Below are 50,739 nucleotides of genomic sequence, written 5' to 3'. Positions count from 1 at the left end.
CTATCCATGGCCAGGGTGAAGGTGGGGTAATGCCCACTGGAGGCCCGCACCGGGATCTGTTGAAAAAGATTCGGATGAGCTGTGGATCGGAGTGAAAGGCTAATCAAGCTCGGAGATAGCTGGTTCTCCCCGAAAGCTATTTAGGTAGCGCCTCGTGTGATCACTCCCGGGGGTAGAGCACTGTTTCGGCTAGGGGCCCATCCCGGGTTACCAAACCGATGCAAACTCCGAATACCGGGAAGTGCAGCACGGGAGACAGACGGCGGGTGCTAACGTCCGTCGTCAAGAGGGAAACAACCCAGACCGCCAGCTAAGGTCCCCAAATCATGGCTCAGTGGGAAACGATGTGGGAAGGCACAGACAGCCAGGAGGTTGGCTTAGAAGCAGCCATCCTTTAAAGAAAGCGTAATAGCTCACTGGTCGAGTCGGCCTGCGCGGAAGATTTAACGGGGCTTAAGCCATGTACCGAAGCTGCGGATTTGCGCGCAAGCGCAAGTGGTAGGAGCGTTCCGTAGGCCGTTGAAGGTGGATCGTAAGGTCTGCTGGAGGTATCGGAAGTGCGAATGCTGACATGAGTAACGATAATGCGGGTGAAAAACCCGCACGCCGAAAGCCCAAGGTTTCCTGCGCAACGTTAATCGGCGCAGGGTGAGTCGGCCCCTAAGGCGAGGCCGAAAGGCGTAGTCGATGGGAAACAGGTTAATATTCCTGTACCGCGTATTACTGCGATGGGGGGACGAAGAAGGCTAGGTCAGCCGGGTGTTGGACGTCCCGGTTCAAGCGTGTAGGGAGTGGCTTTAGGAAAATCCGGAGCCACAATCCTGAGGCGTGATGACGAGCTCCCTTGTGGAGCGAAGTGATTGATGCCCAGCTTCCAGGAAAAGCCTCTAAGCTTCAGGTAATGCGTGACCGTACCCCAAACCGACACAGGTGGGCAGGGTGAGTATCCCAAGGCGCTTGAGAGAACTCGGGTGAAGGAACTAGGCAAAATAGCACCGTAACTTCGGGAGAAGGTGTGCCCCCCATTACGTGAAGGCCCTGCGGCCGGAGCGGAAGGGGGTTGCAGTGACCAGGTGGCTGCGACTGTTTATTAAAAACACAGCACTCTGCAAACTCGTAAGAGGACGTATAGGGTGTGACGCCTGCCCGGTGCCGGAAGGTTAAGTGATGGGGTTAGCTTCGGCGAAGCTCTTGATCGAAGCCCCGGTAAACGGCGGCCGTAACTATAACGGTCCTAAGGTAGCGAAATTCCTTGTCGGGTAAGTTCCGACCTGCACGAATGGCGTAACGATGGCCACACTGTCTCCACCCCGAGACTCAGTGAAATTGAATTCGCTGTGAAGATGCAGCGTACCCGCGGCAAGACGGAAAGACCCCGTGAACCTTTACTACAGCTTTACACTGAACTTCGAGTCTGCTTGTGTAGGATAGGTGGGAGGCTTTGAAGCCGGGACGCCAGTTCCGGTGGAGCCACCCTTGAAATACCACCCTGGCATGCTTGAGGTTCTAACCCAGGTCCGTTATCCGGATCGGGGACAGTGTATGGTGGGTAGTTTGACTGGGGCGGTCTCCTCCCAAAGCGTAACGGAGGAGCACGAAGGTACCCTCAGCACGGTCGGAAATCGTGCGTTGCGTGCAAAGGCATAAGGGTGCTTGACTGCGAGACATACACGTCGAGCAGGTGCGAAAGCAGGTCTTAGTGATCCGGTGGTTCTGTATGGAAGGGCCATCGCTCAACGGATAAAAGGTACTCCGGGGATAACAGGCTGATTCCTCCCAAGAGTTCATATCGACGGGGGAGTTTGGCACCTCGATGTCGGCTCATCACATCCTGGGGCTGTAGCCGGTCCCAAGGGTATGGCTGTTCGCCATTTAAAGTGGTACGCGAGCTGGGTTTAGAACGTCGTGAGACAGTTCGGTCCCTATCTGCCGTGGGCGTTGGAGATTTGAGAGGAGCTGCTCCTAGTACGAGAGGACCGGAGTGGACGTACCTCTGGTGTTCCGGTTGTCACGCCAGTGGCACTGCCGGGTAGCTATGTACGGACGGGATAACCGCTGAAAGCATCTAAGCGGGAAGCCCCCCTCAAGATGAGATCTCCCTGGAGCCTCGAGCTCCCTGAAGGTCCGTCGTAGACCACGACGTTGATAGGCGGGATGTGGAAGTGCAGTAATGCATGTAGCTAACCCGTACTAATTGACCGTGAGGCTTGACCATATAACACCCAAGTATGTTGGGTGCCTGCAGTACAGACCCGCGCCCCAGCAACCTTCCCGATTTCATCACGGTAAGCCGTGAACACCGGTTTGCCTGGCGGCCATAGCGAGTGGGAACCACCCGATCCCATCCCGAACTCGGAAGTGAAACCACTCAGCGCCGATGATAGTGTGGGGCTTCCCCATGCGAAAGTAGGTCACCGCCAGGCTTTAATTCGAACCCCTGTGGTCAAGTGACCGCAGGGGTTTTTTCTTGTGCGTGGGCGGGCTTCGGGGGCTGAGCCTGGGCCCCGATGCGGGGGGTGCTTACGCCACTCAATAACTTAAACCTCTGTGGTCTGCCGATCGCAGGGGTTTTTTGTTTTCGTTACGCGCAGGGCTCCCAAAATTTATGCGCTCCCGGGGGTGCGCGTAGGTCTGGAGCGTCGCTAGGTGGGACGGCTTGCCCATTAGAACTAGCCGCGCTCGCTATTGCGCCGCGGGAGTAGGGAGGGGAGCGGGTTTCCAGTATAGTTTCCCCACCGCTGGCCAGCCTATCATGCACGCGTCATGAACATACTTGTGAGCAACGACGACGGTTATCTTGCGCCCGGGATACAGTGTCTCGCGGAGGCGCTGCGCAGCGTAGGGGAGGTGACGGTCGTCGCGCCCGACCGCGATCGCAGCGGAGCCAGCAATTCGCTGACGCTGGAGTATCCGATCCGGGCAACATGGATGGATGCACGCACGGCGCGAGTGGACGGGACGCCGACGGACTGTGTGCACCTGGCGATCACGGGCTTGCTCGATGAGGAGCCGGACATGGTGATCTCGGGTATCAATGCGGGCGCGAATATGGGCGATGACGTGCTGTATTCGGGGACCGTGGCGGCGGCGATGGAGGGGCGTTTTCTAGGCCTGCCGGCGATCGCCGCATCGCTCGTCTACCAGGGCCAGCCGCAGCACTTCGACACGGCCGCGCGGGCGGTGGTGCATCTCATCGAACGGTTACGGAGCGATCCTCTGCCCGCGGATACCATACTCAACGTTAACGTCCCGGATGTGCCATGGGATCAGTTGCAGGGCTTCGAGGCGACACGTCTTGGGCACCGGCACAAGTCGGAGCCGGTGGTCCGGGCAACCGACCCCCGCGGCCGAGAGATCTATTGGGTCGGTCCGGCGGGCGCGGAGCAGGACGCGGGTCCCGGGACGGACTTCCATGCCGTGCGCCGCGGTTACGTGTCGGTCTCGCCGATCCAGGTGGATCTGACGCGCTACGCGGCCCTGGATCAGGTGGCGAATTGGCTGAGGGGTCAGGCGTGATTACGGATTCGCTGGAGGGCATCGGCATGACCTCGCGGCGCACGCGCGCGCGCCTCGTGCAGCGCCTGCGCGAAGCGGGGGTCGCGGACGAACGTGTGTTGTCGGCGCTTGGCGAGGTGCCGCGGCACGCGTTTGTGGATGAGGCGCTGGCGAGTCGAGCCTACGAAGATACCGCACTGCCGATCGGCCATGGACAGACAATTTCACAACCGTTGGTGGTCGCCCGGATGACTGAGGCGTTGCTGGGGGGCGGGACGCTGGGGAAGGTTCTGGAGATCGGGACGGGTTCAGGCTATCAGACCGCGGTGCTGGTGCGTGTGGCGAGCCAAGTGTTTTCGGTTGAGCGCTACGGGCCGCTGCTCGCCCAGGCACGGGCCCGCCTGGCGGCCTTGCAGGTGCGCAACGTCCAGCTGCGGGTTGGAGACGGTTTCGACGGTTGGCCGCAGGAGGCACCCTACGACGGCATACTGCTCGCGGCGGCGCCGCGAGAGATTCCGAGCGCCTTGCTCGAGCAGCTGGCGGATGGTGGGCGGATGATCTTGCCGGTCGGCGAGGGTGATACTCAGGAGTTGGTGTTGATCCTGCGCCGGGGTGAGGAGTTCGAGCAGCAGCGGATGGGACGGGTGCGTTTCGTTCCCATGCAGGCGCAAGTGGTCCGCTGATGGGCCTCTTCGGCGCCCTGTACGCGCGGACCATGATCTGGGCCCGCCACCGACACGCCCCCCGTTATCTTGCCGGGCTGAGCTTCGCCGAGTCTTCGTTTTTTCCGATTCCGCCGGATGTGATGTTGGCGCCGATGGCTTTGGCCCAACCCCGGCGGGCCTGGTACTTCGCGTTGCTGACCACCATCGCCTCGGTCCTCGGCGGGGTCCTGGGCTATCTCATAGGGATGCTCGCGTTTGAATTGGTCGCGCCGTGGCTGAAGGCCGTGGACTACTGGGAGCATTACTTGGCCGCCCAGGAGTGGTTCGCGCGGTGGGGATTTTGGGCAATCCTACTCGCCGGCTTCGCGCCCATTCCGTATAAGGTGTTCACCATTGCCGCCGGTGTGGTCGGGATGGCTTTGCTGCCGTTCGTGGTCGGATCATTGATTGGGCGAGGGGCTCGATTCTTTCTGGTGGCCGGCTTGATGGCTTGGGGGGGCGCGCGTATGGAGCAGGTATTGCACCGCTGGGTGGATCGCTTGGGCTGGGCCCTGGTCGGACTGGCGGTGGTAGGCTACGTGCTCTTACGGGGGTGATGTGAGGCTGGTTTGGCTCCTGCTGGTCGTCTGGCTGTCACTGGTAGGCTGCGCGGGTGGCGGACATCACCCGGACCAGCCCCGCTGGATTCCCGCCACGCATAAGGTCGCCGCGGGCGAGACTCTGTACGGTATTTCGTTCCAGTACAGCCTCGATTATCGCCGAGTGGCCGATTGGAACGGCATTCGCCCTCCCTATCGCATCCATCCAGGCCAGCGACTGCGCCTTTATCCACCGGGCGGACACGCCGTGGAGCTTGCGCGCGCGCAGCAGCCGCGCGCGGCTTCCTCGCCTAGCTCAGCCCCTGCCACGCCCGCCCGGACAGCGCCGATGGCCGTGCCGGAGGCCGGACAACCCCAGCGCAGTGCCGCAGTGCCCAGTTCGGGTGGGACTACGGCTGGCGGGGTACGCAGTCCGGCGCCGCGCGCAGCTACTCCGTCGAGCGGGGGGGCGGTTCAATGGCAATGGCCGTTGGAAGGGGCCATCCTAACCACCTATAACGCAAGCAATTCCGGCCGTCGGGGTATCAGAATCGCGGGGAATCCGGGACAACCCGTATATGCAGCGGCGCAGGGACGTGTAGTCTATAGCGGAGGTGGACTTATCGGCTATGGAAGGCTAGTGATCATCAAGCACAGCGACACCTTCCTGAGTGCCTATGCCCACAATAGAACGCTACTCGTCGAGGAAGGCGAGAGCGTCAAGGCGGGACAGCAGATCGCGGAAGTGGGGAATACGGGTTCTACCGACCGGGCGTCGCTTTATTTCGAGATTCGCCACAACGGTCAACCCGTGGATCCGCTGCAGCATCTGCCGAAACGGAAGCTCTAACCACAATACAGGGAGCGTTCACGATGAATGGACTTCGCGCCTCTTACAGGGACCTCAAGGATGTCGAACTTCTCAAGGACGTATACGAAGACCGAGAGGACATCGAAGCGGCGGAGCAGGACGCTGAGCCGGATGACGACGAGGAGGATGTCGACTATAGCCCGGGGAAGGTGCCCGATCGCCAGCAAATGGACGCGACACGGCTCTACCTCAGCGAGATCGGCGCATCCCCACTACTGAGTGCCGAGGAGGAGGTGTACTTCGCCCGCCTCGCGCAGAAGGGTGACGAGAAAGCGCGCAAGCGCATGATCGAGAGTAACCTCCGACTGGTGGTCAAGATCGCGCGGCGCTATCTCAACCGCGGGTTGCCGTTACTGGATCTCATCGAGGAAGGCAACCTCGGGCTGATCCGCGCGGTGGAGAAGTTCGATCCCGAGCGCGGCTTCCGTTTCTCCACCTACGCGACGTGGTGGATCCGACAGACCATCGAGCGCGGCATCATGAATCAGACGCGCACCATCCGGCTGCCGATCCACGTCATCAAGGAGATCAACGTCTACGTGCGCGCGGCCCGTCAGTTGGCCCAGACGCTGGACCACGAGCCCACGCCGGATGAGATTGCCGAGATGCTCGAGAAGCCCGTGGAGGACGTTAAGCGCATGTTGGGCCTCAACGAACGGGTTGCCTCGGTGGACGTGCCGCTGGGTCGGGATGGCGACAAGCTGCTGTTGGACGCGATTCCGGACGAAAACAACACCGATCCCGCCGTCGTCCTGCAGGAAGGCGACGTACGTGGAAACCTCGAGTATTGGCTGTCGCAGCTGACCGACAAGCAGCGCGAGGTCGTCGAGCGCCGCTTCGGCCTGAACGGCCACGACGTGGCCACGCTCGAAGAGGTCGGCAACAAGATCGGTGTGACCCGCGAGCGGGTACGCCAGATCCAGCTCGAGGCGCTGAAGCGTCTGCGGGAGATACTCGAGGGGCAAGGCTTCTCGGAAGACGCCCTGTTCCGGTAGACACGGCGCTACGCCGGATGGGAAGGGGCGGCCGAGCCGCCCCTTCCCGTTTCAACGGCGATTCAAGCCGCTTCTTCGACGGCGCGGCGGTTCAAGCCACCTCTTCAACGGCGCGGCGATTCAAGCCGCTTCGATCATGAGCAAGGCGGCCGCGACGCGCCGTCCTTCCGCGGCGAGGATGTTAAAGGTGCGGCAGGCGGCCGCCGTGTCCATGACTTCGACGCCGATTTGGCGCGCTGCCAAAGGCGCTGTGCAGCCGGCGGCGGGGAAGCGCAGCCGCGCGCCCGACCCGAACAGGACCACTTCGGGGTCCAGTTCTTCCAGCATCGCGAAATGGTCCGCCGCCAAGTCTTCGAAGCGCTCGGGGGGCCAGGCGCGGATCAGGCGGGAGGGGGTCACGACCACGCTCGATTCGACGGTCTCGCGCTGCCCGCCGAGCGCTTCCGCCGGTGTCGCCGGCGCGCCGCCGGCGTGCGCCACCGTGATGCGCCCCTCCTCGTAGGCGACGATCTGGTAACCGCCCCCGGCTTCCAAGTTGAATTTCATCGGCTCCCTCCTCAGGGCCGCGCGCTGAGCGGCGCGCAATTGACAGTGATTTGGGCCAGCAGTTAATGTTAACAGTCTTTGACGGACCCGGTGCGCGGGTCCCGCCGCGCCTTATTGGACTGCTGCCTTGATCGACGAATTCCAACGTATTAAACGGCTGCCTCCCTACGTATTCAACATCGTCAACGACCTAAAAGCCAAGGCACGAGCGCGGGGGGAGGACATAGTCGACTTCGGCATGGGCAATCCCGATCAGCCCACGCCCCAGCACATTGTCGATAAGCTCGTGGAGGCCGCCCAGCGCGGCGATACTCACCGCTACTCGGTCTCACGCGGTATTCCGCGCCTGCGCCGGGCGATCTGCCAGTGGTATCAGAAGCGCTATGGCGTCACCCTGGATCCCGAGCGCGAAGCGATCGTCACCATCGGCTCCAAGGAAGGGCTGGCACATCTCGCGCTGGCGACCATGGGCCCCGGGGACGCGGTGCTGGTGCCGAATCCGTCCTACCCGATCCACCCCTACGGCTTCGTGATCGCCGGGGCGCACATTCAGCACGTGCCCCTGGTGGACGGCGGGGACTTCTTCGGGGAGCTGGAGAAGGCCATCAAGGACTCCTGGCCTAAGCCCAAGATGTTGGTGCTGAACTTCCCCGGAAACCCGACCACGCAATGCGTGGACCTCGAGTTTTTCGAGAAGGTGGTGGCGGTGGCCCGAGAGCATAAGATCTGGGTGGTCCACGACTTGGCGTACGCAGATCTTGCGTTCGACGGTTACGTGGCGCCCTCGATCCTGCAGGTGCCGGGCGCGACCGAGGTGGCGGTCGAGTTCTTCACCCTCTCCAAAAGCTACAACATGCCGGGCTGGCGCGTGGGCTTCATGTGCGGCAACGAGCAGCTGGTGGCTGCGCTGGCACGCATGAAGTCCTACCTCGACTACGGCATGTTCACGCCGATCCAGGTGGCGGCGATCACCGCCCTGGAGGGGCCGCAGGATTGCGTCACCGAGATCCGCGACATGTACCAGCGCCGGCGCGACGTACTGTGCGACGGCCTGAATGCGCTCGGTTGGACGGTGGAGAAGCCCAAGGCGACCATGTTCGTGTGGGCGCCGATTCCCGAGCAGTACCGCCACATGGGCTCGCTGGAGTTTGCCAAGAAGCTGCTGGAGGACGCTTGCGTTGCCGTCTCGCCGGGCGTCGGCTTCGGCGAGTACGGCGACGATCATGTGCGCTTCAGCCTCATCGAAAACGAACACCGTACACGCCAAGCCTTGCGCGGCATCCGCGACATGTTCCGGCGTGATCGGCAAGCGGCCATGAAGGAGACGGCAGGGTGAATCCGGTAAAGGTCGGCCTGTTGGGCCTGGGGACGGTCGGGTGCGGCACGGTCAGCGTGCTCGCGCGCAATGCCGAAGAAATAGCGCGCCGCGCGGGCCGCGGCATCGAGGTGGTGCGGGCGGCCGCGCGTGACCTCGACCGCCCGCGCACCTGTGACACCACCGGCATCGCCTTGAGCGCCGACCCCCGCGAGGTGGTGGACGACCCGGACGTCGCGGTAGTGGTGGAACTCATCGGTGGGGACACCCTCGCGCGCGAGTTGGTGCTGCGCGCCATCGAGCAGGGCAAGCACGTGGTCACCGCCAACAAGGCGCTCATCGCCAAGCACGGCAATGAAATCTTTGCGGCGGCGCAGGCGCGCGGCGTGACCGTGGCATTCGAGGCGGCGGTGGCGGGCGGTATCCCCATCATCAAGGCCTTGCGCGAAGGGCTGGCCGGCAACCGCATCGAGTGGCTGGCCGGCATCATCAACGGTACCGGCAACTTCATCCTGACCGAGATGCGCGACAAGGGCCGCGAGTTCGCCGACGTGCTGGCCGAGGCGCAGCGCCTGGGTTATGCCGAGGCCGATCCGACCTTCGACGTGGAAGGCATCGACGCCGCGCACAAACTGACCATTCTCGCCGCGATCGCGTTCGGGATTCCGCTTCAGTTCGACAAGGTGTACACCGAGGGCATCACGCGCATTACGCGCGAAGACGTCGCTTACGCCGAGCAGCTGGGGTATCGCATCAAGCACCTGGGGTTCGCGCGCGCCACCGCCGAAGGCGTGGAGCTGCGTGTGCACCCCACGCTGATTCCCGAGCGACGTCTGATCGCGAACGTCGACGGCGTGATGAACGCGGTACTGGTGAAGGGCGACGCGGTGGGCCCGACGCTGTACTACGGCGCGGGTGCCGGTGCCGAGCCGACGGCCTCGGCGGTGGTGGCGGATCTGGTCGATGTGGTGCGTGCGCTCACCTCGGATCCGGAGAACCGGGTTCCGCATCTGGCCTTTCAGCCCGATGCCTTGTCCGACGTGCCGGTGTTGGCCATGGAGCAGGTACAGACGGCCTATTTCCTGCGCATGCAGGCGCAGGACCGCCCCGGCGTGCTCGCGGAGGTGACACGCATCCTGGGTGACCAAGGCATCAGCATCGAGGCCATCCGCCAGCACGAGCCGCAGGGCGAGGCGGCCTCGGTGACCGTCATCATGCTCACGCACCGGGTCGCCGAAGGCAGTATGAACCGCGCCATCGCCAGCATCGAGGCGCTGGAATCCATCGACGGCGCGGTGACCCGCATCCGCGTCGAACACCTTAACCGCAACTGACCCGCGGGCGCCCGCGCCCGCCTACGAGGAAGCACATGTCCTTTCGCCCCCGCTACACCGGCCTGATCGAGAGATACCGCGACCGCCTGCCGGTGCACGACGACACGCGCATCATCAGCCTGGGCGAGGGCAACACGCCCCTCATTCGCCTGCACAATGTGCCGCGCGCCCTCGGCAAGAACGTGGAGATCTACGTTAAGTTCGAGGGCCTGAACCCGACCGGTTCGTTCAAGGACCGTGGCATGACCATGGCCGTCACCAAGGCGGTCGAAGAGGGCAGCCGCGCCATCATCTGCGCCTCGACCGGCAACACCTCGGCCGCCGCGGCGGCCTATGCCGCGCGCGCCGGCATCACCGCCTTCGTGTTGATCCCCGACGGCAAGATCGCGCTCGGCAAGCTGGCGCAGGCCATGATGCACGGGGCGCGCATCGTGCAGATCAAGGGCAATTTCGATGAAGGCATGCAGCTCGTGAAGGAAGTGGCGGGCGAGGCGCCGGTGACCATCGTCAATTCGATCAACCCCTATCGTTTGCAGGGGCAGAAGACGGCCGCCTTCGAGATCGTCGAGGAGCTCGGGCGCGCGCCGGACTACCATTGTCTGCCGGTTGGCAACGCCGGCAACATCACCGCGCACTGGATCGGCTACACGGAGGTGTCGGCCGCCTCGGGTGATCAGGTGACACGCGCCTGTGCGTTCTGTAACGGACACTGCATGTACGCGGGCGGGGCGCTGGTGGGCAACCGGCCCAAGATGATCGGCTATCAGGCCGCGGGGAGCGCGCCGTTCATGCGCGGCCATATGGTCGACGACCCCGATACGCTCGCCACCGCGATCCGGATCGGCCATCCGCAGTCGTGGGAGCAGGCCTGGACGGTGCAGAAAGAGTCCGGCGGCTGGTTCGACGAGTGTGCCGACGAGGAGATCCTCGCGGCCCAGAAGCTGCTGGCGGAGAAGGAGGGCGTGTTCTGCGAGCCGGCCTCCGCCGCCTCGCTCGCCGGGGCGATGCGCGACATCCGCAATGGCCGGATCCCCGAGGGCAGCAGCGTGGTCTGCACCCTCACCGGGCACGGCCTCAAGGATCCCGACATCGCCATTCGACAGAGCGCGCAGGACCTCACCGCCGTGGAGGCTACCTTGCCGGCGGTGCGGGACGTCATCCTCCGTAACCTGCCGAACTGAGTGGCCGGGTGGCTGCAGCAGCCCCGCTGAGCCTCCTCATCCCGGGGTTGCTGGCGCGTCTGCCCGGAGCAGATGCATTGGCGGGGACCGAATGGCCGTCCCTGGAGGGCCTGCAGGCACTGCTGCGCTACGGCGAGGCCGTGGCGGCGCCGGCGGTGGGGCTGGAAGCCGCATTGGCGGTCCGCTTCGGCGTGTCGCCGGTGGAGCGCCTGCCGGTTGCCTCGCTCACGCGCGTGCTCGACGGCGGGGCGCCCGACGAAGATGTTTGGCTGCGCGCCGACCCGGTCTACCTGCAGGCCGATCGCGACAGCCTGCGACTGCTCGACGACGCCCCCGCCCTGACGCCGGAGGAGTCGGTCCAACTGGCCGCCCACCTCAACACGCATTTCGCCGACGAGGGTTGGCAGATCCAGCCGCTCCACCCGCAGCGCTGGTACGTGCGCTGGGACGGACTGCCGCGTCTGCACACCCTCCCGCCGCAAAGCCTGCTCGGTCAGCGCATCGATCACCATCTGCCCGCCGAGCGCGCCTGGCATCGGCGCTTGAACGAAATCCAGATGGTTCTGCACGCCGCGCCCGTCAATGCCGAGCGCGAGTCGGCGGGGCGTTTGCCGGTCAACAGCCTGTGGTTCTGGGGCGAGGGGCCGCTGCCGGCGGTGCGCACCGAGCTGCGCCGGGTCTGGAGCACCGAGCCGCTCGCGCGCGCCTTGGCCCGGCGCGCCGGGATTCCGGAGCAGGACTGTGACCCCGTGTGGCCGGGCGAGGTCGTGCCGCGTGTCGCGGCGGGTGACCTCTTGGTGCTCGATACGCTGCGCGCCGACGTGGTACAGGGCGATCTCTTCGGCTGGCTGGCGCGGCTCGAATCCCTGGATCGGCAGTGGCTGGCGCCGCTCTGGGAGCGCGTGCAGGCCGGCGAGCTAGCGGGCTTCGAGCTCGACGTCGGCGACGGGCGCTTATGGCGAGTGCGTAAACCGAACACCTGGCACCGACTCGTCCGCCGGCCGCGTCACCTGCGCGCCTATCTGCAGGCCCCCGCATGAGCTCGCAATCGGGGATGAACGAGGACCCGTGGCACGGTGTGCATCCGCTGCTCGCGCGGCTCTACCGGGCACGCGGCGCGCGCCCCGAAGACCTCGATTACCGTCTCGCCAGACTCCCTTCGTACGCCGACCTGCGGGGTATCCACGCGGCCGTGGCGGTGCTCGCCGACGCCTTGACCCGGGCAGAGCGCATTCTCGTGGTGGGCGATTTCGATGCCGACGGGGCGACCAGTTGCGCGGTGGCGGTGCGGGGGCTGCGTCGTCTCGGCGCGGCGGCGGTCGATTTTCTGGTGCCCAATCGCTTCGAGTTCGGCTACGGCCTCACGCCGGAGATCGTCGCGCTTGCGCAGCAGCGCGGGCCCGATCTGCTGATCACCGTCGACAATGGCATCAGCAGCGTGGAGGGCGTGCGCGCGGCGCGCGCCGCCGGAATCCGCGTGGTGGTGACCGATCACCATCTGCCCGGCGAGCACTTGCCCGAGGCCGACGCCATTGTGAATCCCAACCAAGCGGGCTGCGGCTTCCCCGGCAAGGCGCTGGCGGGCGTCGGCGTCATCTTCTACGTGCTGCTGGCCTTGCGTGCGCACCTGCGTACGCAGGGCTGGTTCGGCCCGTCCCGCGAGGAGCCGAACCTCGCCGAACTGCTCGATCTGGTCGCATTGGGCACGGTGGCCGATGTGGTACCCCTCGACGCGCTCAATCGGATCCTGGTGACCCAGGGGCTCCAACGCATGCGGGCAGGCCGGGCCTGCGCCGGCATCCGGGCGCTCGCACAGATCGCCGGACGGGATTTGCGCGAGGTGGTGGCCGCGGACTTGGGCTACGGCATCGCCCCGCGGCTGAATGCCGCCGGGCGGTTGGACGACATGAGCCTGGGTGTGCGTTGTCTGCTCACCGATGATCCCGCCGAGGCCGCCGGCTACGCCGCGACGCTGGACGAGCTCAACCTGGAACGGCGCGCGCTCGAGCGTCGCATGCACGACGAGGCGCTCGCATTGGTCGAGGACGCGCTCATCGACGGCGCCGATTTACCAGCCGGCCTGTGCTTGTTCGATCCGGGCTGGCACCAGGGGGTGGTCGGCATTGTCGCTTCGCGGATCAAGGACCGCACTCAGCGCCCGGTCATCGCCTTCGCCGATTGCGGCGACGGCGAATTAAAGGGCTCCGGACGCTCCATACCCGGGGTGCACCTGCGCGACGTGCTGGAGGCAGTCGCCACGCGCCATCCGACCCTGCTCCGGCGCTTCGGCGGTCATGCCATGGCCGCCGGCCTACAGCTCGCCGCGGTGGACATCGAGCGCTTTTCCGACGCGTTCGTCGAGGCGGTGGCGGCTGCCTGTGACGCTGCGCGCTTGGGGATGGCGACCGCAACCGACGGGGCCCTGGCGCCGGACGATCTCGTGCTGCCGATCGCCGAGCTGTTGCGCAGTGCCGGTCCCTGGGGTCAGGGCTTTCCCGAGCCCGTGTTCGAAGGCGAGTTCGAGGTGGTCACGGTGCGCGTGGTGGGGGAGGTACATCTCAAGCTCGTGCTGCGCGCGCCAGGCGGGCAGCGGACCGTGGAGGGAATCGCCTTCAATGCGGCGGCTGAGGCGGCGATAGCGGCGGGCAGTCGCGCGCAGGTCCATTATCGGCTCGATGTGAACCGCTATCGGGATGCGCGCACGCTTCAACTCGTGATCGAGCGCTTGCTTCCGTTGCCTCTGTGTGTAGAGAATGCTTGACCCATAACGGATTTCGGGTGTAGCGTCGCAGGTAACGTGACGGATGTCACACTTTCGGCCGATGCGGTTCCTAAAAACAAAGTTCGAGGCGCGCGGGCGCATCCAAGGGGGGAAGCATGTCGCTGATCAATCAAGTCGTGGCGCTCGATGCCACGTTCATCATCACGGCACTCGCCGTGGCAACCATCCTGTACGCACTGTGGGCTGTCGTTTCGCTGTCCTCGTCCATTCCCGGCGGCATCGTAGGGCGTCAGTGGGCGATTCTGTCGGGGCTGGTGGTACTGTTTACCTTCGGCTATCTGGTGGCGCCCTTCTTCCGCGTGCTGCCGGACGAGGTGCTGCGTTTCGTGGTGGCGCTCATCTTCCTGTTCGGCGCCGTCTACGTAGTGATCACCATCAAGCTGGTCCATCGGGTAATCCAAGTCCTCACGGAGTAGCGTCATGGATCCCGATGCACGGCTGCTCAAGACCGCCAAGGGCGAGGAAGAGATCAAGCGTCGCACGCATGGACTGCCCAAGGACGAACGCCTGGCGCTGATCTTGGTGGACGGGCGTTCGACCGCGCAGGAGGTCATGCGTAAGGCGGCCGGCGCCCCGAATCTGAAAGCGGCCCTGGTGCGCCTTGCCGAGCAGGGCTTCATCCAGGTGATCGAGTCCAAAGCGGCAGGCGGTTACGGTGACATCAAGCAGTCCATGATCGCCATCGCGCGCGAGGTGTTCGGCGACAACGCGGGGAAGGTGGTGGCCAAGATCGAGGCCGCGACTGAGAGCCGCGAGGGACTGGCCGAAGGTGTGGTGGCCGCACGCAAGATCGCCCAGCTGCTGATCGACGAGGGGAAGGCGCGCGACTTCGCAACTCGCTGTCAGGCCCTGCTTGACGCCAACTGAAGCGGCGGGACGTCTCCACGGCGTCCCGCCGTTTGTAGTATGATGCCCGGCTTGTCGTAGAGGGGCATCATGGTCGAATTCAATCCCTTATTCGCACGTATCGAAGATCTTCAGGGCCGATCCGCGTCCCTGAGGGGGTATCTTTGACTATCCGAGCAAGCGCGAGCGCCTGATCGAGGTCGAGCGCGAACTCGAGGATCCCGCCATCTGGAACGAGCCCGAGCGCGCCCAGGAACTGGGCCGCGAGCGCGCGCGCCTGGAGCAAGTCACCGGCACCCTGGAGCGCCTGGACGCGGGCCTGGCTGACGCGCAGGAGTTGTTGGAACTCGCGGCGGAAGAGCAGGACGCGGACACCCTGGCGAGCGTGGACGGGGATCTCGAGCGCTTCGAGCGGGAACTCGAGCAGCTCGAGTTTCAACGCATGTTCGCGGGCGAGATGGACGCGAACAACGCCTTTCTGGATATCCAGGCCGGGTCGGGGGGCACCGAGGCGCAGGATTGGGCCGAGATGCTGCTGCGCATGTACCTGCGCTGGTGCGAACGGCGCGGCTTCAAGGCCGAGTTGATCGAGGCGTCGGAGGGCGAGGTCGCCGGCATCAAGAGCGCGACCGTCAGTGTCCAAGGCGCTTACGCCTATGGTTGGCTGCGCACCGAAACCGGCGTGCATCGCCTGGTGCGCAAGTCGCCGTTTGACTCCGGGAACCGGCGTCATACCTCCTTTGCGTCGGTGTTCGTCTCGCCTGAGGTGGACGAAGACATCGACATCGAGATCAATCCCGCCGACCTGCGCATCGACACCTACCGCGCGAGCGGTGCCGGTGGACAGCACGTCAACCGCACCGACTCGGCCATCCGTATTACCCACAATCCAACCGGCGTGGTGGTGCAGTGCCAGAGCGACCGCTCGCAGCACAAGAACCGCGCGACGGCGATGAAGCAGCTCAAAGCGAAGCTGTACGAGTTGGAGGTCCAGAAGCGCAACGTGGAGAAGCAGGCGCTGGAGGAGAGTAAGTCGGATATCGGCTGGGGCAGCCAGATCCGCTCCTACGTGCTCGACCAGTCGCGCATCAAGGACCTGCGCACAGGCGTGGAAACCGGCAATCCGCAAGCCGTGTTGGACGGGGACCTCGACCTTTTTATTGAAGCCAGCCTCAAGAGCGGGCTTTAGCGGCCGCCGCAAACCGAGTGACGATGAGCGAACATAACACCGAGCACGAGATCATCCAGGCGCGCCGCGGCAAGCTGGCCGCGCTGCGCGAGCAGGGGGTCGCCTTCCGCAATGACTTCCGGCGCGATACCCTCGCGGCGGACATCCACGCGCGCTTTGGCGCACACGCTGCCGAGTCGCTCGAGAGCGAAGGCGTGCGCGTGCGGGTCGCGGGGCGCATGATGACGCGCCGCGTGATGGGCAAGGCCGCGTTTGCCGACCTGCAGGACATGTCCGGCCGGGTGCAGCTCTATGTGCAGCGCGACGCGCTTCCCGAGGGCCTCTACAACGAGCAGTTCAAGAAGTGGGATCTGGGGGATGTGATCGGCGCCGTCGGTACGGTGTTTCGCACCCGCGCGGGCGAGCTTTCCATCAAGGTGGACGAGATCGTACTGCTGACCAAGTCGCTGCGGCCGCTGCCGGAGAAGTTCCATGGGTTGGTGGACCAGGAGGTGCGCTACCGGCAGCGCTATCTCGATCTGATCATGAATCCCGATACCCGGCGGCTGTTCCAGCTCCGCTCGGACACCATCGAGTACATCCGTCAGTTTCTGATCGCGCGGGGCTACCTCGAGGTCGAGACGCCGATGATGCAGCCCGTGCCGGGCGGCGCCGCGGCCAAGCCGTTCGTGACCTACCACAACGCGCTGGACATGCAGCTTTACCTGCGCATCGCCCCGGAGCTTTACCTCAAGCGCCTGGTGGTCGGGGGCTTCGAACGGGTGTTCGAGATCAATCGCAATTTCCGCAACGAGGGGCTCTCCACGCGCCACAACCCCGAGTTCACCATGCTGGAGTTTTATCAGGCCTACGCCGACTATCACGAGTTGATGGATCTCACCGAGACCATGATGCGCGGCGTGGCGCAGGCGGTGCTGGGCGACACGCGGTTGGCGTATCAGGGCGCCGAGTACGACCTCGGCAAGCCCTTCGCCCGGCACACGCTCAAGGACGCGATCCTGCATTACAACCCCGGGGTCGGGGCGCAGGATTTGGCGGAGCTGGAGAGCGCCCGGCGCGTGGCCGAGTCCCTGGACATCCATATCGAGCCTACCTGGGGTCTGGGCAAGGTGCAGCTCGAGATCTTCGAAAAGACGGCCGAACACAAGCTCGAGCAGCCCACCTTCATTACCGCCTATCCGGCGGAGGTTTCACCCTTGGCGCGGCGCAATGACGCTGACCCCTTCGTCACCGACCGATTCGAGTTCTTCATCGCGGGTCGCGAGATCGCCAACGGCTTCTCCGAGCTCAACGATCCGGAGGATCAGGCCGAGCGCTTCCGTCAGCAGGTCCAGGACAAGGAGGCGGGCGATGAGGAGGCGATGCATTACGATGAGGACTATATCCGCGCGCTGGAGTATGGCCTGCCACCCTCGGCGGGCGAGGGCATCGGCATCGACCGCCTGGTAATGTTGCTGAGCGACTCGCCGTCGATTCGCGACGTGTTGCTGTTCCCGCATATGCGGCCGGAGCGCCAGGACTAGGTCCGACCGGGGCTAAGGAAGCTCGGGGCAGTGCAGCGTTCTGCCGTACCAGGATGTGCGCCGTTACGAACCGTCTCAAGGCGTCGATAACGAAGCAACGCGAAAACGACGCATGGGCTTCAGTGGTCTGGGCGATCCAGGATGGATGGTTAAACCCTTACCTAAGGCTCTTCCGGCAGGGCGTAGGGTAGAGGCAGGAGTTCCAGGCGCGGGCCGTCCGGGGCGCCCACGTGCAGTTCCGCGCCGGCGCTCGCGATCTGCAGTACGGCCAGCAGCTCGACGTGCCCCTCGGGGGCGGGTTGGGCATCCACCACTTTGCCGGCGCTCTGCGCTTCGCCCGCGGCGTAAACCTCGTCCCCCGGTTGCGGCGCCGCACCGCTCAGGCGCGCCCGGTACATGCGGCGCTTGAGCTTGCCGAGATACTGCATGCGCGCGACGACCTCCTGCCCGGCGTAGCACCCCTTGCGGAAGCTCACGCCGCCGATCAGCTGCAGGTTCATCATCTGCGGGACGAAGGCGTCCACCGTCGCCGGGTACACCATCGGAACCCCGGCCCGCACGTCGAGCAGCCGCCAGAGCGCGGGGCCACCCATGGCCGCCTGCGCGCGCAGGCGGGTCCACGTCGGCTCCATTTCCTCCACCGGACCGATGAGTTCGAAACGGGGCACGGGCCCGGGCAGGCGCAAGATGCTGATGTGGCCGGTGTGGCGTACCGCATCGGGGAGGTCCGGCACCGCGCCCAGCACCTCGGTGAGCTCCGCCGCCGCCTGGGGCCCGGCGTAACCGACACTGACGAGATCCGACGCGCAAGGTTCAATCGTCACCTGGGCACGCAGCACGAACATGCGCAGCCGCTTCAGGGTCGGTTCCACGATCTCGGCGGGCAGGCGCAGGTAGTAGGCGCCGTCGGCGCGCATGAACAGGCGGCCCAGGGCCAGCGCGCGTCCCTTGGTGCTGCAGTAGGCACTGAGTTGGCTGTGCTGCGGCCCCACCTGGCGCACGTCGTTAGTGAGCTGGCCCTGGAGAAAGGATTGTGCATCCTCGCCGGCGACGCAGATCAACCCGGTATGGGTGAGGGCGAATAGCACGCTGCCCTTGTCCGGGTCGGGGCTGCCCGCCTCATCGAAGCCCTGCAACGCGCCCTCGTCGCCGAAGCTGGCGCCGCTGTCTTGCAAGATGCTCTTCCACGCACTGTCCATGTCCTGACCTCGCTGTTGCTCCGCGCATCTTAGCCCATTGCAAGGGGGCTGATAAGGCGTCACATGGTCGCAGCCAAGGGCCTGCGATACACTGTTCGGCATGCCGCACCACGCCGAACGCCCGATTTTTCTCGACTTATGGCGCATCCGCATGCCGGCGCCGGCGTGGGCCTCGCTGGGGCATCGGGTGTCGGGGGTGCTACTCGTGCTCGCGCTGCCGGGCGCGCTGTACCTGCTGCAGCTCTCGCTGCGCGACGCGCAGGGCTACGCCCAGGCGCAGGCGCTGCTCGGCGCCCCGTGGCTGCAGCCGCTGTTGTTGGTGCTGGTGTGGGCGTTGCTGCATCACGCCCTGGCAGGCGTGCGCTTCCTGCTGTTGGACCTCGGACTCGGGCAGCGCTGGCCGTCGGCGCGGCGCAGTGCGTACGTGGTGAACGTCCTGGGGGTCGCACTCACCCTCTTGATCGCCGTGCTGCGCGTCGCATGAGTTGGCGCGGCACCGGCCTGCGTGCCTGGGTTTGGCAGCGCCTGAGCGCGCTGTACCTGCTGCTGTTCGTGGCGGCGGCGAGCGCCTACCTGGTGTTTTCGCCGCCGCCCGACCACGCCGCGTGGCGCGTCACCTTTGAGCAGCCCCTGCCCGCGATGCTGGTGGCGGGTTTCGTGTTCGCCCTGTTGGTGCACGCCTGGGTGGGGATGCGCGATGTGATCATCGACTACGTCCATGTCCCCTGGGCGCGGCTCGCGGCGCTCGTCGCGCTCGGTCTCGGCTTGCTCGCCATCGGGCTGTGGGCATTGTTCATTCTGCTCGCGGTGGTGCAGTTATGAGCGGCCTGCCGCGGCGTAAATTCGACGCCCTGGTGATCGGGGCCGGCGGCGGCGGGCTGCGTGCCGCCCTGCAACTCGCGCAGGCCGATGCCCACGTCGCTGTCGTGTCCAAGGTGTTCCCCACGCGTTCGCATACCGTCGCGGCGCAAGGCGGGGTGAATGCCGCGCTGGCGAACGTGCTGCCGGACAACTGGCATTGGCACATGTACGACACCATCAAGGGCAGTGACTTCCTCGCCGACCAGGACGCCGTGGAGTACATGTGCCGGGCGGCCTCGCATCTGGTGATCGAGCTCGAGCATTACGGGGTGCCGTTCTCCCGCCTGCCGGACGGGCGCATCTACCAACGCGCCTTCGGCGGCCAGAGCCAGCACTTCGGCGGCGAGCAGGCGGCGCGCACCTGCGCGGCGGCCGACCGCACGGGGCACGCGATCCTGCACTCGCTGTATCAGCAGAACATCCGCGTGCGCACGCACTTCTTCGACGAGTACTTCGCCCTGGACCTGATTCGCGACGAGCAGGGTTACATCCTAGGCGCGGTGGTGCTGGAGATCGAGACCGGCGAGCTTTTGGTGATCGAGGCCAAGGCCACGCTGCTCGCCACGGGGGGCGCTGGGCAGTTGTTTCGCACCAACACCAATGCACACATCAATACCGGCGACGGGCTCGCCATGGCGCTGCGCGCCGGGCTGCCGGTCCAGGACATGGAGTTCTTCCAGTTCCACCCGACCGGCATCGCCGGCAAGGGCATTCTGATTACCGAAGGCGCGCGCGGTGAGGGCGGCTACTTGGTGAACGCCGCGGGCGAGCGCTTCATGGAGCGCTACGCGCCGAAGGCACGCGATCTCGCGAGCCGCGATGTGGTGAGCCGCGCCATCGCCACCGAAGTGAGGGAGGGCCGCGGCCTCGGTGAGGACGGCGGGACCCACGTGCTGCTCAAGCTCGAGCACCTGGGCGCGGAGGTGATCCAACAGCGTCTGCCCGGGATCCGCGAATTGTGCCGCACCTTCCTGCACCTGGATCCCGCCGAGGCGCCGATTCCGGTGTTCCCGACCGCGCATTACACCATGGGCGGTATTCCCACCAACCGCTTCGGGCAGGTCGTGGTGCCGGCCGGGCAGGGCGAGGAGGCCATTCCGGGCCTCTATGCGGTGGGCGAGTGTGCCTGTGTCTCGGTACACGGCGCCAATCGCTTGGGCGGCAACTCGCTGCTGGACATCGTGGTCTTCGGTCGTGCGGCCGGCAACCACATCACCGAGTACCTGCGCGAGAACCGTTATCACCGCCCGCTCGCCGAGGACAGCGTCGAGCGCAGTCGCGCGCGCCTCGCGGCCTGGGATCGCAAGGGGCCGGGCGAATCGGTGGCGGGCTTGCGGCGCGAGCTGCAGCGTCTGATGGAGCACTATTCCGGCGTGTTCCGCTCCCGCGCGGTGATGGAGGAGGGCGTCGCTAAGCTGCTGGAACTGGCCGCGCGCGTGCAGGATGCGCGCCTCGCCGACCATAGCCGGGTATTCAACACCGCGCGCATCGAAGCGCTGGAGCTGGAGAACCTGGTGGAGCTGGGGCTGGCGACCGTCAGCTCGGCGTTGGCCCGTGAGGAGAGTCGCGGCGCCCATTCGCGCATCGATTTCCCTGAACGCGACGACACGAACTGGCTGCGGCACACGCTCTACTTCAGCGAGGGCCGCCGGCTGGATTACAAGCCGGTGGCGCTCAAGCCGCTCAGCGTGGAGAGTTTCCCGCCCACGGAACGCGTGTATTAGAAAAGCTCTGATTTATCAGAGCTTCCCTCGGCACAGGGAGGTGCCGCCGTGATCGGCGGCTGGAAGCCGTTGATCACGAAGCAAAGTGAAAATCACGCTTTTCGCTTTGCGCGGTCTGGCAACGCCAGGATGGCGTTGTTCAGACCTTCCTTAGTCGCGCGCGTAAGCCTTCAACGTACCCTTACCCGCGCGCCGTGCGCCAAGTCGCGACTTGGATGGACGATCACGCGTTCGCCTTCGACGACGCCGTCCATGATCTGCGTATGCAGTCCCGCCCGCTGCCCGGGCTCGACTCGGCGCAGGCGCGCGATCTCGTCCTCCACCACGAACACGGCCCAGCCGCCGTCATGGCGGAACAGGGCGCTGGTGGGGAGTTGGAGCACGTCGTCCGCCTCCCAGAGGATGAAGCGGGCGTTCACGCGATAGCCATCGCCCAGGCGCGCCCAGCGCTCCGGCGGGTCGGTAAAGCGGGCGATCACCCAGACGCGCTGCTCCTCGACCCCGAGCGCCGAGATCTTGGTGTAGGCGACCGGTTCGACGCGGTGCACGCGGCCCTCCAGGGGCTCCGGGCGGCCCCAGCGTTCCAACAGCACCCGCATGCCGGGCTCGATACGAACCGCCTCCAAGGACAGCACGTCCACCGCAACCTCCAAGGAGCGCGGGTCGCCGATCTCGAGCAGAGGCTCGCCCGCCTGCACCACGCGGCTGCTCTCGACGTGGCGCTGCAGGACCTGACCCGCGACGGGCGCGCGCAGCTCGAACACCCCGGAGGCGTCCGGGTCCTGCCCGCCGGCGTAGGCCAGCGCCGCGCGGGCGACTTCCAACTCGAAGGTGGCGGTGCGCACGCGTGCCTCGGCCGAGCGCAGCAACGCGGCGGAGCGTTCGGCGGCGGCTTCGGCCTGGTCGACGGCGCTGCGCGAGGTGAGGTCGCGCTGGGCGAGGCGGCGCACCCGCTCGACTTCCTCCTGCGCCAGGCGCGCATTGGCCTGTGCTGCCGCCGCCTCTTCGCGCGCCGTGGCCAAGGTCGATTCGGCGGCGCTGACGCGGGCCCGCGCCTGGTGGGCTGCGCGTGCATCCAGCGCGGGCGCGGGCAGGGCATCCAGCGTCACCACCACCGCGCCCTCGCGCACCGGATCGCCCACCTCGAGCGTGACGCGGCGATTCTGTCCCGCAATCGGGGCCGAGATCTCGTAGCGGTCGACCACGCGGGTATGACCCTCGTCCTCCACACTGAGCGCCAGGTGGCCGAGTCGCACCGCTTCGGTGTCCACCAGCAGCGGCGCCGGCCGAAAGCCCCACACCAGCAAACCCACGATCAGCAGCACCAGCAGTGCCAAGCCGATACGTCGCCTCCAACTCATGCACTCACTCCCGCGTCTTCAACACAGCGACCAGATCGAGCCGATACAAACGCCGCGCCACCACGGCCGCCGACACCAAGCTGGCGAAGATCACCACGGTGGCGGCAAAGGCATACACCGAGGTGCCCACCACCATGGGCACACGATACAGATCCGACTCGACCCCCTGCACGATATAGGCGATGAGTCCCAGGCCGATCAGGAATCCGAGCGGTATGGCGGCCAGCGTCAGCACGGCGAGTTCGCCGACAAGGATGTAGGTGATCTCGCCGCGCGTGAAGCCCAGTACCCGCAGACTGGCCAGTTCCCGTGCGCGTTCGGCCAGCGCGATGCGCGCGCTGTTGTACACCACGCCGAAGGCGATGCTGCCGGCGAGCAGGGTGCTGATGAATGCGAACACCAGCACGATGTCGGCCATGGATTCATAAAAGCTCTCGACCGCCCTGCCGCGGTCCGCGATACCCGCCACCCGGGGCGACGCCTGCAAGGCCCTGATCACCTCCGGGCGCGCCGGTTCATCGACCGCGAGGTGGACGCCCGACACCGCCGGCCCCTCGCGCAGCAGGTGGTGCAGGGCATCGAAGTCCATGTAAGCGCTCGCGCCGATGTACTCTTGAATGACGGCGCTCACCGCCACCTCGGCGCGAATGCGCCGGCCCTCCAGAAACTCCACTTCCACCGTGTCGCCGATGCCCACGTGCAGCAGGTCGGCCAGATACTCGCCCAGCGCAAGGCCCGCCCGCGGCAGTTCGACCGCGACGAGCTCGGCATCCAGCACGCGGCGCAAGGTGCCGGCGGGCGGCAGCCCCTGGATGGCGCCGCGGTATTCGCGATGAGCCACGCGCAGCACGGCCGGCGCGATGCGGTGCCCTTCGGCGCCGTATACCCCCGGAAGGGCGGCGAGCTCGTGCATGACCCGGGGTGTGGTGGGCTCCACGAAGGTGACCGTCAGGTCGTCACGTTGGGCCAGGCCGAACTGGACCTGGATCATGTGGGCGATGGCGCCTTCCTGGAAGCGGCCGACCATCAGAATCCCGCAGGCAAACGCGATCCCCACGATCGACAGCAGTGCCTTGCCCGGCTTGCGTTCCAGGTTGCGCAGCACCATACGGCTCGGCTGCGCGAGCCAGCGCTGTAGTCCGAGGCGTTCGAGCAGTGTCGCGCGGAAGATCGGCGGCGCCTCCGGCCGCATCGCCTCGGCGGGCGGCAGGCGCTGAGCTGCGCGCACCGCGCTGTACGCGCCCAGCAGGGCCGCGCCGAGGCTCACGCCGACGGCGATATAGACCACGTTGAGGCGGAGCTGGTACTCCAGGTAGGGAAACCGGAAGAACGTCTGATACAGCGCCGCCATGTGATGGCCGAGCCAAAGCCCGACCGCCACGCCCATTGTGAGACCCACCAGGCTGATCAGCACCACCAACTGCGCATAGTGCAGCCCGACATTGAAATTGCTGTAGCCGAAGGCTTTGAGGATGGCGATTTGGTCACGCTGCGTGCCGACCAAACGGGTGAGTACCACGTTGAGCAGAAAAGCGGCCACCGCGAGGAAGATGGTGGGGAACACCGTGGCCATCATCTCCAACTGCTCGAGCTCGGTCTGTAGATACCAATGCGAGAGTTGGTCGTCGCGGCCGATTGCGCCCAGCGTGCCGTACGGGGCGAGCAGGGCATCCAGGCGCTCGATCACGTCGCCCTCGCGCGCCTCGCGGCTGAGCGTGAGCACCACGTTGTTGAACGCGCCCTCCATGTCATACGCGGCAGCGAGCTGGCTGCGGCTCATCCAGATCAGGCCGTAGCGCTCGAAGTCGGGGAACAGATCGCCCGGGCGGATCTGGTAGATGTGCTCGGGCGAGAGGGCGATGCCGACCACGCGCAGGCTCTGGTGACGTCCATTGATCACTGCGCCGAAGGTATCGCCGGCGCGTAAGCCGTGCGCCTCGGCGAAGGGCTCGCTCAGCACCACCTCGGCGCCGCCCTCTGGGAACCGGCCCGAGCGCAGGTAGAGTTGATTGAGCTCGGCATTGCGCCCGTCCGGCAATGACTGCAACAGCCCGGTCACCGGATCGTCGAAGCCGGCGACCTCCAGGTTCGCGCCCGCCACCACCCGCGTCTCCACGTGCTGCACGCCCGGGATCTCCTCGATCGCCTCGCGCAGCCGCTCGGGCGCCCGCGTGAGGTTCACGAACACGTCCGCGAAGCGGTAGTCTCGATAGAAGGCATCGCGCGTGATCTGCAGCGCCTCGAGACTCGACAGCGACATCACCAGCGTCGCCACACCGCCACCGAGCACGATCGCGATCGCCAACGCTTGGCTGCGCATATGCCACAGCTCGCGCAGCAGTTTGCGGTGCAGGGCGCTTACCACGTCAGCTCTCTAGGCGCCTTGTTCGTCGCGTTGGTCTCCACGGTGTGGATGCGCCCGTCGCTGAAATTCACCACGCGGTCGGCCATGGCGGCGATGCCCGCGTTGTGGGTGATGACGATGGTGGAGGTGCCCAGCTCCTCATTGATGCGCTGCAGCACCTCCAGTACGACGATGCCGGTCTGGGAATCCAGCGCGCCAGTGGGCTCGTCGCACAGCAGCACCCGAGGGCGTTTGGCGATCGCGCGCGCGATGGCGACGCGCTGCTGTTCGCCGCCCGAGAGCTGGGCCGGGAAATGGTCCATGCGCGGCGTCAGGCCGACCCGGTCCAGCGCCTCCTCAGGGGGCATGGGCTCGCGCGCGATCTCCGTCACGATGGCCACGTTCTCGCGCGCCGTGAGGCTCGGGATGAGGTTGTAGAACTGGAACACGAAGCCGACGTAATGACGCCGAAAATCGGTCAACTCGCGCTCCGTCGCGGTGGTGAGGTTGCGCCCGTCGCACAGCACCTCGCCCGCGGTGGGTTTGTCGAGCCCCCCCAGGATGTTGAGCAGTGTGGATTTGCCACTGCCCGAGGGGCCGAGCAGCACCACGAACTCGCCGCGGTACAGAGTAAGGTCCACGCCGCGCAGGGCGTGCACCTCGACCTCGCCCATGCGGTAGACCTTGGTAAGTCCGGTAATCTCGAACACGGCGTCAGCGGCGCCGACCTTCGACGGGGGACTGTGGTGTGGCAAACGTGGGGGCACGCGCCTCTCCGAGACCTGTGTTTTTGTTCCAGTATGTGGAAATCCTTCCAGAGAAGCCAACCTCGCCGCGGACAGGCGACGGGGGCCGGGGCGCGGGGGTCGCTTGTTATACTCGGACGGAACCCCACCCCCGAGGTGACGCATGCGCTTCTCGATCTACCGCTACGACCCCGACCAGGACGCCGCTCCGTACATGCAGGACTTCGAGCTGGAGGTGCGACCGGACATGATGCTGCGCGACGTCCTGCTGCGCATCAAGGCGCAGGACGAGACGCTGAGCTTTCGCCACTCGTGCGGGGAGGGCGTGTGCGGCTCCGACGCCATGAACATCAATGGCCGCAACGGCCTGGCGTGCATCACGCCGGTGGTGGATTTGAAGGAGCCGGTGCGGGTGCGGCCGCTGCCCGGGCTGCCGGTGATTCGCGACCTGGTGGTGGACATGAGCCAGTTCTTCACCCAGTACCGCGCGGTGCAGCCCTATCTCATCGTGCACGAGCCCGAGCCGGAGGTGGAGTACCGCCAGTCGCCGGAGGAGCGCGCCAAACTGGACGGGCTGTACGAGTGCATCCTGTGCGGCTGCTGCTCCACCGCCTGCCCCTCGTTCTGGTGGAACCCCGACAAGTTTCGCGGCCCGGCGGCGCTGCTGCAGGCCTGGCGCTTCCTGGCCGACAGCCGGGATCAGGCCACCGGCGCGCGCCTCGACGCCTTGGAGGGGCCGTATCGGCTGTTTCGCTGCCACACGATCATGAACTGCGTCGAGGTCTGCCCCAAGGGGCTGCACCCCACCGGCGCGATCGAGAAGATTAAGCAGCTCATGCTCAAGCAGAGCATATGAGCGCGCCGGCATCACCCCCCGGCCGCAGAGCAGATCCGGCGGCGCGGCGGCGCCTGGCGTGGCGCGCCCGGCGCGGGATGCTGGAGCTGGATATGGTTCTCATGTCATTTATAGAAAATAGTTACAACACTATGAAGGAAGAGGAATTAGTGATCCTAGAGCGCCTGCTCGAGTGGCCCGATCATCAGTTGCAGGCGGTGCTGCTTCGCGGCGAACGCCCGGCCGACCCCGCATTCACCCATGTCGTCGAACACATACGCCGCGCCGTTGCGCCTTGAGTGGCGGCCATGCCCGCGCACCGCGCTGGTGCTCGGCGCGGTGCACCTCGGGGCCTTGGCCGCGGTGGGCGCGAGTGCGCTCCCGCTGGGACTGAAGGCGCTGGCCATCGTACTGGTCGGCTGGAGTCTGGTGCGGGTGCTGCGGCGGCACGCCTGGCCGCTCGCGCCTGATGCCGTGGTGGCCCTGGATTGGGATGCCGAAGACCGCTGGTGGCTGCATACGCGGGCGGGGTCGGTGCTCGAGGGTCGGTTGCTGCCGGAGGTCTACGTCAGCGCGGGCTTGGTGGTGCTGCCGTTCAAGACCGCGGCCGGGCCGCGCTCGGTGCTGCTCCACCCGGGGCGGGTGGAGGGCGAGGGGCTGCGCCGCCTGCGGGTCCGCTTGCGGATCAGCGCCCCGTCTCCGGCGGGCGATAGTTCGGCGGTGTGAGCACGGTATTGCGTGCCTCCGACAGGGTCGAGGGGTAATCCAAGGTGTAGTGCAGCCCGCGGCTCTCCTTGCGGGCCGCGGCCGATTCGATGATCAGTTCGGCCACCTGGGCGAGGTTGCGCAGTTCGAGGAGGTCGTTGGTCACGCGGAAATTGGAGTAGTACTCGCGGATCTCCCGCAGCAGTAATTCGGCGCGGCGGTAGGCGCGCTCCAGGCGCTTGTTGGTACGCACGATACCCACGTAATCCCACATGAAGTGGCGCAGTTCCTGCCAGTTGTGCGCCACCACCACCTCTTCGTCGGAGTCGGTGACGCGGCTCTCGTCCCAGGCGGGCAGGGCGGGGGGCTGCGTCCAAGCGGGCAGGCGTTGCAGGATGTCCTCGGCCGCGGCGGCCCCGAACACCAGGCACTCGAGCAGCGAATTGCTGGCCAGCCGATTGGCGCCGTGCAGGCCGGTGAAGGCCACCTCGCCCACGGCGTACAGCCCCTCCACGTCGGTCCGGGCGGCCAAGTCGGTCATCACCCCGCCGCAGGTGTAGTGCGCGGCCGGTACGACCGGCACCGGCTCGCGCGTCATGTCGTAGCCGTACTGCAGGCAGGCCTGGTAGATGTTGGGAAAGTGCTCGGTGATGAAAGCGGCGGGCTTGTGGCTGATGTCCAGGTAGACGTGCGCGGCGCCCAGGCGCTTCATCTCATGGTCGATGGCACGCGCCACGATGTCGCGCGGGGCGAGCTCTGCACGTGGATCGAAGCGATGCATAAAAGGGGTGCGGTCGGGCAGCAGCAGGCGCGCGCCTTCGCCGCGCAACGCCTCGCTGAGCAGCAGCGTCTTGGCGTCCGGGTGGTACAGGCAGGTGGGATGAAACTGATTGAACTCCATGTTGGCCACCCGACAGCCCGCGCGCCAGGCCATGGCAATGCCGTCGCCGGTGGTGATGTCGGGATTGCTGGTGTACAGGTACACCTTGCTCGCGCCGCCGGTGGCGAGGATGACGGCCTTGGCCGACACCGCCACGGTCCTGTGGCCAGTCCGGTCGAACAGGTAGGCCCCCACGCAGCGGTCGTCGCCGAGACCGGCGCGGCTACCCATGATGAGGTCGACGGCGACGTGGTGCTCGTACAGGTGCAGGTTGGGGTGGGCGCGGACCTTTTGTTCAAGGGTGGTCTCGATCGCGCGTCCGGTCGCGTCGGCGGCGTGGATGATGCGCCGGTGGCTGTGTCCGCCTTCGCGCGTGAGGTGGTAAGCGCCGTTGTCCGCCGCGCGAGTGAAGGGTACGCCCTGGTCGATGAGGTACTGGATGCCGGCGCGCCCGCGTTCCACCACATAGCGCACCACCGCCGGATCGCACAGGCCCGCGCCGGCATCCAAGGTGTCGCGCGCGTGGGCGTCGACGCTGTCGTCGTCCGCGAGCACCGCCGCCACGCCCCCTTGGGCATAGAGGGTGCTTCCCAGCGGCAGGGGGCCTTTGGAGGCGACGGCGACGCTGGCATGGTCGGCCAGCCGCAGTGCGGCGGACAGCCCCGCCGCGCCGCTGCCGATGATCAGCACGTCGAATTGTGGATGCGGACTCACCGGCGCGGATCCCTCGTCAAGGGGGTGCTCGCGCCAGGATCGGGGCGAGTCACGTGGGTTGGATGGTCGCAACACCGTCGACCGAGGGGGCACTCGGTAGGGCGGCAATGAAAACTTGGTCCGCGGCGCGAACTCCCTGCGCCACGGCTGTCTCACTTGGCATGGACAGTGTCGTCGATATCGTTGTGCGCCGGACGAACTCCCGGGCCGGCCGAGCGCGGTTCGCGCGGGGCGTTGGCAGTGCATCCCGCGTCCTTCCCGTGGGCAAGCCGCGGCCGTCGGCCCAGACGAAGGCTGACACGCCGAGGTCGGATAAGCCACAATACGGGAATGACTTTATCCGGCGAACTATATATCAGGCACGCTGTCATAAAAAGCGGTGCGGGAACATGCTCTCCTGCCCGAAACGAGGAAGGTTGGGATGGGGGAGCATAGGGTTGATCAGGCACTGGTCGAGCGGGTTCAGCGCGGAGACAAGAAAGCCTTTGACACCCTGGTGCTCAAATACCAGCACAAGATCGTCAAGCTCATCTCCCGCTACGTGCGCGACCCCGACGAGGTGTACGACGTCGCGCAGGAAAGTTTTATCAAGGCCTACAGGGCCTTGGCGAACTTCCGAGGCGAAAGTGCATTCTACACGTGGCTCTATCGCATCGCGATCAACACGGCCAAGAATCACTTGGTCGCCCAGGGGCGCCGGCCGCCCGAGGCGGACATCGACGTGGCGGATGCCGAATACCTGGAAGGGGAGTCGGCGCTCAAGGACGTCGGCTCGCCCGAGCGCATGGCGCTCAAGGACGAGATCGGGCGTGTGGTCCATGAGGCCATCGATCAACTGCCGGAAGATCTCCGCACCGCCATCATCCTGCGCGAGCTGGAGGGTTTGAGCTATGAGGAAATTGCGCAAGCCATGGCATGCCCTATCGGCACCGTGCGCTCGCGCATCTTCCGCGCGCGCGAGGCTATCGACAACAAACTTCGGCCGCTCCTGGACTAGGGCGGCCGCGTCTTTTGCGAGCTAGGTAAGACGCCATGAGCAAAGAAGACCGCGAACACATCTCGGCGTTGGTCGACGGACAAGTCGACGCACGAGAGGAGCAGAGCCTGCTGGACCGGCTGGGCAAGGATGCCGAATTGAGAGCGGCATGGGGCCGGTATCACTTGATTGGCGACGCATTACGCAACGACCTGCCGGTGGCGGTGGATACCGGCATCGCGGCGCGGGTGAGCGCCGCTCTGGAGCAGGAGCCGGCGATCCTCGCCCCGCGCCGGCGCATACTCCAGCATCCCAAGCGGGCCGCCGGTCTGGCGGTGGCGGCCAGCGTCCTCGGCGTGGCGGTGCTGGTCGGGCTGCCGCAGAGCCCCGAGGAGGCGGGTTTCGAGCCGGTGGTCGCCGCCACGGCACCCTCCGGCAGCGCGTCGGGACAGCTGGTGTCCGAGGTGCCGCGCTGGGATCGAGGGCAGCCGATGATCGAGTCGCGCCTCAACAGCTACGTGGTCAACCATAACGAGTACTCGGCCTCCACCGGTATGCAGGGGATGTTGCCGTACATGCGTATCGTGGGCATGGAATCGGCCGAGCGGGCTAGTTATGAAGGGCGTTAAGTTCATCGGGTGCATCCTGCTGTGCGCGGTGGCCGGTACCGCGATAGCGGAGGATTCGGTTGAGCCGCAGGTGTGGCTGGAGCGCATGTCCGAGGCCCTGCGTACGCTCAACTTCGACGGGACCTTCGTGTACATGCACGACGGCCAGATGCATGCGATGCGCATCATCCAGAGCGCCGATGAGCAGGGGAAGGCGGAGCGATTGGTTTCGCTCACCGGCCATCCGCGCGAGGTGATCCGCGACGCCGACCTGGTCACCTGTATCCTCCCGGACAGCAAGTCGGTGGTGGTCGAGACCAGCCGCTCGAACCGCGGCTTTCCGATGATCCTGCCTACCCGCCTCGACGAACTCGAGCGCCATTACACCTTCGCCGCGCATGGCGAGGACCGCGTTGCCGGACGCGTTGCCCGCAAGTTCGCCATTCAGCCGCGTGATGGTTACCGCTATGGTTACGAGCTGTGGTTGGATGTGGAAAATCATCTGTTGTTGAAGGCCAACCTGGTGAACGAGCAGGGTGAGGCGGTGGAGCAGTTCATGTTCACGGAGCTGCAAGTACTGGATCAGGTGCCGGCCGCGCTGATGCAGCCGTCCGTGTCGGGCAAGGAGTATGCCTGGCACCGCCAGAAGGAGACCAAGGCCGACAGCCGGCCGGAGCGCAGCCCCTGGCAGGTGAGCGCGCTGCCCGAGGGTTTCAGTCTGGAAGTGCATCGCAAGAACTACCTTTCCACCAGCATGATGCCGGTGGAGCACATGGTGTTCACCGACGGGTTGTCGTCCGTGTCGGTATTCATCGAGGAACAAAGCCTCGATCAGGAGCCCATCGTGGGGCGCTCGCGCATGGGTGCCGTAAACGCCTATAGCCGCGTGGTCGCCGAGCACCAGGTGACGGTGGTGGGCGAGGTGCCGGCGGCCACGGTGCGCATGATCGGCGAGTCGATCGCGCCGACGCCGGACGCGGAATGATCGAGGAGCGCGCCACCGTCGTTGCCCGCGAGGGCACGCACGCGTGGGTGGAGCGCGAGCGCCAGAGCGCCTGCGGCAGCTGTTCGGTCAATAAGGGCTGCGGCACCGGCGTGTTGGCGCAGGTGGTGGGGCGGCGCTACACGCGCCTCAAGGCAATGAACCCGGTTGATGCGCAGCCGGGCGACACCGTCGTACTGGGCGTGGCAGAAGGCGCGCTGGTGCAGGGCTCGCTGGCGGTGTATCTGGTGCCCTTGCTTGGCCTGTTCGTGTTCGGGCTGCTCGGCGAAACGCTCGCGGTACAGCTCAATGTGGCGGCCGGCGACGCGCTGGTCGCGGCATTCGGCGTGGCCGGCCTCGCCCTCGGCCTAGCTTGGCTGCGTCGCCACAGCACACGGCTGGCCGACGACCCGCGCTACCAGGCCGTGATACTCCGGCGCGAGCCGGCGGCCATGACAATCCCAGCCCGACAGGCAACGAAGGAATCCCGCAGCTTATGAAGACAGTAGCTAACCCGGGCATCCGGTGGTGGACCATGCTGGCGGCGGCCGCACTGCTGACGCTGCAGTGGTCGGCCGTGCAGGCGCGCGCCGCGCTGCCGGATTTCACCGAGCTGGCGGAGCAGAACAGTCCGGCGGTGGTGAACATCAGCACCACGCAGCGGGCGCAGGGCCAGGACATGCCGGGCTTCCGGATGCCGGAGATGCCCGATATGCCGGAGGGGCCGTGGGGCGACTTGTTCCGACATTTCTTCGGTGAAGGCCCCGAGGGCGGCGCGCCGCCGCCGGAGGCCTTCGAGTCGCAGTCGCTCGGCTCGGGCTTCATCATCGATGCCGAGGGTTTCGTGCTTACCAACTATCACGTGGTGCGCGATGCCGAAGAGATCGTCGTGCGCCTGGCCGACCGCCGCGAGCTGGTGGCCGAACTGATCGGCCACGACGAGCGCAGCGACATCGCGCTGCTGCGCATCGAAGCCGATGACCTGCCGCAGGTGCGGGTGGGGCGCTCGGAAGACCTCAAGGTGGGCGAGTGGGTGATGGCGATCGGTTCGCCGTTCGGCTTCGACCACTCGGTCTCGGTGGGGGTGGTGAGCGCCATCGGCCGCAGCCTGCCGCGGGAAACCTACGTGCCGTTCATTCAGACCGACGTGGCCATCAACCCCGGCAATTCGGGCGGCCCGCTGTTCAACCTGGACGGCGAGGTGGTGGGCATCAACTCGCAGATCTACAGCCGCACCGGCGGGTTCATGGGGCTCTCGTTTGCCATCCCCATGGATATGGCGATGGACATCGCGGATCAGCTCAAGACCAAGGGCACTGTGACGCGCGGCTGGCTCGGGGTGTTGATTCAAGATGTCACGCGTGAGCTAGCCGAGTCGTTCGGCATGACGCGGCCGCGCGGCGCGCTGGTGGCGCAGGTGCTGGAGGAGAGCCCCGCCAGTCAGGGCGGCATCCAGGTCGGCGACGTGATCGTGGAGTTCAACGGCCAGGAGGTGGCCCACTCGTCCGACCTGCCGCACCTGGTCGGCCGCGCGCGGGTCGGCGCCGAGGCCGAGGTCGGGCTGATCCGCGACGGGGAGCACAAGTCGCTCAGCCTGACCATCGAAGAACTGCCGCGGGAGGAGGAGCTGGCCCAGCGGCAGCCGCGCGAGCGCAACGGCCCCGCGATGGAACAGCGTCTGAACGTCGGGCTTGCAGAGCTCAACGCGGAGCAGCGCCAGCAACTCGGTATCGTCGAAGGGGGCGTGGTGGTTACGCAGGTGCGCCCCGGCCCGGCGGCCCAGGCGGGCATCCGGCGCGGCGACGTGATCACGCGCATCAACAACGCCCCCGTTGAGGGGCTCGCCGACTTTCAGCAGAAGGTGCGTGAGCTGCCGGCGGGGCGCTCGGTGCCGGTGCTCATCCAGCGCCAGGGCGGGCCGGTGTTCATCGCACTAAAACTGGGCGCCGATGAGTGAGCCGGCGCTGGTCCTGTATGGGCGCGCGTACTGCCATTTATGCGGTGAGATGATCCAGGCTCTGGAGCCGTGGCACGCCCGCTACGGCTTCCACCTCGAGGTGGTGGACGTGGACGGCGACCCTGCGCTGGCGGAGCGTTACGGCGAGCGGGTGCCGGTACTGATGGCCGGCGAACGGGAGCTGTGCCACTACCACCTGGACGAGGCGGCGCTGCGGCGCTATTTCGAGCCCGCCTGAAATCGGCTACCATACGGCGGCTTGTCGGGAAGCCGCGGCGGGGCCCGCGACCGCGGTCCGCGCCAGGCTCTTCAGTCAGGCTCCGAGTCGTGCGAGGCGCCCGCGAGGCGCCTCTGTTGTTTTCGGCGCCGGCAGGCGTGAGGAAGCGGTTTGAAAGACATTAGTCTGATTCGCAATTTTTCGATCATCGCGCACATCGATCACGGCAAGTCCACGCTGGCCGATCGGCTCATCCAGTCCTGTGGCGGGCTCGCCGAGCGCGAGATGGCCGAGCAGGTGCTCGACTCCATGGAACTGGAGCGCGAGCGCGGCATCACCATCAAGGCCCAGAGCGTCACCCTCAAGTACGTCGCCCGCGACGGACAGACCTACCAGCTCAACTTCATCGACACGCCGGGGCACGTCGATTTCTCCTACGAGGTCTCCCGCTCGCTGGCCGCCTGCGAGGGCGCGCTGCTGGTGGTCGACGCCTCGCAGGGCGTGGAGGCCCAGAGCGTGGCGAACTGCTATACGGCGCTCGATCAGGGTCTGGAAGTGGTGCCGGTGCTGAACAAGATCGATCTGCCGGCCGCCGACCCCGAGCGCGTCGCCGAAGAGATCGAGGACGTCATCGGGATCGAGGCCAAGCAGGCGGTGCGCGTCAGCGCCAAGACCGGCGAGGGCATCCCCGACCTGCTGGAGGAACTCGTGGCGCGCATCCCGCCGCCGCAGGGGGACGCCGAGGCACCGCTGCAGGCGTTGATCATCGATTCCTGGTTCGACAACTTTGTAGGCGTGATCTCGCTGGTGCGCGTGATGCAGGGGCGCTTGCGCGCGCGCGAGCGCATGACGGTCATGTCCACCGGCCGTATCTATCCGATCACCAAGGTAGGGGTGTTCACGCCGCACCGGCTGGACACCGGCGAGTTGCAGGCCGGCGAGGTGGGCTTCGTCATCGCCGGCATCAAGGAGATCGAGGGCGCGCCGGTGGGCGATACCCTGACCCTCGCGGAACGCCCTGCCGCGGAGCCGTTGCCGGGCTTCCAGCGTGTACAGCCGCGGGTGTTCGCCGGGCTGTTCCCGGTCAGCAGCGAGGACTACGAGGACCTGCGCGAGGCGCTCTCCAAGCTGCGCCTGAACGACTCGGCGCTGTTCTACGAGCCCGAGACCTCACAGGCGCTGGGTTTCGGTTTCCGCTGCGGCTTCCTCGGCATGCTGCACATGGAAATCGTGCAGGAGCGCCTGGAGCGCGAGTACGACCTCGACCTCATCACCACCGCGCCGACCGTGGTGTACGAGGTGGAGACCACCAAGGGCGAGGTCATTCAGGTCGACAACCCGTCCAAGCTCCCGCCGCTGAACGAGATTACCGAGATCCGCGAGCCGATCATCGTCGCCAATATCCTCACCCCGCAGGAGCACGTCGGCAGCGTGATCACCCTGTGCATCGAGAAGCGCGGCGTGCAGACCAAGATGCTGTACCACGGGCGGCAGGTGGCGCTCAGCTACGAGTTGCCCATGAACGAGGTGGTGCTGGACTTCTTCGACCGCCTCAAATCGGCCACCCGCGGTTACGCCTCGTTCGACTATAGCTTCGCGCGCTTCCAACCGGCCAACTTGGTCAAGCTCGATGTCTTGATCAATGGCGAGCGGGTCGATGCGCTGTCGCTCATCGTGCACCGCGACCAGGCGGACTACCGCGGGCGCGAGTTGGTCGAGAAGATGAAGGAGATCATTCCGCGCCAGATGTTCGATGTGGCGATTCAGGCCGCCATCGGTTCGCACATCATTGCGCGTTCGAACGTGAAGGCCTTGCGCAAGAATGTCACCGCCAAATGCTATGGTGGCGACATCACGCGCAAGAAGAAGCTGCTCGAGAAGCAAAAGGCCGGCAAGCGCCGTATGAAGCAGGTCGGCAGCGTGGAAATCCCGCAGGCGGCGTTTCTCGCCGTGCTGCAGCTCGGAAAGGACAAGTAACCGTGGACTTCGCGTTGCTGTTGGTGTTGGCCGCCCTGATCACCGGCGGCATCTGGTTGGTGGACGTGCTGTTCTTCGCGCCGCGGCGCCAAGGCGCGGCGGTAGCGGCCGGCGATGGGCGGCCCGCGTCGCTGCCCGCCAAGGAACCGGTCATCGTCGAATACGCGCGCTCGTTTTTTCCGGTGATCGTGATCGTGCTCCTGCTGCGCTCCTTCCTCGCCGAACCGTTCCGCATCCCCTCGGGCTCGATGATGCCCACGCTGCTGGTCGGCGATTTCATCCTGGTCAACAAGTTCAGCTACGGCATCCGCCTGCCGGTGCTCAACACCAAGGTGATCGGCGTCGGGGAGCCGCAGCGCGGTGATGTCATCGTGTTTCGTTATCCCGAGGACCCGCGGGTCGACTACATCAAACGCGTGGTCGCCGTGCCCGGCGACCACGTGGCCTATCAGGACAAGGTGCTGTACGTGAACGGCGAAGAAGTCGGCCAGCAGCCGCTCAGCACCTACATCGGCAGCGGAGCCGGTGCGGTCATGACCGGTGCCAGCCTGCGCGAGGAACGGCTGCGCGAGCCGCCGCATCAGATTCTGGTGCGCAGCGGCGCGGCCTCGCTGGATCAGGAGTGGCAGATCCCGGCAGGTGAGTATTTCGTGATGGGCGACAACCGCGACAACAGCAAAGACAGCCGATACTGGGGAACCGTGCCGGAAGATCACCTGGTCGGCAAGGCCTTTCTCATCTGGATGAACTGGGATCCGGCCAATGGCGGCATCGCCTGGGGTCGCATCGGCAACGCAATCGAATAGGCGGCACGGGCGCAGGGAGCGGTGCAACGGCAACCTCCACGGATGGAGCTTGGACTTCGGAGCGCGAGGGGCGCAGGAGGTTGTGCAATGAACTCAGGACAGCGCGGGGCGAGCCTGCCCGGCCTATTGCTGATTGTCGTATTACTCGGCTTGGTGGTCCTGTCGGGCATCAAGCTGTTTCCGATCTATTACCAGGATTTCAAGGTGCGTTCGGCGCTCAACTCGCTGGAACGCGAACAGGAGCCGCAGGCCTCGCCGCGGGCCGTCATGGACGGCCTCATGCGCCGCTTGCAGGTCAATCAGGTCACGGACGTGAACCGCAACCACATCAACATCCGCCGTCAGGGTGCGGTCTATCAGGTCGACGTGGTGTACGAGATTCGCCAGCACTGGCTGGGTAACCTCGACGTGGTCGCGCACTTCACCCACACCGCGGAGGTTCGCGCCGAGTGAGGCCGCTGGATGCTCTCAGCAAGCGCCTCGGCTATCGCTTTCGGGACGAGCGGCTGCTGCATACCGCGCTGCGCCATCGCAGCGTCGGGGGCAACCACAACGAACGCCTGGAGTTCCTGGGCGACGGGCTGCTCAATTTCGTGATCGCGGCCGAACTGTTTGAACGTCACCCCGCCGCGGACGAGGGCTCGCTAAGCCGCTTGCGCGCCAGCCTGGTGCGCGGCGACACCTTGGCCGAGATCGCACGTGATCTCAAGTTGGGGGAGTGCCTGGAACTCGGCCCGGGGGAATTGAAGAGCGGCGGGTTTCGGCGCAGCTCCATTCTCGCCGACGCGCTGGAGGCGGTGTTCGGGGCGGTGTACCTGGATCAGGGCATGGCGGCGGCCGAGGACCTGATTCGCTCGCTCTTTCAGGCGCGCCTGGATGTGCTACCCACCGCCGCGGGAACGCTGAAGGATCCCAAGACACGCCTGCAGGAGTTCCTGCAATCGCGGCGCCTGCCGTTGCCGGTCTACACTGTGCTCTCGGTAGAGGGCGAGGCGCATGAGCAGAGCTTTACCGTGGAGTGTCAGGTGGAAGGCGTAGCCATCGGCCCCTCGCGAGGTATCGGCGCCTCGCGCCGCAAGGCCGAGCAAGCCGCTGCGCAAACACTATTGGAGCAATTGCTGGATGGATGACTCGTTTCGCGCCGGCCTGGTGGCCATCGTCGGGCGGCCGAACGTCGGCAAGTCGACCCTGCTGAACCGTATCCTGGGCCAGAAGCTCAGTATCACCTCCGACCGCCCGCAGACCACGCGCCACCGCCTGCTCGGGATCCACACGACCGCCACGCACCAGGCCGTGTACGTGGACACCCCCGGCCTGCACCGCAAGGCCAAACGGGCGGTGAACCGGTACATGAACCGCGCCGCCGTCGGCGCCCTGGAAGGGGTGGACGCCGTGCTATTCGTGGTCGAGGCGCCTCGTTGGGAGGACGAGGATGATCTCGTCCTGGAGCGCTTGGCGACGGTCCCGCAACCGCTGATCGTGGTGGTCAACAAGGTCGATCGCGTCAAGGACAAGGCCCAGCTGCTGCCCTATCTGCAGGAACTGGCCGAGCGTGTCCCCCAGGCGCGCCACATCATTCCCCTGTCGGCCCAATCGGGGCGCAACGTCGAGGTGTTGCTGGAGGAGGTCGAGGCCCTGCTGCCGGTTCAGCCGCCCATCTATCCTGAGGATCAGCTCACCGACCGCAGCGAGCGCTTCTTCGCCAGCGAGATCATCCGCGAGAAGCTCATGCGCCAGCTCGGCCAGGAGCTGCCCTATGCGGTCACCGTGGACGTTGAGGCCTTTCGCGAGGAGAAGGGCACGTTGTTCATCCGCGCCGTCGTGGTGGTGGAGCGCGATAGCCAGAAAGCGATCGTGATCGGCAAGGGCGGTGAGCGCCTGAAGAAGGTCGGCCGCCAGGCGCGCGAGGACATGGAGCGGCTGTTCGGGCAGAAGATCTATCTGGAGCTGTGGGTGAAGGTGCGCGAGCACTGGGCCGACGATGAGCGCGCGCTGCGCCAGCTCGGGTACACCGACGAGGGCTGATGCAGGCTCAGCTGCAGGCGGCGTTCCTGCTGCACCGACGCCCGTACCGCGACACCAGCGCGCTGCTCGAAGTATTTTCGCGCGACTATGGGCGCATCGGGCTGGTCGCGCGCGGCGTGCGCGGCGCCCGGTCGCGGCTCGGGCCCCTGCTACAGCCCTTCGCGCCGTTGCTCGTGTCCTGGTCGGGCCGCGGCGAGCTCGGCACGCTGACTGGCGCCGAGCCGGCCGGGGCGCCTTTGCGGTTGCCGCCGCGCGTCCTGCCGAGTGGGTTCTACCTCAACGAGCTGCTCGTGCGCCTGCTGCGGCGCCACGATCCACACGAAGGACTGTTCGCGGCGTACACGCGGGCACTCGCCGCGCTGGCCCACAACGATGGCGAGCCGGCGCTGCGTTTGTTTGAACGGGACCTGCTGGACGCGCTTGGCTACGGCCTGCTGCTGGATCGCGAGGCGCACGGCGGAGTGCCCCTGTCTCCCTCGGAACGCTACTGTTATCATCTCGAGCTTGGCCCGCTGCCTGCGGTCGCCGGGGCGCCCGCGGCCGGCCCGATCGTGCAGGGCGCGACGCTGCTCGCGCTGGCGCGGGGCGAGTTGGAGGATTCGGCGGTGCTGCAGGAGGCCAAGCAGCTGCTGCGCGCCGCCTTGGCACCGTATCTTGGTGGACGCCCGCTGCAGAGCCGCCGCCTGCTGCGGCGCGACGGCTGACACACCCCGCGCGGCGCGCGCCGTGCCCCTGCGAAAGGTTAGGCTTGATGAACGCGGACTCCCCCCTGCTGCTGGGCGTCAACATCGACCACATTGCCACCGTGCGTCAGGCGCGCGGCACGCGCTTTCCCGATCCCATCCAGGCGGCGCTGGTGGCCGAGGAGGCGGGGGCGGACGCCATCACGCTGCACCTGCGCGAGGATCGGCGCCACATTCAGGATCGCGATGTACGCCTGCTCAAGGACATCCTGCAGACGCGCATGAACCTGGAGATGGCGGTGACCGAGGAGATGCTCGGCATCGCGAGCGAGGTGCGGCCGGCCGATTGCTGTCTGGTCCCCGAGCGGCGCGAGGAGTTGACCACGGAAGGCGGTCTGGACGTGGCGGGGCAGGCGAGCCGCATCGCCGACGCCTGCGCGCGCCTGGCGGAGGCGCAGGTACGGGTCTCGCTGTTCATCGACGCCGACCCGCGTCAGGTGGAGGCCGCCGCGCGTGCCGGTGCGCCGGTCATCGAACTGCACACCGGCCACTACGCGGATGCGCCCGACCCGGCGGCACGTGCGCGCGAACTGGCGCGCCTCGCCGATGCGGTGCGGGTCGGCCTTGCCGCCGGCCTGCAGGTGAACGCGGGCCACGGCCTGCACTACCACAACGTGGAAGCCGTCGCGGCGTTGCCTGGGGTGCAGGAGCTCAACATCGGCCACGCCATCGTCGCGCGCGCGCTGTTTACCGGCCTGGGCGAGGCGGTGCGCGAGATGAAGCGCCTGATGCGCGGAGCGCGCGGCGGGTGATCTACGGCATCGGCACCGACATCGTGCGCATCGCGCGCGTGGAGGCGGGCCTCGCCCGCTTCGGCGACGCCTACGCACGGCGGATCTTGAGCGCCCCCGAGTGGCGGGACTACACGCAGAGCAGCCGGCCGGCGGCCTTGTTGGCCAAGCGATTCGCGGCCAAGGAAGCGGCGGCCAAGGCGCTCGGCACCGGGATGCGCGCGCCGGTGACGCTGCGTGCCATGGGGGTCGAGCACGCCCCGAGTGGCGCGCCGCGGCTGGTCTTCCACGGCGCCTTGCACGAGTGGGTGCGGGGCCAGGGAGTCGGGGAATGGCACCTCAGCCTGGCCGATGAGCGCGACCACGCGGTGGCCTTCGTGGTCATGACGCGCAAGTAGGATCGACTTTATGAACCGCGCTCATCTTTCTGATCGTCCGTGACTTTATGCCACGCAAACGGGTAGACTGACGGCATGAGCTTTCCCACCATCGAGTCCTTCGTCGGGAACACCCCGCTGGTGCGCCTGCAGCGCCTGTGGAGCCGCCCGGACACCCAGATTCTGGTCAAGCTGGAAGGCAACAATCCCGCCGGTTCGGTCAAGGACCGCCCCGCCCTCAGCATGATCCGCCACGCTGAGGAGCGCGGCGAGATCAAGCCCGGCGACACGCTCATCGAGGCCACCAGCGGCAATACCGGCATTGCGCTCGCGATGGCCGCCGCGATCAAGGGCTACCGCATGGTGCTGATCATGCCGGAGCACATGAGCGTGGAGCGCCGCCAGGTGATGCGCGCCTTCGGGGCGCAGATCATCCTGACCCCGCGCGCCGGCAGCATGGAGGCGGCCATCGACCGGGCGCGCGAGTTGCAGGCCGCCGGGCGCGGTAAGGTGCTGGATCAGTTCTCCAACCCCGACAACCCGCGCGCGCACTACGAAGGCACCGGCCCCGAGATCTGGCGTGATACCCAGGGCCGCGTTACGCATTTCGTGAGCGCGATGGGCACCACCGGCACCATCATGGGCACCTCGCGCTATCTCAAGGAGCAGAGCGCTGCGGTGCAGATCGTCGGCGTGCAGCCGAGCGAAGGGGCCAGTATCCCCGGCATCCGGCGCTGGCCGGCGGCCTATTTACCCAAGATCTACGACGCCGCACGGGTGGACCGCATCATCGACGTCTCGCAGGCCGAGGCCGAGGACACCACCCGCGCGCTGGCGGCCCGCGAGGGGATTTTCTGCGGCATCTCCTCGGGCGGCGCGGTGGCCGCGGCGCTGCGCCTGGCCGAGTCGGTGCGTGACGCGGTGATTGTGGCCATCATCTGTGACCGCGGCGACCGCTACCTCTCTACATCGGTCTTCCCACCCGAGTGACGTCATGAACGTATTCGTGTTCGATATTGAGACGGTGCCGGACGTCGACGGCGGCCGGCGCCTGTATGAGCTGGAGGGCCTCAGCGACGCGGAGGTCGCCAGCGTGATGTTCCACCGGCGGCGCCAGGAGACCGGCGGCTCGGAGTTTCTGCGCTTGCACCTGCACCGCATCGTGGCCATCTCCGCCGTGCTGCGTACCCGCGACACCTTCAAAGTCTGGTCCCTAGGCGAGCCGCAGGCACCGGAGCGGGAGATCGTGCAGCGCTTCTTCGACGGCCTGGACCGTTTCACCCCCACGCTGGTGTCCTGGAACGGCTGCGGCTTCGATCTGCCCGTGCTGCACTACCGGGCGCTGCTGCACGGCGTGAGCGCGCCGCGCTACTGGGAGACCGGCGAGGAGGACGCCAGCTTTCGCTGGAACAATTACCTGTCGCGCTACCACGCGCGCCACACCGACCTGATGGACGTGCTGGCCGCGTATCAGCCGCGCGCCAACGCGCCGCTGGACGAGATCGCCACCCTAATGGGCTTCCCCGGCAAGATGGGCATGAGCGGCGCGAAGGTGTGGGACGCCTTCCAGGGCGGCGAGATCGAGGCCATCCGCAACTATTGCGAGACCGATGTGCTCAACACCTACCTGGTCTACCTGCGCTTCGAGCTCATGCGCGGGCGCCTTACCGCGGAGGGCTACGCGCGCGAGTGCGAGGTCGTGCGCGAGGGGCTGGCCAAGGAAGGCAAAGCGCACCTGGATCAGTTTCTCACCGCCTGGAAAGCCTGATGGGGCGCCGCCGCAAGTCGCTGCCGAGCGAGCCGGTGGTCGCTCGGATCGAGTCGCTTACGCATGATGGGCGCGGCGTGACGCACATCGACGGCAAGGCCGTGTTCGTGCACGGCGCCCTGGCCGGGGAGCAGGTACGGTTTCGCTACCTCCGACGCAAGCGCAGCTATGACGAGGCCCTCGTCGAGGCCGTGCTGGAACCGGCGGCCGAGCGCGTGGCGCCGCCCTGCGCGCACTTCGGTTTGTGCGGCGGCTGCGCCTTGCAGCACCTCGCGCCCGACGCACAGGTGGCGGCCAAGCAGGCGACCCTGCTCGAGAACCTGCGCCGCATCGGCAAGGTGGAACCGGCGGAGGTGCTGCCGCCGCTACGCGGGCCGCAGGTCGGATACCGGCGCAAGGCACGCCTCGGCGTGCGCTACGTGGAGAAGAAGGGCCGCGTCCTGGTGGGCTTTCGCGAGCGTAGCAGCGCGCTGCTGGCCGAACTGGAACGCTGCGCGGTGCTGCATCCCTCGGTGGGCGAGCGGCTGGCCGAGCTCGGAGAACTGATCGGCCGGCTGACGGTGCGCGCCCAGATCGCGCAGATCGAGGTGGCGGTGGGCGACGAAGCCACCGCGCTGGTGTTTCGCAATCTGCAGCCCCTGCCCGCCGAGGACGAGGGCCGCCTGCGCGACTATGCGCAGGCCACGGGCCTGCAGATCTACCTTCAACCGGGCGGTCCCGATACCGCCTATGCGCTGGCACCGCCCGAGGCGCGACTGAGCTATCGGCTGCCCGAGTTCGACCTCGAGATCGGGTTTCTGCCGACCGATTTCACGCAGGTCAACGCCGACATCAACCGCCAAATGGTCTCGCGCGCGGTCGCGCTGCTTGACGTTCAGGCGGGCGAACGCGTGCTCGATCTGTACTGCGGTCTGGGCAACTTCACTCTGGCGCTGGCCCGGCGCGGCGCCGAGGTGGTGGGCGTGGAGGGCGAGCCCGGGTTGGTGGCGCGCGCGCGCCAATGCCGAGGCCAACGGGCTCGCCGACCGGGTTACGTACTTTGCGGCCGATCTGGCCGCGCCCCCGGCGGACGCGCCGTGGCGGACCGGGCCCTACGACAAGGTGCTGCTGGACCCGCCGCGTACCGGTGCGCTGGAGATGCTCGGAACCATCGCGGCGCTGAAGCCACAGCGCATCGTCTACGTGTCGTGCGGCCCCGCGACCCTGGCACGCGATGCCGGTGTGCTGGTCCACGAATACGGTTACCGCTTGGTCCGCGCCGGTGTGATGGATATGTTTCCCCATACCGCCCACGTGGAGTCGATCGCCGTGTTCGAGCGCACGGGCCGCGCAAGATGATCGTGTACGATCTGGCGTGCGCGGACGGCCATCGATTCGAAGGCTGGTTTGCCGGTGCGCAGGATTTCGAGCGTCAGCTGCGCGAGGGCCTGCTCACCTGTCCGGTTTGCGAGGCGGGGGCCGTGCGACGTGTGCCTGCGCCCTCGCGCATCAACACCGGTAAGGGCGCGCGACCGGTGCCAGACACTGCGGGCGGCGGCGTCGCGGAGCTTCTGCGCAAGGTGCGCGAGCTCGCCGAACGCTCCTCCGAAGACGTGGGCGAGCGTTTCGCCGAGGAGGCGCGCCGCATCCATTACGGGGAGACCGAGCACCGCAACATTCGCGGTCAGGCTTCCGCGGAAGAGGTGAAGTCGCTGACGGAGGAGGGTGTACCGGTGCTGCCGCTGCCTCCCAATCCTGACAAGCTCAACTAGCCTGCGTGGCTGCGCGGTACCGCGGGGCGGCCGATTCCCCTCAACTGCTGAGCGGCCGCACCACGTCCTCGTCCAGATGCCAGCGGCGAGCGATCTCGCGCGCACGCTGTTCGTCTTCCGGATGCACGAACACCGCGAGGCTTCCGCCGTGTTCAGGCAGCCAGTGCGCCTGGATCCACTGCCATCGCCGACCGGTGTCCTCGATGCTGAGGTCGGTGGAGACCTCCACGAAGCCGACTAGGGGGGCCTGTTCGGCGCGCTGCGCCGTCAGATCCGGTTCGATTGGCGCGTTGAGCACCCGGACCGTGAGCGGCGCGGGGTCCGGATACCCGGCCAGGCCGTCGACGTGCAGATCCTCATAGCCTTCCTGCTGTAGGGACTCCACGGCGCGGGAAAGTAGCGCTACGTATTCCTTTTGGATTGCATCCGGCAGCTGTCGCATCAGACCCTCCTTGGGGATCGGTTCCTGGCACTCCTTGAGCATAGTGTGGCGCAGGCGAGGCTACCGAACTGCGGCCGAAACCCCTCCAGCGCGCCGTCTCCTTGCAGGCCGTACACGCCATGAGCCGAGCGGCGCAGAGCAAGCTCGTGACGGCCGCTGCGGGTGCGCGCGAGCAGGGTGTCGCGGCGTAACAGGAGGGTGGGGTACGCAGGATGGCGCCCCCCTGGAAAAGCTGCTGAACGTGGCCGAGGCCCCGGCCGAAGGTCGTGACGACGAGAGCGATGCGACGAAGGACGAGCGCGGGGATGTTACGAACTGCGGGCGGTCAATCAGCCGCTGATGACCGACTATGGGCTGAACGAGGATCTCAAGCGTCTCTGGGCGTACCGCCATGCGCCGTGCGAGCTGGTACCGCGCCTACGCCATTAGAGAGAATCGACAACAAGATCAAGGTGATCAAGCGCATAACCTATGGCTACCGCGACGAGGAGCACCTCTTCCTGAAGCTCCGTGCGGCCTTCTCCGGTAATGCGCGAGAGCATAAAAAAACGGCCGAGGCGATACGGCCCCGGCCGCTGCTTGGGGCGGGCGTTACTGGACCCCGAAGCCGTAGATGGTCATTTTGGACATCAGGTGCAGCGCATCGCGGTAGGGTACCGTGCCCTGCTCGCGCAGGATGCGGCGGCCTTCCTCCGAACTCGCGAATTCGACCAGGCCCTTCACGTGACCGGTGGGCGCAGACGAGGTGTTGAGGTATAGCGGCCGGTAGAGGTCGTAATGGCCGTCGCGCACCGCCTCGTAGGTGGGGAAGACCCCGTCGAGCGCTAGAATCTTCACGCCCTCCAGGCGACGCGCGCTACTGACGCCGGTTACGCCGACGCCGAGCGGATCCTTCTGGACGTTGTTCTCGACATGCACCGAGCCCTGCACGAAACGGTCGGAGACGAAATCCACGTCCGCATCCTGAAAGATGTACTGACGCTTGGCGTAGCCGACGCCGGATACCTTGGAGCGGGTGGCGTACAGGTGAATCGGTGCATCGGGGCCGCCGAGTTCCTTCCAGTTGGTGATCTGGCCGAGGTAGAGCCGGCGGACCTGATCCGTGGATATCTCGGAGACCGGATTGTCTTCGTGCACGATGAAGGTCAGCGCATCCCAGGCCACGGGATGCATGGTCACGAAAAACTCGGACTGGTCGAGGTGGGGCAGTGACATGCGGCAGGCGCCGCCGACATGCACTTCGCCCTTGGAGGGCGCCCGGATGCCGCGCGTCGCGCCGCCGCCTTCGAGCACGACGGCCACACCCGTCTTCTGCTCGTAGGCCGCCGCGAGCTCGTTCATGAATGCGTTGCGGGTGATGGTGCAGCCCGCCCAAAGCAACTGTTCCTGGTCCTGGGCCTGGCCCGGAGAGGGCGCGAGGAGCGCTGTGGACGTTGCCAGAAGGATGCCGGAAAGCCAGCCGATGGCTGAGTTGCTGTATTTTGCTGTCATGCCCGCCGCCGTTTGTTTGTTCTTGAATGATCGGGTCGTGCGTGGGCCGATCCTTGGCGTCGCACGAGGCGTCACCGCCTCCCTGTACGTGATGCACAGGCGCTTAACCACTTCAGGGCACTTCGTGCGCCCTGTCCGAACGGTGTTCCGCCGGACGTTGACGGGGACAGCATAATACGGACGCAGCGTGTAAGGAAAGGCTTACACGGCTAAACCCGGGGCGCAGGCGGCCGCGCCGGGCGCTGTGGGCGGCGGGGAATGAATGCGTTGGGGCGTCCCTGCCCCGGAGGACGGTCAGTGCATGCCGAAGCCGTAGATGGTCAACTTGGACATCAGGTGCAGGGCCTCGCGGTAGGGTACGGTGCCCTGTTCGCGCATGATCCGGCGCCCTTCCTCGGAGTTAGCAAAGTCCACCAGCCCCTTCACGTGCCCGGTGGGGGCCGCGGAGGTGTTCAGGTAGAGCGGGCGGTACAGGTCGTATTTGCCGTCGCGCACCGCTTCATAGGTGGGGTAGACGCCCTCCAGGGCGAGGATCTTCACCCCCTCGAGGCGCCGGGCGCTACTCACGCCGGTCACGCCGATGCCCAGCGTGTCCTTTTGTACCGAGGTCTCCACTTGGTCGGAGCCCGCCACGAAGTGGTCGGTGACGAAGTCGATCTCGGTGTCCTGAAAGATGTATTGGCGCTTGGCATAACCGACGCCGGAGACCTTGGAGCGCGTGGCGTACAAGTGAATGGGAGCGTTCGGTCCGCCCAGTTCCTGCCAGTTGGTGATCTCACCGAGGTAGATCCGGCGCACCTGCTCGCGCGTGATCCCCTGGACCGGATTGTCGTGGTGCACGATGAAGGTGAGTGCATCCCAGGCCACGGGGTGGGAGGTGACGAACAGCTCCGACTGGTCCAGGTTCGGGAGGGTCATGCGACAGGAGCCACCGACGTGCACCTCGCCCCGGGCGGGCGCGCGGATGCCGCGCGTGGCGCCGCCGCCTTCGAGCACCACCGCCACGCCCGTCTTGCGCTCATAGGCGGCGGCAATCTCGTTCATGAAGGCATTCTGCGTGATGGTGCAGCCGGCCCAGATAAGCTGCTCCTGGTCCTGGGCGGACGCAGCGAGGGGTGCGGCCAGGATGAGAGCGCCCAGCAGGGTGCCAAGAAACAGCGAGGGTTTGCGCGAGGTTATCGTTGTCATTCGTGCCGCCGTTGGTTGTTCTTAGTGGCCCGAGCCCTCACGAAGTCGTCGTGGCGGCTCGGGTGGCTAGAGAGCGGGCAGATTCTAATATACGGATATACCGGAATGGAAGCGCGATCGCGGACGGGCGGTCCTTGGGACGGCGTGCCGTCGGCTACGCGGATATGCGATCATGCGTGCCCGGCCCGTCGCCTGCCGGCAAGGCCGGCGCGGACGATGCGAGCACGAGTGGAGACGAGCGATGATTACGGTGGGATTCGAGGCGGCGGCGCAGGCGCAGGTGATCAGCGACGAGGCGCTGCCGGAGCACGAGCAGATCTGGGTGTGGGACCAGTTCTACACGGCGGTGCTCCACGTGTTGGCCGAGCGTCCGGAGGGCGAGTGGCTGCGCCGCACCATGGAGGATTGGGCCGCGCAGGTGATTGCCCGCATCTTCGAGGACCCGGCGGCGCTTGCCGCGGACGGGGCATCGACCGTCGTTCCCGACCTCGCGGTGCGAGAGGGCGGGGCCGCCGGCATGGAGGCGGTGCACGTGCTTAACGTGGTCCCGCAGGCGAGTGGCTGGCCCGAGTTGGAGCTACACCTGCCGCAGGGCGAGGCCGAGCGTACCGCGCGTGCGGTGGTGGCGCTGGCGCACTACTTCCTGCAACTGAACCCGCTGTTCATCAAGGACCTCGCCTTACATGTGTTCGCCATGCGCAAGTACTACATCGACGTTGCGCCCCCCACGGAGGAACGCAGCATGGCCGAGGCGCCGCAGTTCGCTCTCCAGAAGGCGATGAAGTTCTTCGAGGATATGAGCAGCGGGCGTCCGCATTGATTACGGTCTGACACAATCCATTCGGAATGGGGCAGGCCCCTTCCTGGAGCGGGTCCCGCGGAGGGGCGGAGCTTCTCCGCCCGAAATAGCGGCACGCCTTCCTCCCCTTGGCTCGGTGCCGCCCGCAGCATCACTCGGCGCCGCCCGCACCATCACCCGGCGCCGCCGCGGCATCGTCCCGCGCCGCCCGCGGCATCGCACGCCTCTCGCGCCCCCACCGGCGCCTGGCACGTCGCGTGCTTCTCTCTTCTCGGTGCATGCCCGATCGGCGGGCGGAGAAGGGGACGACAAGCACGTGAAGGCTCTCCCGTATGAAGAAACGGTCGGCGATCTGCTGCTGGCCTCGCGCCGGTGCGAACTGGTTGCCCTGGAGCAGTTGCAGGCAGCGGTGCGCCTGGTGGGCCGCATCCGCGCCCTGGTCCATCAACTCCAACTCGAGCGCGGTATCTCCACGCTCCACTTGAGCGCGTGCGGCGAGGCTTACGCCCAACGCCTGCGTCACGCGCGTGAGGCGGCCGACGCCGCGCTGGGAGCGTTCGCGGAGGAACTCGCGGGCTGGCTGCAGCCGGGCGCCTGCGCGCAGGCGCAGAGCCGCCTGCTGGCGCGCGTGGCGCTGGCGCTGCAGGGCTTGTCGGCGCTGGCGTCGTTGCGCGCGCAAGTGGCGGAACGGGCGATCCTTCCGATGGCCGCAATGCACCGTTACAGCGACCTGATCCGCGGCCTGTTGGCGGCGGTCGTCGAGGCGGCCGACGCCGCCACCGACCCGGACGTCTCCCGCGCCCTGGTGGCGCTGCTGAACTTTATGCAGGGCAAGGAACTGGCCGGGCAGGAGCGCGCCATTGGGGCGGCCGGCTTCGGCGCCGGCGGGTTCGAAGCCGAGCAGCGGCAGGCCTTGGTGCATCGCATCGATGCCCAGGGGCGCTGCTTTGCCACCTTTCTGGTGTTCGTCGCGGAGGAGGACCGCGCCGCCTGGGAGCGCCTACAGCGCGTGCCCGAGTGGGCAGCGGTGGAGCGCCTGCGTCGCCGCGCCTGTACGCCATCTTCGCCATCGTCATGCGGTGCGATGACCGCCTTGCTCGGCGAGTGGTTCGACTGCACCACCGCGCTCATCGATGGCATGCGCGCGATCGAAGACCGCCTCGAGCGGCACCTCGGGCGCTGCTGCGCGGCGCGTATCGCGGCCTGTCGGGCGGATCTGGGGCGGTGCGCGAGCGCATTGCGCAGCGCACCGCCACCGAGCTGCGCGACGCCGTGCCGTATGCGGTCTTTTTCGATGCCCAGCCCCAGGTTCCTCCCGGCCAGGTCCGCGACGAGATCCTCAACCTGCCGATCGTGGCGCACTCGGTGATGGAGCTCGTGCAACGCCAAGCCGGCCGCCTGCAATCGATGGAGGATGAGTTACATGCGGCGCGTCTTGCGCTCGCCGAGCGCAAGGTGATCGAGCGCGCCAAGGGCCTGCTGATGCGCCATCGGGGGCTGTCCGAGGACGCGGCCTACAAGCTCCTGCGCCAGACCGCGATGGAGCAGAATCGCCGCCTCGTCGAAGTGGCGGAGGCCGCCGTGGCCATGGCCGACCTGTTGCGCTAGCGGCCGGGAGACCGGTCCGCCGCACCGTGCACCAGCCTGGCCCGCCGGGGCCCCGCCACGCCCCAGGCTGGTGCCCCCGGCCGCCGCCGACCCTGCCTTGCGCCGTCACTCATCACGAAATGTTCGCGCTGTGGAGCGAACCCGCCACGCAATACGGGCACTTATGCCGCGCGGCGGCATGGCCTGTGCGCGATCCATGAGTTGGCACGTGATCTGCAACCTCATGGGCAAGACGATCCAACGGCGGTTCGTCTCCTGACCCTCCGAACACCCGCGGGTGGCGGACGGGGACCTGGACAAAGGCGTCCATTGCCGGGCTGCGTAGGCGGCTCCGTGCGATGCGGCGCCTTTTTTCTGAGGAAGGTCTGATCGATTCAGACCTTTCATGAACGGCCAAGGGGACAGAAGAACAGATGAGCACAGACGATCGAAGCAAGGGCATGTCGCGCCGGCGATTCCTCGGCGCCATGGCAGCCGGGGTGGGCGCCGTCGGCATGGGCGGACTGGCGCCTTGGGGGTTCGCCCGCGCCGCCGGCGCCAAGCCGGAGACGACACGCGCGACACTCGGGTTCATCGCGCTGACCGATGCCGCGCCGCTGTTCATTGCGCTCGAAAAAGGCTTCTTCGCCAAGCACGGCATGTCGGACGTGCGGGTGGAGAAGCAGTCGTCCTGGGGCACCACGCGCGACAATCTGGAGCTCGGCTCGCGCCGTAACGGCATCGACGGCGCGCACATCCTCACGCCGATGCCGTACCTGATTCATCACCGCGGCAACACGCGCATGGCGATCCTCGCGCGGCTGAACCTCGCCGGGCAGTGCATCTCGGTGGCGCGCGAGTATGCGGAGCTGGCCGTGGGCACCGACGCCAGCGGGCTCGGTGAGGTCTTTGCCGGGAAGCGTAAGCGCGGCGCGGACGTGCGCGCCGCGATGACCTTCCCCGGCGGCACGCACGATTTGTGGATCCGCTACTGGATGGCCGCGGCGGGCATCGATCCCAATCGCGATATCGCGACCATCACGGTGCCGCCGGCGCAAATGGTCGCCAACATGCGCGTCGGGTCGATGGACGCCTTCTGCGTGTGCGAGCCCTGGAACATGCAGCTCATCAATCAGGGGATCGGCTACACCGCCAACACCACCGGCGAGCTGTGGCACAACCACCCCGAGAAGGCCTTCGCCATGCGCGCCGATTACGTCGAGGCGCATCCGAACGCCGCGCGCGCACTGACCATGGCGATCATGGAGGCGCAGATGTATTGCGAGGATCCGGCGCACAAGGAAGAGGTCGCCCAGATCTGCTCGCGGCGCCGCTACATCCATGCGCCCTACGCCGACATCATCGACCGTATGCAGGGGAACTTCGACTACGGCACCGGACGCGTGGTCGAGAACCATCCAGCACAGATGCGCTACTGGAACGACCACGCCTCCTATCCGTATAAGAGCCACGATCTCTGGTTCCTGACCGAGAACATTCGCTGGGGTTACCTGCCGGCCGGGCTCGACACCCGGGCGCTGGTCGACGAGGTCAACCGCGAGGACATCTGGCGCGAGGCGGCACAGGCGCTGGGCGTGGATGGGCAGGCGATTCCCGCGTCGACC

The 50,739-nt window shown here is 66.6% G+C and carries 48 protein-coding genes, 2 rRNA genes and 2 pseudogenes (2 of these 52 only partly in view); 43 read left to right on the top strand and 9 right to left on the bottom strand.

All coding sequences use genetic code 11. The annotated features are described in order from the left end of the window. The 7 genes from HUS23_00525 to rpoS form a co-directional block, all read left to right on the top strand. Nucleotides 1–2,236, top strand: a 23S ribosomal RNA gene (locus tag HUS23_00525) (it extends 693 nt beyond the left edge of the window). Between the two features lie 71 nt (nucleotides 2,237–2,307). Beyond that, nucleotides 2,308–2,423 (top strand): 5S ribosomal RNA (rrf, locus tag HUS23_00520). A 340-nt stretch (nucleotides 2,424–2,763) separates the two neighbouring features. Beyond that, entirely contained in the window at nucleotides 2,764–3,516 is a 753-nt protein-coding gene (surE, locus tag HUS23_00515) for a 5'/3'-nucleotidase SurE (protein QKT02428.1), read from the top strand. 26 nt (nucleotides 3,517–3,542) lie between these two features. Further along, nucleotides 3,543–4,178, top strand: a complete 636-nt coding sequence (locus tag HUS23_00510; GenBank protein ID QKT04909.1) for a protein-L-isoaspartate(D-aspartate) O-methyltransferase — start codon at nucleotides 3,543–3,545, stop codon at nucleotides 4,176–4,178. After that, the gene (locus HUS23_00505; protein ID QKT02427.1) at nucleotides 4,178–4,756 is read left to right on the top strand and encodes a DedA family protein; all 579 of its coding nucleotides are present in this window, start codon (nucleotides 4,178–4,180) and stop codon (nucleotides 4,754–4,756) included. Before HUS23_00510 ends, HUS23_00505 begins: the two co-directional genes overlap by 1 nt. 1 nt (nucleotide 4,757) lies before the next feature. Then, the gene (locus HUS23_00500; protein QKT02426.1) at nucleotides 4,758–5,588 is read left to right on the top strand and encodes a peptidoglycan DD-metalloendopeptidase family protein; all 831 of its coding nucleotides are present in this window, start codon (nucleotides 4,758–4,760) and stop codon (nucleotides 5,586–5,588) included. 23 nt (nucleotides 5,589–5,611) lie between these two features. Continuing rightward, nucleotides 5,612–6,604, top strand: a complete 993-nt coding sequence (rpoS, locus tag HUS23_00495) for an RNA polymerase sigma factor RpoS (protein QKT02425.1) — start codon at nucleotides 5,612–5,614, stop codon at nucleotides 6,602–6,604. Nucleotides 6,605–6,724: 120 nt separating this feature from the next. Here rpoS and HUS23_00490 read toward each other — a convergent pair whose 3' ends face one another. Continuing rightward, entirely contained in the window at nucleotides 6,725–7,150 is a 426-nt protein-coding gene (locus tag HUS23_00490; GenBank protein ID QKT02424.1) for an Xcc1710-like domain-containing protein, read from the bottom strand. Nucleotides 7,151–7,277: 127 nt separating this feature from the next. Between HUS23_00490 and alaC the strand changes: the two genes are divergently transcribed. The 9 genes from alaC (at nucleotide 7,278) to lysS (ending at nucleotide 17,320) form a co-directional block, all read left to right on the top strand. Next, nucleotides 7,278–8,486 (top strand): alanine transaminase, encoded by a 1,209-nt coding sequence (gene alaC / locus HUS23_00485; GenBank protein ID QKT02423.1) that lies wholly within the window; start codon nucleotides 7,278–7,280, stop codon nucleotides 8,484–8,486. Next, nucleotides 8,483–9,799 (top strand): homoserine dehydrogenase, encoded by a 1,317-nt coding sequence (locus HUS23_00480; protein ID QKT02422.1) that lies wholly within the window; start codon nucleotides 8,483–8,485, stop codon nucleotides 9,797–9,799. Before alaC ends, HUS23_00480 begins: the two co-directional genes overlap by 4 nt. Before the next feature lie 35 nt (nucleotides 9,800–9,834). Continuing rightward, a complete protein-coding gene (locus HUS23_00475) occupies nucleotides 9,835–10,980 on the top strand; it encodes a threonine synthase (protein QKT02421.1) in 1,146 nt (381 codons plus the stop codon). An 8-nt stretch (nucleotides 10,981–10,988) separates the two neighbouring features. Then, entirely contained in the window at nucleotides 10,989–12,020 is a 1,032-nt protein-coding gene (locus tag HUS23_00470) for a hypothetical protein (protein ID QKT02420.1), read from the top strand. Next, nucleotides 12,017–13,741, top strand: coding sequence for a single-stranded-DNA-specific exonuclease RecJ (gene recJ / locus HUS23_00465; GenBank protein QKT02419.1), 1,725 nt, complete (start codon nucleotides 12,017–12,019; stop codon nucleotides 13,739–13,741). Before HUS23_00470 ends, recJ begins: the two co-directional genes overlap by 4 nt. A gap of 137 nt (nucleotides 13,742–13,878) precedes the next feature. Then, complete coding sequence (locus HUS23_00460) at nucleotides 13,879–14,178, top strand: hypothetical protein (GenBank protein ID QKT04908.1); 300 nt, start codon at nucleotides 13,879–13,881, stop codon at nucleotides 14,176–14,178. Nucleotides 14,179–14,182: 4 nt separating this feature from the next. Beyond that, entirely contained in the window at nucleotides 14,183–14,629 is a 447-nt protein-coding gene (locus HUS23_00455) for a hypothetical protein (GenBank protein ID QKT02418.1), read from the top strand. A gap of 69 nt (nucleotides 14,630–14,698) precedes the next feature. Further along, a protein-coding gene (gene prfB / locus HUS23_00450; GenBank protein ID QKT02417.1) for a peptide chain release factor 2 occupies nucleotides 14,699–15,797 on the top strand; the annotation gives its coding sequence in 2 pieces (ribosomal slippage) (nucleotides 14,699–14,773 and nucleotides 14,775–15,797; 1,098 coding nt in all). 23 nt (nucleotides 15,798–15,820) lie between these two features. Next, entirely contained in the window at nucleotides 15,821–17,320 is a 1,500-nt protein-coding gene (gene lysS, locus HUS23_00445) for a lysine--tRNA ligase (GenBank protein QKT02416.1), read from the top strand. Between the two features lie 161 nt (nucleotides 17,321–17,481). Here the strand turns inward: lysS and HUS23_00440 are convergent, their stop codons facing one another. Then, on the bottom strand, nucleotides 17,482–18,519 hold the full coding sequence (locus tag HUS23_00440; GenBank protein QKT02415.1) for a folate-binding protein YgfZ: 1,038 nt from the start codon (nucleotides 18,517–18,519) through the stop codon (nucleotides 17,482–17,484). A 100-nt stretch (nucleotides 18,520–18,619) separates the two neighbouring features. On the opposite strand from HUS23_00440, the gene sdhC reads away from it, so the two are divergent. The 3 genes from sdhC to sdhA are packed head-to-tail and all read left to right on the top strand — an operon-like array spanning nucleotide 18,620 to nucleotide 21,104. Next, on the top strand, nucleotides 18,620–19,003 hold the full coding sequence (sdhC, locus tag HUS23_00435) for a succinate dehydrogenase, cytochrome b556 subunit (protein ID QKT02414.1): 384 nt from the start codon (nucleotides 18,620–18,622) through the stop codon (nucleotides 19,001–19,003). Beyond that, the gene (gene sdhD / locus HUS23_00430) at nucleotides 19,000–19,341 is read left to right on the top strand and encodes a succinate dehydrogenase, hydrophobic membrane anchor protein (GenBank protein ID QKT02413.1); all 342 of its coding nucleotides are present in this window, start codon (nucleotides 19,000–19,002) and stop codon (nucleotides 19,339–19,341) included. Before sdhC ends, sdhD begins: the two co-directional genes overlap by 4 nt. Then, nucleotides 19,338–21,104 carry a succinate dehydrogenase flavoprotein subunit gene (gene sdhA, locus HUS23_00425; protein QKT02412.1) on the top strand — a complete coding sequence of 589 codons (1,767 nt, stop codon included), beginning with the start codon at nucleotides 19,338–19,340 and terminating at the stop codon, nucleotides 21,102–21,104. The genes sdhD and sdhA overlap by 4 nt, the downstream gene beginning before the upstream one ends. A 170-nt stretch (nucleotides 21,105–21,274) precedes the next feature. Here the strand turns inward: sdhA and HUS23_00420 are convergent, their stop codons facing one another. From HUS23_00420 to HUS23_00410, 3 genes are read right to left on the bottom strand one after another with little or no spacing between them, the layout of a single operon-like run. Beyond that, entirely contained in the window at nucleotides 21,275–22,465 is a 1,191-nt protein-coding gene (locus HUS23_00420; protein QKT02411.1) for an HlyD family efflux transporter periplasmic adaptor subunit, read from the bottom strand. Between the two features lie 4 nt (nucleotides 22,466–22,469). After that, complete coding sequence (locus HUS23_00415; protein QKT04907.1) at nucleotides 22,470–24,785, bottom strand: FtsX-like permease family protein; 2,316 nt, start codon at nucleotides 24,783–24,785, stop codon at nucleotides 22,470–22,472. 38 nt (nucleotides 24,786–24,823) lie between these two features. Further along, on the bottom strand, nucleotides 24,824–25,483 hold the full coding sequence (locus tag HUS23_00410; GenBank protein QKT04906.1) for an ABC transporter ATP-binding protein: 660 nt from the start codon (nucleotides 25,481–25,483) through the stop codon (nucleotides 24,824–24,826). A gap of 235 nt (nucleotides 25,484–25,718) precedes the next feature. Here HUS23_00410 and HUS23_00405 point away from each other — a divergent pair, with 235 nt between their 5' ends. Genes HUS23_00405 through HUS23_00395 form a run of 3 tightly spaced genes read left to right on the top strand, consistent with a single transcriptional unit; the run spans nucleotide 25,719 to nucleotide 27,116 of the window. Beyond that, complete coding sequence (locus HUS23_00405) at nucleotides 25,719–26,411, top strand: succinate dehydrogenase iron-sulfur subunit (GenBank protein ID QKT02410.1); 693 nt, start codon at nucleotides 25,719–25,721, stop codon at nucleotides 26,409–26,411. Continuing rightward, entirely contained in the window at nucleotides 26,408–26,689 is a 282-nt protein-coding gene (locus tag HUS23_00400; protein ID QKT02409.1) for a succinate dehydrogenase assembly factor 2, read from the top strand. Before HUS23_00405 ends, HUS23_00400 begins: the two co-directional genes overlap by 4 nt. Continuing rightward, the gene (locus HUS23_00395) at nucleotides 26,652–27,116 is read left to right on the top strand and encodes a hypothetical protein (protein ID QKT02408.1); all 465 of its coding nucleotides are present in this window, start codon (nucleotides 26,652–26,654) and stop codon (nucleotides 27,114–27,116) included. The genes HUS23_00400 and HUS23_00395 overlap by 38 nt, the downstream gene beginning before the upstream one ends. Here HUS23_00395 and nadB read toward each other — a convergent pair. Beyond that, nucleotides 27,076–28,689: an L-aspartate oxidase gene (gene nadB / locus HUS23_00390; GenBank protein QKT02407.1), complete on the bottom strand. Its 1,614-nt coding sequence runs from the start codon at nucleotides 28,687–28,689 to the stop codon at nucleotides 27,076–27,078. The genes HUS23_00395 and nadB overlap by 41 nt on opposite strands. Before the next feature lie 421 nt (nucleotides 28,690–29,110). Here nadB and rpoE point away from each other — a divergent pair, with 421 nt between their 5' ends. The 18 genes and pseudogenes from rpoE (at nucleotide 29,111) to HUS23_00300 (ending at nucleotide 43,607) form a co-directional block, all read left to right on the top strand. Further along, nucleotides 29,111–29,686, top strand: coding sequence for an RNA polymerase sigma factor RpoE (gene rpoE, locus HUS23_00385; protein ID QKT02406.1), 576 nt, complete (start codon nucleotides 29,111–29,113; stop codon nucleotides 29,684–29,686). A 35-nt stretch (nucleotides 29,687–29,721) separates the two neighbouring features. Further along, on the top strand, nucleotides 29,722–30,294 hold the full coding sequence (locus tag HUS23_00380) for a sigma-E factor negative regulatory protein (protein QKT02405.1): 573 nt from the start codon (nucleotides 29,722–29,724) through the stop codon (nucleotides 30,292–30,294). Further along, a complete protein-coding gene (locus HUS23_00375) occupies nucleotides 30,281–31,258 on the top strand; it encodes a MucB/RseB C-terminal domain-containing protein (GenBank protein QKT02404.1) in 978 nt (325 codons plus the stop codon). Before HUS23_00380 ends, HUS23_00375 begins: the two co-directional genes overlap by 14 nt. Next, nucleotides 31,255–31,755, top strand: a complete 501-nt coding sequence (locus HUS23_00370; protein QKT02403.1) for a SoxR reducing system RseC family protein — start codon at nucleotides 31,255–31,257, stop codon at nucleotides 31,753–31,755. Before HUS23_00375 ends, HUS23_00370 begins: the two co-directional genes overlap by 4 nt. Further along, on the top strand, nucleotides 31,752–33,212 hold the full coding sequence (locus HUS23_00365; GenBank protein QKT02402.1) for a DegQ family serine endoprotease: 1,461 nt from the start codon (nucleotides 31,752–31,754) through the stop codon (nucleotides 33,210–33,212). Before HUS23_00370 ends, HUS23_00365 begins: the two co-directional genes overlap by 4 nt. After that, nucleotides 33,205–33,450 carry a glutaredoxin family protein gene (locus tag HUS23_00360; protein ID QKT02401.1) on the top strand — a complete coding sequence of 82 codons (246 nt, stop codon included), beginning with the start codon at nucleotides 33,205–33,207 and terminating at the stop codon, nucleotides 33,448–33,450. The genes HUS23_00365 and HUS23_00360 overlap by 8 nt, the downstream gene beginning before the upstream one ends. A 159-nt stretch (nucleotides 33,451–33,609) precedes the next feature. Further along, on the top strand, nucleotides 33,610–35,406 hold the full coding sequence (lepA, locus tag HUS23_00355; GenBank protein QKT04905.1) for an elongation factor 4: 1,797 nt from the start codon (nucleotides 33,610–33,612) through the stop codon (nucleotides 35,404–35,406). A gap of 2 nt (nucleotides 35,407–35,408) precedes the next feature. Continuing rightward, entirely contained in the window at nucleotides 35,409–36,212 is an 804-nt protein-coding gene (gene lepB, locus HUS23_00350; protein QKT02400.1) for a signal peptidase I, read from the top strand. 87 nt (nucleotides 36,213–36,299) lie between these two features. Continuing rightward, entirely contained in the window at nucleotides 36,300–36,665 is a 366-nt protein-coding gene (locus tag HUS23_00345) for a DUF4845 domain-containing protein (protein QKT02399.1), read from the top strand. Between the two features lie 5 nt (nucleotides 36,666–36,670). Beyond that, entirely contained in the window at nucleotides 36,671–37,342 is a 672-nt protein-coding gene (gene rnc / locus HUS23_00340) for a ribonuclease III (GenBank protein ID QKT04904.1), read from the top strand. Beyond that, on the top strand, nucleotides 37,335–38,237 hold the full coding sequence (era, locus tag HUS23_00335) for a GTPase Era (protein ID QKT02398.1): 903 nt from the start codon (nucleotides 37,335–37,337) through the stop codon (nucleotides 38,235–38,237). Before rnc ends, era begins: the two co-directional genes overlap by 8 nt. Next, nucleotides 38,237–38,941 carry a DNA repair protein RecO gene (recO, locus tag HUS23_00330; GenBank protein ID QKT02397.1) on the top strand — a complete coding sequence of 235 codons (705 nt, stop codon included), beginning with the start codon at nucleotides 38,237–38,239 and terminating at the stop codon, nucleotides 38,939–38,941. The genes era and recO overlap by 1 nt, the downstream gene beginning before the upstream one ends. 47 nt (nucleotides 38,942–38,988) lie before the next feature. Beyond that, nucleotides 38,989–39,732 carry a pyridoxine 5'-phosphate synthase gene (gene pdxJ / locus HUS23_00325; GenBank protein QKT02396.1) on the top strand — a complete coding sequence of 248 codons (744 nt, stop codon included), beginning with the start codon at nucleotides 38,989–38,991 and terminating at the stop codon, nucleotides 39,730–39,732. Beyond that, on the top strand, nucleotides 39,729–40,109 hold the full coding sequence (locus tag HUS23_00320) for a holo-ACP synthase (protein QKT02395.1): 381 nt from the start codon (nucleotides 39,729–39,731) through the stop codon (nucleotides 40,107–40,109). Before pdxJ ends, HUS23_00320 begins: the two co-directional genes overlap by 4 nt. Nucleotides 40,110–40,184: 75 nt before the next feature. Next, nucleotides 40,185–41,078, top strand: coding sequence for a cysteine synthase CysM (cysM, locus tag HUS23_00315; GenBank protein ID QKT02394.1), 894 nt, complete (start codon nucleotides 40,185–40,187; stop codon nucleotides 41,076–41,078). A gap of 4 nt (nucleotides 41,079–41,082) precedes the next feature. Further along, on the top strand, nucleotides 41,083–41,856 hold the full coding sequence (locus tag HUS23_00310; GenBank protein QKT02393.1) for a 3'-5' exonuclease: 774 nt from the start codon (nucleotides 41,083–41,085) through the stop codon (nucleotides 41,854–41,856). Further along, a pseudogene (gene rlmD / locus HUS23_00305) lies at nucleotides 41,856–43,194 on the top strand (23S rRNA (uracil(1939)-C(5))-methyltransferase RlmD). Before HUS23_00310 ends, rlmD begins: the two are co-directional and overlap by 1 nt. Beyond that, the gene (locus HUS23_00300) at nucleotides 43,191–43,607 is read left to right on the top strand and encodes a DUF1178 family protein (protein ID QKT02392.1); all 417 of its coding nucleotides are present in this window, start codon (nucleotides 43,191–43,193) and stop codon (nucleotides 43,605–43,607) included. Before rlmD ends, HUS23_00300 begins: the two are co-directional and overlap by 4 nt. A 40-nt stretch (nucleotides 43,608–43,647) precedes the next feature. Here HUS23_00300 and HUS23_00295 read toward each other — a convergent pair whose 3' ends face one another. The 3 genes from HUS23_00295 to HUS23_00285 all read right to left on the bottom strand — a co-directional run bounded on the left by HUS23_00295 (nucleotide 43,648) and on the right by HUS23_00285 (nucleotide 46,728). Next, nucleotides 43,648–44,049: a hypothetical protein gene (locus HUS23_00295; protein ID QKT02391.1), complete on the bottom strand. Its 402-nt coding sequence runs from the start codon at nucleotides 44,047–44,049 to the stop codon at nucleotides 43,648–43,650. A gap of 591 nt (nucleotides 44,050–44,640) precedes the next feature. Further along, nucleotides 44,641–45,651: a substrate-binding domain-containing protein gene (locus HUS23_00290; protein QKT02390.1), complete on the bottom strand. Its 1,011-nt coding sequence runs from the start codon at nucleotides 45,649–45,651 to the stop codon at nucleotides 44,641–44,643. Nucleotides 45,652–45,834: 183 nt separating this feature from the next. After that, entirely contained in the window at nucleotides 45,835–46,728 is an 894-nt protein-coding gene (locus HUS23_00285) for a phosphate ABC transporter substrate-binding protein (protein ID QKT02389.1), read from the bottom strand. A 241-nt stretch (nucleotides 46,729–46,969) separates the two neighbouring features. On the opposite strand from HUS23_00285, the gene HUS23_00280 reads away from it, so the two are divergent. The 3 genes and pseudogenes from HUS23_00280 to HUS23_00270 all read left to right on the top strand — a co-directional run. Next, nucleotides 46,970–47,548 carry a hypothetical protein gene (locus HUS23_00280; GenBank protein QKT02388.1) on the top strand — a complete coding sequence of 193 codons (579 nt, stop codon included), beginning with the start codon at nucleotides 46,970–46,972 and terminating at the stop codon, nucleotides 47,546–47,548. 295 nt (nucleotides 47,549–47,843) lie between these two features. Beyond that, nucleotides 47,844–49,135: pseudogene (locus HUS23_00275) on the top strand (nitrate- and nitrite sensing domain-containing protein). Nucleotides 49,136–49,548: 413 nt separating this feature from the next. Then, nucleotides 49,549–50,739 carry the 5' portion of an ABC transporter substrate-binding protein gene (locus HUS23_00270; protein ID QKT02387.1) on the top strand. It continues 99 nt past the right edge of the window, so the window shows 1,191 of its 1,290 coding nt (coding positions 1–1,191); the start codon lies at nucleotides 49,549–49,551; its stop codon lies beyond the right edge, outside the window.

It is taken from the genome of Ectothiorhodospiraceae bacterium 2226, assembly GCA_013348725.1.
Classification (GTDB): domain Bacteria; phylum Pseudomonadota; class Gammaproteobacteria.
Note: the sequence above shows the minus strand (reverse complement) of the source record. Positions and strands in the feature narration are given on the sequence as shown.

Excerpts from the sequence above, each read along its gene's own strand:
- HUS23_00455 (QKT02418.1), top strand. The coding sequence starts at position 14,183 with ATGGATCCCGATGCACGGCTGCTCAAGACCGCCAAGGGCGAGGAAGAG.
- surE (QKT02428.1), top strand. The coding sequence starts at position 2,764 with ATGAACATACTTGTGAGCAACGACGACGGTTATCTTGCGCCCGGGATA.
- sdhD (QKT02413.1), top strand. The coding sequence starts at position 19,000 with ATGAGTTGGCGCGGCACCGGCCTGCGTGCCTGGGTTTGGCAGCGCCTG.
- era (QKT02398.1), top strand. The coding sequence starts at position 37,335 with ATGGATGACTCGTTTCGCGCCGGCCTGGTGGCCATCGTCGGGCGGCCG.
- HUS23_00510 (QKT04909.1), top strand. The coding sequence starts at position 3,543 with ATGACCTCGCGGCGCACGCGCGCGCGCCTCGTGCAGCGCCTGCGCGAA.
- HUS23_00365 (QKT02402.1), top strand. The coding sequence starts at position 31,752 with ATGAAGACAGTAGCTAACCCGGGCATCCGGTGGTGGACCATGCTGGCG.
- HUS23_00375 (QKT02404.1), top strand. The coding sequence starts at position 30,281 with ATGAAGGGCGTTAAGTTCATCGGGTGCATCCTGCTGTGCGCGGTGGCC.
- HUS23_00420 (QKT02411.1), bottom strand. The coding sequence starts at position 22,465 with ATGAGTTGGAGGCGACGTATCGGCTTGGCACTGCTGGTGCTGCTGATC.
- HUS23_00475 (QKT02421.1), top strand. The coding sequence starts at position 9,835 with ATGTCCTTTCGCCCCCGCTACACCGGCCTGATCGAGAGATACCGCGAC.
- recJ (QKT02419.1), top strand. The coding sequence starts at position 12,017 with ATGAGCTCGCAATCGGGGATGAACGAGGACCCGTGGCACGGTGTGCAT.
- HUS23_00380 (QKT02405.1), top strand. The coding sequence starts at position 29,722 with ATGAGCAAAGAAGACCGCGAACACATCTCGGCGTTGGTCGACGGACAA.
- HUS23_00410 (QKT04906.1), bottom strand. The coding sequence starts at position 25,483 with ATGGGCGAGGTCGAGGTGCACGCCCTGCGCGGCGTGGACCTTACTCTG.
- HUS23_00415 (QKT04907.1), bottom strand. The coding sequence starts at position 24,785 with ATGCGCAGCCAAGCGTTGGCGATCGCGATCGTGCTCGGTGGCGGTGTG.
- sdhC (QKT02414.1), top strand. The coding sequence starts at position 18,620 with ATGCCGCACCACGCCGAACGCCCGATTTTTCTCGACTTATGGCGCATC.
- lysS (QKT02416.1), top strand. The coding sequence starts at position 15,821 with ATGAGCGAACATAACACCGAGCACGAGATCATCCAGGCGCGCCGCGGC.
- HUS23_00310 (QKT02393.1), top strand. The coding sequence starts at position 41,083 with ATGAACGTATTCGTGTTCGATATTGAGACGGTGCCGGACGTCGACGGC.
- sdhA (QKT02412.1), top strand. The coding sequence starts at position 19,338 with ATGAGCGGCCTGCCGCGGCGTAAATTCGACGCCCTGGTGATCGGGGCC.
- rpoE (QKT02406.1), top strand. The coding sequence starts at position 29,111 with ATGGGGGAGCATAGGGTTGATCAGGCACTGGTCGAGCGGGTTCAGCGC.
- recO (QKT02397.1), top strand. The coding sequence starts at position 38,237 with ATGCAGGCTCAGCTGCAGGCGGCGTTCCTGCTGCACCGACGCCCGTAC.
- HUS23_00400 (QKT02409.1), top strand. The coding sequence starts at position 26,408 with ATGAGCGCGCCGGCATCACCCCCCGGCCGCAGAGCAGATCCGGCGGCG.
- HUS23_00300 (QKT02392.1), top strand. The coding sequence starts at position 43,191 with ATGATCGTGTACGATCTGGCGTGCGCGGACGGCCATCGATTCGAAGGC.
- cysM (QKT02394.1), top strand. The coding sequence starts at position 40,185 with ATGAGCTTTCCCACCATCGAGTCCTTCGTCGGGAACACCCCGCTGGTG.
- HUS23_00285 (QKT02389.1), bottom strand. The coding sequence starts at position 46,728 with ATGACAACGATAACCTCGCGCAAACCCTCGCTGTTTCTTGGCACCCTG.
- HUS23_00360 (QKT02401.1), top strand. The coding sequence starts at position 33,205 with ATGAGTGAGCCGGCGCTGGTCCTGTATGGGCGCGCGTACTGCCATTTA.
- HUS23_00280 (QKT02388.1), top strand. The coding sequence starts at position 46,970 with ATGATTACGGTGGGATTCGAGGCGGCGGCGCAGGCGCAGGTGATCAGC.
- HUS23_00395 (QKT02408.1), top strand. The coding sequence starts at position 26,652 with ATGTCGTCGAACACATACGCCGCGCCGTTGCGCCTTGAGTGGCGGCCA.
- HUS23_00345 (QKT02399.1), top strand. The coding sequence starts at position 36,300 with ATGAACTCAGGACAGCGCGGGGCGAGCCTGCCCGGCCTATTGCTGATT.
- HUS23_00440 (QKT02415.1), bottom strand. The coding sequence starts at position 18,519 with ATGGACAGTGCGTGGAAGAGCATCTTGCAAGACAGCGGCGCCAGCTTC.
- HUS23_00490 (QKT02424.1), bottom strand. The coding sequence starts at position 7,150 with ATGAAATTCAACTTGGAAGCCGGGGGCGGTTACCAGATCGTCGCCTAC.
- HUS23_00370 (QKT02403.1), top strand. The coding sequence starts at position 31,255 with ATGATCGAGGAGCGCGCCACCGTCGTTGCCCGCGAGGGCACGCACGCG.
- HUS23_00295 (QKT02391.1), bottom strand. The coding sequence starts at position 44,049 with ATGCGACAGCTGCCGGATGCAATCCAAAAGGAATACGTAGCGCTACTT.
- rpoS (QKT02425.1), top strand. The coding sequence starts at position 5,612 with ATGAATGGACTTCGCGCCTCTTACAGGGACCTCAAGGATGTCGAACTT.
- pdxJ (QKT02396.1), top strand. The coding sequence starts at position 38,989 with ATGAACGCGGACTCCCCCCTGCTGCTGGGCGTCAACATCGACCACATT.
- HUS23_00405 (QKT02410.1), top strand. The coding sequence starts at position 25,719 with ATGCGCTTCTCGATCTACCGCTACGACCCCGACCAGGACGCCGCTCCG.
- HUS23_00505 (QKT02427.1), top strand. The coding sequence starts at position 4,178 with ATGGGCCTCTTCGGCGCCCTGTACGCGCGGACCATGATCTGGGCCCGC.